Source organism: Streptosporangiales bacterium (genome assembly GCA_009379955.1).
Classification (GTDB): Bacteria; Actinomycetota; Actinomycetes; order Streptosporangiales; family WHST01; genus WHST01.
Genome location: WHST01000021.1, coordinates 1 through 57,671 on the forward strand (window position 1 = coordinate 1; position 57,671 = coordinate 57,671).

The 57,671-nt window shown below is 71.3% G+C and carries 49 protein-coding genes and 2 pseudogenes (1 of these 51 running past the window's edge); 33 read left to right on the forward strand and 18 right to left on the reverse strand.

Going from position 1 to position 57,671, the window contains the following annotated elements:
• Nucleotides 1-206: 206 nt before the first annotated feature.
• Nucleotides 207-1,013, reverse strand: a complete 807-nt coding sequence (locus tag GEV10_08820) for a hypothetical protein (GenBank protein MQA78567.1) — start codon at nt 1,011-1,013, stop codon at nt 207-209.
• Nucleotides 1,014-1,133: 120 nt separating this feature from the next.
• Between GEV10_08820 and GEV10_08825 the strand changes: the two genes are divergently transcribed.
• The 6 genes from GEV10_08825 to GEV10_08850 all read left to right on the forward strand — a co-directional run bounded on the left by GEV10_08825 (nt 1,134) and on the right by GEV10_08850 (nt 7,376).
• Nucleotides 1,134-1,523: a YraN family protein gene (locus GEV10_08825; GenBank protein ID MQA78568.1), complete on the forward strand. Its 390-nt coding sequence runs from the start codon at nt 1,134-1,136 to the stop codon at nt 1,521-1,523.
• The gene (locus GEV10_08830) at nt 1,523-3,079 is read left to right on the forward strand and encodes a YifB family Mg chelatase-like AAA ATPase (GenBank protein MQA78569.1); all 1,557 of its coding nucleotides are present in this window, start codon (nt 1,523-1,525) and stop codon (nt 3,077-3,079) included. Before GEV10_08825 ends, GEV10_08830 begins: the two co-directional genes overlap by 1 nt.
• Nucleotides 3,070-4,233: a DNA-protecting protein DprA gene (gene dprA, locus GEV10_08835; GenBank protein ID MQA78570.1), complete on the forward strand. Its 1,164-nt coding sequence runs from the start codon at nt 3,070-3,072 to the stop codon at nt 4,231-4,233. The genes GEV10_08830 and dprA overlap by 10 nt, the downstream gene beginning before the upstream one ends.
• Nucleotides 4,234-4,280: 47 nt before the next feature.
• Nucleotides 4,281-5,189, forward strand: coding sequence for a tyrosine recombinase (locus GEV10_08840; GenBank protein MQA78571.1), 909 nt, complete (start codon nt 4,281-4,283; stop codon nt 5,187-5,189).
• Entirely contained in the window at nt 5,164-5,958 is a 795-nt protein-coding gene (locus tag GEV10_08845; protein MQA78572.1) for a sigma-70 family RNA polymerase sigma factor, read from the forward strand. Before GEV10_08840 ends, GEV10_08845 begins: the two co-directional genes overlap by 26 nt.
• A 239-nt stretch (nt 5,959-6,197) precedes the next feature.
• Complete coding sequence (locus GEV10_08850; GenBank protein MQA78573.1) at nt 6,198-7,376, forward strand: L,D-transpeptidase family protein; 1,179 nt, start codon at nt 6,198-6,200, stop codon at nt 7,374-7,376.
• 320 nt (nt 7,377-7,696) lie between these two features.
• Here the strand turns inward: GEV10_08850 and GEV10_08855 are convergent, their stop codons facing one another.
• From GEV10_08855 to GEV10_08885, 7 genes are all read right to left on the reverse strand, one after another.
• A complete protein-coding gene (locus tag GEV10_08855) occupies nt 7,697-8,449 on the reverse strand; it encodes a peptidoglycan DD-metalloendopeptidase family protein (GenBank protein MQA78574.1) in 753 nt (250 codons plus the stop codon).
• Nucleotides 8,450-8,529: 80 nt separating this feature from the next.
• Nucleotides 8,530-8,925, reverse strand: coding sequence for an NUDIX domain-containing protein (locus GEV10_08860; GenBank protein ID MQA78575.1), 396 nt, complete (start codon nt 8,923-8,925; stop codon nt 8,530-8,532).
• An 8-nt stretch (nt 8,926-8,933) separates the two neighbouring features.
• Nucleotides 8,934-9,596, reverse strand: coding sequence for a cyclase family protein (locus GEV10_08865; protein MQA78576.1), 663 nt, complete (start codon nt 9,594-9,596; stop codon nt 8,934-8,936).
• Between the two features lie 8 nt (nt 9,597-9,604).
• On the reverse strand, nt 9,605-9,964 hold the full coding sequence (locus tag GEV10_08870) for a glyoxalase (protein ID MQA78577.1): 360 nt from the start codon (nt 9,962-9,964) through the stop codon (nt 9,605-9,607).
• Nucleotides 9,965-9,992: 28 nt separating this feature from the next.
• On the reverse strand, nt 9,993-10,904 hold the full coding sequence (locus GEV10_08875; protein MQA78578.1) for an ROK family protein: 912 nt from the start codon (nt 10,902-10,904) through the stop codon (nt 9,993-9,995).
• Nucleotides 10,892-11,776 carry a hypothetical protein gene (locus tag GEV10_08880; protein ID MQA78579.1) on the reverse strand — a complete coding sequence of 295 codons (885 nt, stop codon included), beginning with the start codon at nt 11,774-11,776 and terminating at the stop codon, nt 10,892-10,894. Before GEV10_08880 ends, GEV10_08875 begins: the two co-directional genes overlap by 13 nt.
• Nucleotides 11,773-12,507, reverse strand: a complete 735-nt coding sequence (locus tag GEV10_08885; GenBank protein MQA78580.1) for a UTRA domain-containing protein — start codon at nt 12,505-12,507, stop codon at nt 11,773-11,775. Before GEV10_08885 ends, GEV10_08880 begins: the two co-directional genes overlap by 4 nt.
• Before the next feature lie 63 nt (nt 12,508-12,570).
• Here GEV10_08885 and GEV10_08890 point away from each other — a divergent pair, with 63 nt between their 5' ends.
• The 11 genes from GEV10_08890 (at nt 12,571) to GEV10_08940 (ending at nt 23,309) form a co-directional block, all read left to right on the forward strand.
• Nucleotides 12,571-13,977, forward strand: a complete 1,407-nt coding sequence (locus GEV10_08890; protein ID MQA78581.1) for an extracellular solute-binding protein — start codon at nt 12,571-12,573, stop codon at nt 13,975-13,977.
• Entirely contained in the window at nt 13,944-14,843 is a 900-nt protein-coding gene (locus GEV10_08895; protein ID MQA78582.1) for an ABC transporter permease subunit, read from the forward strand. Before GEV10_08890 ends, GEV10_08895 begins: the two co-directional genes overlap by 34 nt.
• Nucleotides 14,840-15,670: an ABC transporter permease subunit gene (locus GEV10_08900; GenBank protein ID MQA78583.1), complete on the forward strand. Its 831-nt coding sequence runs from the start codon at nt 14,840-14,842 to the stop codon at nt 15,668-15,670. The genes GEV10_08895 and GEV10_08900 overlap by 4 nt, the downstream gene beginning before the upstream one ends.
• Nucleotides 15,671-15,679: 9 nt before the next feature.
• Nucleotides 15,680-16,498 carry a hypothetical protein gene (locus GEV10_08905; protein MQA78584.1) on the forward strand — a complete coding sequence of 273 codons (819 nt, stop codon included), beginning with the start codon at nt 15,680-15,682 and terminating at the stop codon, nt 16,496-16,498.
• The gene (locus tag GEV10_08910; GenBank protein ID MQA78585.1) at nt 16,491-17,606 is read left to right on the forward strand and encodes a gfo/Idh/MocA family oxidoreductase; all 1,116 of its coding nucleotides are present in this window, start codon (nt 16,491-16,493) and stop codon (nt 17,604-17,606) included. Before GEV10_08905 ends, GEV10_08910 begins: the two co-directional genes overlap by 8 nt.
• Entirely contained in the window at nt 17,603-18,523 is a 921-nt protein-coding gene (locus GEV10_08915) for a TIM barrel protein (GenBank protein ID MQA78586.1), read from the forward strand. Before GEV10_08910 ends, GEV10_08915 begins: the two co-directional genes overlap by 4 nt.
• A gap of 234 nt (nt 18,524-18,757) precedes the next feature.
• The gene (gene rpsB / locus GEV10_08920; GenBank protein MQA78587.1) at nt 18,758-19,951 is read left to right on the forward strand and encodes a 30S ribosomal protein S2; all 1,194 of its coding nucleotides are present in this window, start codon (nt 18,758-18,760) and stop codon (nt 19,949-19,951) included.
• An 85-nt stretch (nt 19,952-20,036) separates the two neighbouring features.
• A complete protein-coding gene (locus GEV10_08925; GenBank protein ID MQA78588.1) occupies nt 20,037-20,900 on the forward strand; it encodes an elongation factor Ts in 864 nt (287 codons plus the stop codon).
• Between the two features lie 152 nt (nt 20,901-21,052).
• Nucleotides 21,053-21,796 carry a UMP kinase gene (locus tag GEV10_08930; protein MQA78589.1) on the forward strand — a complete coding sequence of 248 codons (744 nt, stop codon included), beginning with the start codon at nt 21,053-21,055 and terminating at the stop codon, nt 21,794-21,796.
• A gap of 30 nt (nt 21,797-21,826) precedes the next feature.
• On the forward strand, nt 21,827-22,384 hold the full coding sequence (locus GEV10_08935; GenBank protein MQA78590.1) for a ribosome recycling factor: 558 nt from the start codon (nt 21,827-21,829) through the stop codon (nt 22,382-22,384).
• 49 nt (nt 22,385-22,433) lie between these two features.
• Nucleotides 22,434-23,309 carry a phosphatidate cytidylyltransferase gene (locus GEV10_08940; GenBank protein MQA78591.1) on the forward strand — a complete coding sequence of 292 codons (876 nt, stop codon included), beginning with the start codon at nt 22,434-22,436 and terminating at the stop codon, nt 23,307-23,309.
• 41 nt (nt 23,310-23,350) lie between these two features.
• Here GEV10_08940 and GEV10_08945 read toward each other — a convergent pair whose 3' ends face one another.
• Nucleotides 23,351-24,718 carry a suppressor of fused domain protein gene (locus GEV10_08945; GenBank protein MQA78592.1) on the reverse strand — a complete coding sequence of 456 codons (1,368 nt, stop codon included), beginning with the start codon at nt 24,716-24,718 and terminating at the stop codon, nt 23,351-23,353.
• A gap of 112 nt (nt 24,719-24,830) precedes the next feature.
• Between GEV10_08945 and rlmN the strand changes: the two genes are divergently transcribed.
• Nucleotides 24,831-25,967 (forward strand): 23S rRNA (adenine(2503)-C(2))-methyltransferase RlmN, encoded by a 1,137-nt coding sequence (gene rlmN / locus GEV10_08950; GenBank protein ID MQA78593.1) that lies wholly within the window; start codon nt 24,831-24,833, stop codon nt 25,965-25,967.
• A 48-nt stretch (nt 25,968-26,015) separates the two neighbouring features.
• Here rlmN and GEV10_08955 read toward each other — a convergent pair whose 3' ends face one another.
• The 3 genes from GEV10_08955 to GEV10_08965 are packed head-to-tail and all read right to left on the reverse strand — an operon-like array spanning nt 26,016 to nt 28,908.
• Nucleotides 26,016-27,179, reverse strand: coding sequence for an acyl-CoA dehydrogenase (locus GEV10_08955; GenBank protein MQA78594.1), 1,164 nt, complete (start codon nt 27,177-27,179; stop codon nt 26,016-26,018).
• A 7-nt stretch (nt 27,180-27,186) separates the two neighbouring features.
• The gene (locus GEV10_08960) at nt 27,187-28,395 is read right to left on the reverse strand and encodes a CoA transferase (protein ID MQA78595.1); all 1,209 of its coding nucleotides are present in this window, start codon (nt 28,393-28,395) and stop codon (nt 27,187-27,189) included.
• 3 nt (nt 28,396-28,398) lie between these two features.
• Complete coding sequence (locus GEV10_08965) at nt 28,399-28,908, reverse strand: MaoC family dehydratase (GenBank protein ID MQA78596.1); 510 nt, start codon at nt 28,906-28,908, stop codon at nt 28,399-28,401.
• 157 nt (nt 28,909-29,065) lie between these two features.
• Between GEV10_08965 and GEV10_08970 the strand changes: the two genes are divergently transcribed.
• The 8 genes and pseudogenes from GEV10_08970 (at nt 29,066) to GEV10_09005 (ending at nt 39,774) form a co-directional block, all read left to right on the forward strand.
• A complete protein-coding gene (locus GEV10_08970; protein ID MQA78597.1) occupies nt 29,066-29,881 on the forward strand; it encodes an FCD domain-containing protein in 816 nt (271 codons plus the stop codon).
• A gap of 140 nt (nt 29,882-30,021) precedes the next feature.
• The gene (locus tag GEV10_08975; GenBank protein MQA78598.1) at nt 30,022-31,407 is read left to right on the forward strand and encodes an MmgE/PrpD family protein; all 1,386 of its coding nucleotides are present in this window, start codon (nt 30,022-30,024) and stop codon (nt 31,405-31,407) included.
• A 71-nt stretch (nt 31,408-31,478) separates the two neighbouring features.
• Nucleotides 31,479-32,991 (forward strand): annotated as a pseudogene (locus tag GEV10_08980) (aldehyde dehydrogenase family protein).
• 111 nt (nt 32,992-33,102) lie between these two features.
• A complete protein-coding gene (locus GEV10_08985) occupies nt 33,103-35,172 on the forward strand; it encodes a hydantoinase/oxoprolinase family protein (GenBank protein ID MQA78599.1) in 2,070 nt (689 codons plus the stop codon).
• A gap of 17 nt (nt 35,173-35,189) precedes the next feature.
• Complete coding sequence (locus tag GEV10_08990; GenBank protein ID MQA78600.1) at nt 35,190-37,181, forward strand: hydantoinase B/oxoprolinase family protein; 1,992 nt, start codon at nt 35,190-35,192, stop codon at nt 37,179-37,181.
• Nucleotides 37,182-37,203: 22 nt separating this feature from the next.
• Nucleotides 37,204-37,449, forward strand: a pseudogene (locus tag GEV10_08995) (hypothetical protein).
• An 83-nt stretch (nt 37,450-37,532) separates the two neighbouring features.
• On the forward strand, nt 37,533-38,672 hold the full coding sequence (locus GEV10_09000; GenBank protein MQA78601.1) for a zinc-binding dehydrogenase: 1,140 nt from the start codon (nt 37,533-37,535) through the stop codon (nt 38,670-38,672).
• 19 nt (nt 38,673-38,691) lie between these two features.
• Nucleotides 38,692-39,774, forward strand: coding sequence for a zinc-binding dehydrogenase (locus GEV10_09005; GenBank protein ID MQA78602.1), 1,083 nt, complete (start codon nt 38,692-38,694; stop codon nt 39,772-39,774).
• Between the two features lie 192 nt (nt 39,775-39,966).
• On the opposite strand, the gene GEV10_09010 is transcribed toward GEV10_09005, so the two are convergent.
• Nucleotides 39,967-40,791, reverse strand: coding sequence for an FCD domain-containing protein (locus GEV10_09010; protein MQA78603.1), 825 nt, complete (start codon nt 40,789-40,791; stop codon nt 39,967-39,969).
• An 86-nt stretch (nt 40,792-40,877) separates the two neighbouring features.
• Here GEV10_09010 and GEV10_09015 point away from each other — a divergent pair, with 86 nt between their 5' ends.
• From GEV10_09015 to GEV10_09045, 7 genes are all read left to right on the forward strand, one after another.
• Nucleotides 40,878-41,930, forward strand: a complete 1,053-nt coding sequence (locus GEV10_09015; protein MQA78604.1) for an LLM class flavin-dependent oxidoreductase — start codon at nt 40,878-40,880, stop codon at nt 41,928-41,930.
• Nucleotides 41,927-43,111 carry a peptidase dimerization domain-containing protein gene (locus tag GEV10_09020; GenBank protein MQA78605.1) on the forward strand — a complete coding sequence of 395 codons (1,185 nt, stop codon included), beginning with the start codon at nt 41,927-41,929 and terminating at the stop codon, nt 43,109-43,111. Before GEV10_09015 ends, GEV10_09020 begins: the two co-directional genes overlap by 4 nt.
• A gap of 43 nt (nt 43,112-43,154) precedes the next feature.
• On the forward strand, nt 43,155-44,480 hold the full coding sequence (locus GEV10_09025) for an MFS transporter (protein ID MQA78606.1): 1,326 nt from the start codon (nt 43,155-43,157) through the stop codon (nt 44,478-44,480).
• A gap of 8 nt (nt 44,481-44,488) precedes the next feature.
• Nucleotides 44,489-45,376, forward strand: a complete 888-nt coding sequence (locus tag GEV10_09030; GenBank protein ID MQA78607.1) for a xanthine dehydrogenase family protein subunit M — start codon at nt 44,489-44,491, stop codon at nt 45,374-45,376.
• Nucleotides 45,376-45,831 (forward strand): 2Fe-2S iron-sulfur cluster binding domain-containing protein, encoded by a 456-nt coding sequence (locus GEV10_09035; GenBank protein ID MQA78608.1) that lies wholly within the window; start codon nt 45,376-45,378, stop codon nt 45,829-45,831. The genes GEV10_09030 and GEV10_09035 overlap by 1 nt, the downstream gene beginning before the upstream one ends.
• A complete protein-coding gene (pucD, locus tag GEV10_09040; protein MQA78609.1) occupies nt 45,828-48,131 on the forward strand; it encodes a xanthine dehydrogenase subunit D in 2,304 nt (767 codons plus the stop codon). Before GEV10_09035 ends, pucD begins: the two co-directional genes overlap by 4 nt.
• A 109-nt stretch (nt 48,132-48,240) precedes the next feature.
• The gene (locus GEV10_09045) at nt 48,241-52,284 is read left to right on the forward strand and encodes a glycoside hydrolase family 92 protein (protein ID MQA78610.1); all 4,044 of its coding nucleotides are present in this window, start codon (nt 48,241-48,243) and stop codon (nt 52,282-52,284) included.
• Nucleotides 52,285-52,408: 124 nt separating this feature from the next.
• Here GEV10_09045 and GEV10_09050 read toward each other — a convergent pair whose 3' ends face one another.
• The 5 genes from GEV10_09050 to GEV10_09070 all read right to left on the reverse strand — a co-directional run.
• A complete protein-coding gene (locus GEV10_09050; protein MQA78611.1) occupies nt 52,409-53,494 on the reverse strand; it encodes a Rossmann fold nucleotide-binding protein in 1,086 nt (361 codons plus the stop codon).
• 33 nt (nt 53,495-53,527) lie between these two features.
• Nucleotides 53,528-54,829: a DUF1343 domain-containing protein gene (locus GEV10_09055; protein ID MQA78612.1), complete on the reverse strand. Its 1,302-nt coding sequence runs from the start codon at nt 54,827-54,829 to the stop codon at nt 53,528-53,530.
• A gap of 10 nt (nt 54,830-54,839) precedes the next feature.
• The gene (locus tag GEV10_09060; protein ID MQA78613.1) at nt 54,840-55,706 is read right to left on the reverse strand and encodes a metal-dependent hydrolase; all 867 of its coding nucleotides are present in this window, start codon (nt 55,704-55,706) and stop codon (nt 54,840-54,842) included.
• A gap of 11 nt (nt 55,707-55,717) precedes the next feature.
• Nucleotides 55,718-57,553, reverse strand: a complete 1,836-nt coding sequence (locus GEV10_09065) for a glycoside hydrolase family 3 protein (GenBank protein ID MQA78614.1) — start codon at nt 57,551-57,553, stop codon at nt 55,718-55,720.
• A gap of 110 nt (nt 57,554-57,663) precedes the next feature.
• Nucleotides 57,664-57,671, reverse strand: partial view of an amino acid permease gene (locus GEV10_09070; protein ID MQA78615.1) — the 3' end only. It continues 1,432 nt past the right edge of the window; 8 of the gene's 1,440 nt are visible here — the last part of the coding sequence; its start codon lies off the right edge, out of view; its stop codon occupies nt 57,664-57,666.

Genomic DNA, 57,671 nt, shown 5'->3' on the forward strand with positions numbered 1-57,671 from the left:
GCGTCCACGTCGTTGTTGGGTGCGCCGCGCCTGGCGACAGCGAAGCGTCCACGTCGTTGTTGGGTGCGCCGCGCCTGGCGACAGCGAAGCGTCCACGTCGTTGTTGGGTGCGCCGCGCCTGGCGACAGCGAAGCGTCCACGTCGTTGTTGGGTGCGCCGCGCCTGGCGACAGCGAAGCGTCCACTTCACCGGTGGGGTGCGCCGTCTCAGAGTGCGGTGCCGTCCAGCCGCCAGTCGGCGTCGACCGGGACGCCCAGGTGGGTGAGCACCGTCGGCGCGATGTCGACGACCTCGACGGTGCGGTCGGGGCGCGTGACGCCGCTGCCGCTCGCGAGCAGCCACGAGGTGCGCTCGACCTCGGACTGCCCGCCGTGCCCGCCGGCGTCGACGTGCCCGTGGTCGGTGACGGCGAGCACGAGCCAGTCCTCGTCGGCGTACGTCTCGCGTGACCTGACCGCGCCGACGAGGAGCCCCACCTGCTCGTCGGCCTGCTCCACGGCACTGGTGTAGGCAGGCCCCGTGCCGTTCTCGTGCCCGCACTCGTCGACGGCGCCGATGTAGACGAAGGCGGCGTCGAGGTCACGGCGTCCGAGCTGGTCGACGGCGTCGGCGAGCACCCACAGGTCGGCCTCGGCGAAACCCTCGTTCACGGCGTCGCGGACGATCCGCCCGTCGATCTCCTTGCCGAAGATCTGCCCGAGCGGCGCCCAGCCGAGCCCGGCGAAGGTGTGGCGTCCCGACCGGGTGAGGCGGGTCAGGAAGTCCGGGTGCGACGCAAGGTCGTTGCCGGCGAGGGTGTTGTCGCGGACCAGGTGCCGGTCCGGCCACACTCCGGTGGCCACGGACGACCATCCGGGCCCGCTGACCGTCGGCTCCGGCTGCCGTGGGTACAGCGGCGATTGGACGAGGAAGCCGTCGGCCGCCAGCGCGTCGAGGCGCGGGGTGCGCGCCTCGAGCAGCGTGTCATACCTGACTCCGTCGATGCCGATGACGAGTGCCTTGGGCGTGGACATGTGGACAGTCTCCCCGCACGAGGCTCGCGGGTCCCGCTACGGCACGCGGATGTCCACAGTTCCGTCCCGCACCCTCGGGTTCGACCTCGCCGCGGCCGATGCTTCGGACGGAGGTGCGAGATGGCGCGGACAGGACGGCGACACGACGAGGCGGCCGCGAGACGCGAGGCGCTCGGCGCGCGCGGCGAGCAGGTGGCGGTGGAGTACCTCGTCCGGCACGGCGGCGTGGTGCTCGCCCGCAACTGGCGGTGCCGGTTCGGCGAGATCGACGTCGTGGTGCGCGAGGGAGGAGCGATCGTGGTGTGCGAGGTCAAGACCAGGTCGGGCGAGGGATACGGCACGCCGCTCGACGCGGTGACCCCCGCAAAGGCGGCCCGGCTGCGCCGGCTCGCGCGGGAGTGGCTGCGCTGCTGGGACCGGCCGTGCGCGCAGTTGCGCATCGACGTGCTCGGCGTGCGCAGCCTGCCCGCCGGCGGATTCCTGGTCGAGCGCGTCCGCGGGGTGGCCTGATGACCGTCGCGCGGGCGTGGTCGGTCGCGGTGGTCGGCGTCGACGGCTACGTGGTCGAGGTCGAGGCCGACATCGCGCAGGGCCTGCCCGGCCTGCACTTCGTCGGCCTCCCCGACACCGCCGTCAACGAGGCGAGGCACCGGGCGCGGTCGGCGGTGGTCAACAGCGGCGAGGTCTGGCCGAACCGCCGGGTGACGGTCAACCTTTCGCCCGCGGGGCTGCGCAAGCAGGGCACGGCGTACGACATGGCCCTCGCGGCGAGCGTGCTCGCCGGCGCGGACGCGGTGCCACGCGATGCGCTGGCGAAGGTCGTGCTGCTCGGCGAGCTCGGCCTCGACGGCGCGGTGCGTGCCGTCGACGGCGTGCTCCCTGCGGTGCTCGCGGGCATGGCGGCGGGCTTCACGGCGTTCGTCGTGCCGCGGGACAACGAGGCCGAGGCCGGGTTGGTCCCCGACATCGACGTCCTCGGCGTGCGCACCCTGCGCGACCTGCTGTGCCACCTCCGCGGGGAACCGTGCCCTGATCCGCCCGACGACGACGGCGCCCGCGGTGTCACCCGCACGGCGTACGGCGGCGGGCGGCTCGCCGTGGCGTCCGACAAGGACCTCTCCGACGTCGCCGGGCAGGCCGAGGGCCGGCTGGCGCTGGAGGTGAGCGCCACGGGCGGGCACCACCTGTTCCTGCACGGGTCACCGGGCGCGGGCAAGACCATGCTGGCGGAGCGGTTGCCCGGCATCATGCCGCCGCTCGACCGTGAGGCGGCGCTGGAGGTGACCGCGATCCACTCGGTGGCGGGCACGCTGCCCACCGAGCACGGGCTCGTCGAGACCGCGCCGTTCTGCGCCCCGCACCACACGGCGACCATGCCCGCCGTCGTCGGCGGCGGCAGCCGGCGCATCCGGCCGGGAGCGGTGTCGCTGGCACACCGCGGCGTGCTGTTCGCCGACGAGGCGCCGGAGTTCGCCGGCGGGGTGCTCGACGCGCTGCGCCAGCCGCTGGAGTCGGGGGAGGTGGTGATCGGCCGGCAACGGGAGACGGTCAGGTTCCCCGCCCGCTTCACGCTCGTGCTCGCCGCCAACCCGTGCCCGTGCGCACTGGCGGAGGAGGACGGCAGCAGGTGCACGTGCACCTCCGTCGCCCGCCGCCGCTACCTCGGCAGGCTGTCGGGCCCGCTGCTCGACCGGGTCGACCTGAGCGTGTCCGTGCGCCCGCTCGCCCGTCTCGACCTGCTCCACGCGGTGACCGGCGCGGAGTCGACGGCGGCGGTGGCGGCCCGGGTGGCGGCGGCGCGCGACCGGATGGCCCGCCGGTTCGCCGGTGAGGGGTGGCGCACCAACGTCGAGCTGCCCGGGCGTGAGCTGCGGTCCAGGTTCACGCCGGTCGCCGACGGTCTCGCCCTGGTCGAGCGGCAGCTGGGCAAGGGGCGCCTCACGGCGCGCGGCGTCGTCCGGGTCCTGCGGGTCGCGTGGTCGCTCGCCGACCTCGCCGGTCACGACCGTCCAGGCACCGACGACGTCGCGACCGCGCTGACCCTGCGGCTCGGGGTGTGGTCGTGAGCGGGGCGGCGGGCACCGACGACGAACGGCTCGCCCGGGTGGGGCTCAGCCGGGTCATCGAGCCGGGCGACGCGAGGGTCGGGCGGCTCGTCGCGGAGACCTCCGCCTGCGAGGTGTGGCAGGCGCTGTGCTCGAACGACCTGCGGGTCAGGGGCGTCGACGGCTATCGGCTGCGCCTCGCCGACGCCGACCCGGTCGCCGACCTCGACCGTGCGGCGACGGCCGGCATCCGGGTGGTGATCCCGGGCGACGCCGAGTGGCCGGTCGAGTTGGAGGCGTTCGAGGCCAAACGCCCACTCCTGCTGTGGGTCAGGGGCGAGACCTCGCTCGCCGCGCTCACCCGGCGCGCGGTCGCGGTCGTGGGTGCCAGGGCGTCGACGGACTACGGCGAGTACGTCGCGGCCGAGCTCGGTGCGTCGCTGGCCGACCGTGGGTGGACGGTGGTGAGCGGCGGCGCCTATGGCATCGACGCCCGCGCGCACCGCGGGGCGCTGGCGGCGGGTGGCGCGACGGTCGCGGTGCTCGCGTGCGGGCTCGACGTGCCGTACCCGCGTGGCCACGAGCGGCTCTTCGACGAGGTCGCCGAGCGCGGGGTGCTGGTCGGCGAGCTGCCGCCCGGCTGCGCGCCGACGCGCTACCGCTTCCTCGAGCGCAACCGGGTGATCGCCGGCCTCGCCGACGGGGTCGTGGTCGTCGAGGCGGCCCTGCGCTCGGGTGCGACCAACACCGCGCGCTGGGCCGAGCGGCTCGGCCGCCATGTGATGGCGGTGCCGGGCCCGGTGACGTCGCAGATGTCCGCCGGCTGCCACAACCTGCTGCGTGCGCACACCGCGGAGTGCGTCACCGGCGCTGCCGAGGTGGTCGAGATCGTCGGGCGGATCGGCGCCGACGCCGCACCCGTGGTCCGCGGTGCCGACCGCCCGCGCGACGCGCTGCCCGCCGACGCGACTCGCGTGCTCGAGGCCCTCCCGGCGCGGGGCACGTGCACGACCGACACCCTCGTGCGGCAGGTGGGACTCGAGGCCCGGCGCGTACTCGGGCTCCTCGGTGGGCTCGAGGCGACGGGATGGGTCGACCGGGCCGGCGACGGCTGGTGCCTCGGTGACGCCGCGCTGTCCGCGTCGTCCCGCGACACCCCGGGCGGAGGTGCTTGACGTGGGCGGCAAGCGTACGCAGCGTGTCCGGTGTGACCTCCGCGCAGATGCCCGAACCGTTCGAGCGGTCGCTGCGCGAGTTCCGCCGGCATCTGTCGGCCGAACGGGGCCTCTCGCCGCACACGGTCCGGGCCTACCAGCGCGACATCGCGGATCTGCTGGCGTTCGCGGTCGAGCGTGGACGCACCGACCTCGCGGAGATCGACCTGCGCACCCTGCGAGGGTGGCTGGCCGGCATGGCCGCGTCCGGCCGGGCGCGCACCACGCTCGCCAGGCGCGCGGCCGCGGCCCGGGCCTTCACTGCGTACGCGGCCCGCCGGTCGTGGATCCCGACCGATCCCGGGGCGGGCCTCGCGTCACCCAAGCCGCACCGGGTGCTGCCCGGAGTGCTCGGCAAGGACGACGTGACCGCCGTGCTCGAGGCGATCGCGAGCGCGGACGACGGCACGCCTCTCGGCCTGCGTGACAGGGCGGTGCTCGAGCTGCTCTACGCCACCGCCGTGCGAGTGAGCGAGCTGTGCGGCCTCGACGTCGACGACCTCGACCGCGAGCGTCGGGTGGTCCGGGTGATCGGCAAGGGCGACAAGGAGCGCAGCGTCCCGGTCGGCGTTCCGGCGGTGCGCGCCGTCGAGGAGTGGTGCCGTGCCGGCCGGCCGGAGGTGGCGTCCGCGCGCAGCGGCCATGCGCTCTTCCTCGGAGCGCGGGGCGGTCGCATCGACCCGCGCGCAGTCCGGCGCGTCGTCCACGAGCGGCTCGGCGTTGTCGAGGGTGTGCCCGACCTCGGCCCGCATGGTCTCAGGCACACGGCGGCGACCCACCTGCTCGAGGGCGGGGCCGACCTGCGAAGCGTCCAGGAGCTGCTGGGTCACGCGACGATCGCGACCACCCAGATCTACACGCACGTGACGGTGGAACGGCTGAGAAAGGCGTATGACCAAGCGCATCCCCGAGCCTGACCGCCCGCCCCCCACCGAGCCGGGGGCACCGGGCGGCACGGGTGATGCCGACCTCGACGCGTACGTGCGTGACCGTGACGTCCTCGCGCGCAACCGCCTGCTCCTCCGTTACGGGCGCCTCGTCGCGCGGATCGCGGCGCGGCTCGGCCCGCGGGTGCCGGCCCACCTCGACCGCGCCGACCTGATCTCGTCGGGCACGCTCGGCCTGCTCGACGCCCTGACCCGGTTCGACCCCGCCGCGGGCACGTCGTTCGAGAGGTTCGCGGCCGTACGCATCCGCGGGGCGATGCTCGACGAGGTGCGCGCCACCGGTGCCGCCGCCCCTCGCTCGTTCTGGGCCAAGCGCCGCGAGGTCGACCGCGTCGCGACCGCACTGGCCAACTCGCTCGGCAGGTCCCCGCTGGTCGCCGAGCTCTCGACGGCGACCGGGCTGACCCGGCGCGACGTCGTGCGCGCTCGGTCGGGCGACGAGCCCGAGCGGCGGCCGGACGACGAGTTGCTCGACCGGGCCGACCTCGCCCATGCGGCCGGGCTCGACCCGGAGGAGTCGGCGGTCGAGTCCGACGCTCGCGCGAGGCTGCGGTCGGCCGTCGACCGGCTGCCGGAGCGCGCGTACCGGATCGTCACCTGGTACTACCGCGACGGGTTGACCCTGGCCGGCATCGGCCTGCGGCTGGGCATCACCGAGAGTCGCGTCGCGCAACTGCACACGGACGCGCTGGACGTGCTGCGGGCACGACTTCAGCGTCCGACCCGCCCTCCGGCGTGAGCGGGTGCGTTGTGGGTCGTGGGCGCCGCGGGCGTCCGCCGCCGGGTATCCTGACCGATGGTGGTGAGGCTCGGCCGATCCAGGCGCCGGCCGCCGTCAACCGGTGAGGCCACACGCGCGTCGACCAGACTGTCGCGAGACCGCCGGAGGCGGCCAGCACTGTCGGAAGACCGCCGGAGGCACCAGCACCGCGGCGGGTGAGGATCATCGCGCCGGAGGACCACGATGGGGGAGCACAGATGAGAGCGACTCGCGCAGTCGCCGTCGTGTCGTGTCTCGTTCTCGCCGCCGGATGCACCAGCGCATCCGGCGGTTCGGGCGACGGGTCGGGTCGCGGTTCCGCGTCCCCCTCGGCGACCGAGTCCGAGAAGCAGACCGGTCCGATCTCGGTGAAGATCACACCGGCCGACGGAGCGAAGAAGATCGCGCCGAACAAGCCGATCAAGGTCAGTGTCTCCGGTGGCAAGCTCGAGTCCGTGTCGGTGAAGGGCAAGGGGAAGGTCGCCGGCACGACCGCGGCCGACGGCCTCTCCTGGCAGAGCTCGGGCACCCTGCACCCGTCGGAGTCGTACACCGTCAGGGTGAAGGCCCACAACGACGGCGGCGACAAGTCCGCGACCGCGTCGTTCCGCACGCTCTCGGTGAGCAACTCGGTCAAGGCCTCGATCGCACCTCTCGACGGCTCGACCGTCGGCGTCGGCCAGCCGATCGCGGTGTACCTGACCGACCCGGTCAAGGACCGCGCGGCCGTCGAGCGTGCGATGAAGGTCGTGGCGGACAACGACGTCGAGGGCTCCTGGCGCTGGTTCTCGTCGACCGAGCTGCACTACCGGCCGAAGGAGTACTGGCCGGCGCACACGAAAGTGAGGCTGAAGGCCCAGCTCGCCGGGGTCAGGGCCGCACCCGGTCTGTGGGGCGTGGAGGACCGCACGATCGACTTCGAGATCGGCGAGAAGCACCACAGCGTCGTCAACGCCAAGAAGCACACCATGGTGGTCAAGTCCGGCGACAAGGTGGTCAAGAGGATGCCGGTGTCGACCGGGAGCAACAAGTACCCGTCGAAGACCGGCATCCACGTCGTCTCCGGCAAGGCCGACCCGTACAAGATGGACTCGACCACCGCCGGCATCACCGGCAGCGACGCCTACGTCACCACGGTCCGCTACGCCGTCCGCATCTCGAACTCGGGCGAGTTCGTGCACGCCGCGCCGTGGTCGGCCAGCAGCCAGGGCCGCCGCAACGTGTCGCACGGGTGCGTCAACGTGACCACCGAGCGGGCGCTGTGGTTCTACAACTTCTCCCAGCCGGGCGACATCGTCGACATCACCGGCACGCCGGAGAAGCTCACCTCCACCAACGGCTTCGGCGACTGGAACATCTCCTGGACCGCGTGGCAGAAGGGCTCGGCCCTCGACTGACGCCGCTCAGCGACCCGTGAGGGTGCCCCTCACCGTGTCCTGACGCGGTCGGGGTGCCCCTCACAGGTGCGGGCAGCGTGACACGGCCTGGTCGCACCGCGCATGGTCGTGCTCGGCGAGATCCTCGATCTCGGCGATCGCCGCGGCGAGCGTGAGACGGCCCCGCTCGTAGCGGTCGAGCACGGCGCGGATGCCCGCGACCGTGGCCCCCGACAGTGCTGACCGCCTCCGGTGGTCTTGTGACAGTGCTGGCTGCCTCCGGCGGTCTTCGGACAGTGCTGGCTGCCTCCGGCGGTCTTGCGACAGAGGACCGTCGGCGCTCATCGTCGACCGCCGGACCTGCGCACCTCCGCCGATCGATGCCGGTGCCGCCGCCGGTGCCACACCGCCAGAGCAGCACCCGTGGCCGCCACCGCGGCGGCTCCGCCGACGGCGGCGGTGCGGGACCCGTCGCCGCCCTTGGCGGCCGCACGTACCGGAGCGTCAGAGGTCGACCGTGCCCGTGGCGTCCCTTGCGTGCGCACGGCGCGACGCTCGGCAGGCGGAGTGGTGACCGCGGCGCCGGGGGAGACGCCCCAGACCGGGACGAGCCTGGAGCGTCCCGGCCGCAGCACGCTCATCGGGTCGAGGTAGTCCTCGCCGCGCAGCAGCCCCCAGTGCAGGCAGCCGCGGCTCCCGCAGTGTGAGCCGCGACCGAGGACGCCGATCGGGTCGCCGGCCGCCACCGATGCGCCGGCGCGCACGGTCGCCCGCACCGGTTGGTAGGTGGTGCGCAGGTCGCCGTGGGCAACGGTGACGACCCCGACGCCCGCCACCCGCCCGGCGAACGTGACCACGCCGGGCCCCGCGGCGAGGACGTCGGTGCCAGGCGTGGCGGCGAGGTCGACGCCGCGGTGACCCGCCGACCACTGCTCAGCCGGCGGGTCGAACGGCCGGAGCAGCCGCGGGGATCCCGGTAGCGGCAGCTGCCAGCCGGACGACGAGGGAGCGGCGTGGACGGACGACGCCAGGCCGACGCACAGGGCGGCTGCGAGGACGAGGACGGCGGCGAGGACAGACAGATGGCGGCTCATGCTGTAGACGTCGGCACGACACGTGCGGGAGACGAGGGCAGCGGCGCGATCTGTGGAGAACCGGTGGAGTGGGGAGGCGCCTACCCGCCGGGCATGGCGAAGTAGGCGGCTATGGAGCGCTTGTAGCCGTCGGGCATGGGGAGGGACGACACGTCGGCCTCGGAGAACAGGGCCAGCTCCTCGTGCTCCTCGGACACGACGAGGGTGCCGTCGTCGACGACCCGGCAGGCGTACGTCACCACGAACACGGTGCGGTCGGGACGCACCGGGTGGACCCACGCGTCGAGGATCGCGCCGGTCTCGACGCGCCAACCGGTCTCCTCGGCGACCTCGCGGACGACGCACTGCTCCGGCGTCTCACCGGGGTCGAGCTTGCCGCCGGGCAGCTCCCACTCGTCGCGCTCGTTGCGGCAGAGCAGGACGAGGCCGTCGCGGACGACGACGCCCTTGACCGAGACCGGGAACCGCCGCGCCATCGTGCCGGTCAGCCGAGCCGGGCGAAGGCGCGGACAGGAAAGGACGCCATCCCGCGCACCCGGGGCGGCACCGCGTAGAGGGTGAACTCCTCGTCGCCGAGTGCCGCGAGGTCGCACAGGTGCTCCAGGATCAGCACGTCGCCCGCCAGCAACGTCGCGTGCGTCGGGCGGGCGCCGCCGGTGGCGGGTGCGGTGTCGTCGACGTTGAGCGAGTCGATGCCGACGAGCCGCGCCCCCGCCTCGACGAGACGGGCGGCGGCCTCGGCGGTGACGAACGGATGCTCGCTCGACCCGTACCGCTCGGTGCCCCAGTGCCGGTCCCAGCCGGTGCGCACTAGCACGGCCCTGCCGGCCACGTCGACCCCGGCGAACGCCTCAGGACCGACGCCCTGGTCGGTGGCGTCGACGACCACACCCGGCAGGCCGGCGACGGCGTCGAGCGGCAGGTCGGCGATGTCGGCGCCGCCGCGCCGCGTGTGGGCCGGGGCGTCGAGGTAGGTGCCGGTGTTGCCCACCATGTCGACCCGCGCGATGGCGAACTCGTAGCCGGGCGCGTACACCTCGTGGGACGCGTCGTACGTCAGGTGCGGGGCGACGACGGCGGCCGGCAGGCCGGGGTAGGTGGTCATGCCGTCGGTGATCTCGTGGCTCAGGTCGACGAAGCGCGGCATCGGGTCTCTCACGACGGTTGGAGGAACTCGAGACGGTTGCCGAACGGGTCGTGCGCGTAGATCCGCCGGAAGCCGGGGAAGTCGGCGTCCCACCGCGCCGGCTGCCCCGCCCGAGCGAGGCGCTCCGCGAGACCGTCGAGGTCGGTGACGAGGATGCCGGGATGCGCCTTGCGCGCGGGCTGGAACCCGTCCTCGACGCCGAGGTGCAGCTCGACCCCGCCGGCGCGGAACCACGCGCCGCCGCGGGCGGCGAGCACGGGCGGCTTGTCGACCTCGGCCATTCCCAGCACGCCCGCGTAGAACGCCCTGGCCGCCGCCTCCTCACCGCGGGGCATCACCAGCTGCGCATGGTGCAGCGCGTCGAACATCGGCCTTCCTCCACCCGGTCCGGTCACCTCAGCCCCGAGTCTGCACCACCGCGGCCAGCGCCGCGCCGATCAGACCTGCACGGGAGCCGAGTCGGGCGGGAATCAGCGACGGCGGATGCGGTCGGCGGGCAACGGTGTCGTCGTACGCCTGCCGCGCCGCGTCGGCGGCGGGTGTCGTCGCGGTGCCCAGGCCGCCGCCGAGGACGACCGCCGCGGGGTCGAGCACGGCGACGAGCCAGCCGAGCGCCGTGCCGACCGCGCGACCCGCGGACTCCAGCACGGCCGCCGCGCACGCGTCGCCCCCCGCGGCGCGCCGGGCGACGTCGACCGCGCCCCGGACGGCGTCGCCCGTCAGTGCCGAGTAGCGCTCGGCGACGCCCTGCCCGGACGCGTAGCGCTCCAGGTTGCCCTCCCAGCCGGCGTCGACCACCGACGAGACGCCGAGCTCGCCCAGGGCGATGGCCTCACCGCGTTCGCCGGTGAGGGGCCGGCCGTCGAGCACGACGGTGGACGACAGGCCGGTGCCCCAGGCGGCGTACAGCACCGAGCGGAGTCCCGCCCCCGCGCCGAGGACGGCCTCGCCGATCGCGCCGCAGCGCACATCGGACTCGACCACGCACGGCACGCCTGGCACCACGGCCGCCAGCAGCCCGGCGGGCTGCCCGGTCCACGCGAGCACCTCGTGGCTGCGCAGCTCGCCCGCGCGGACGTACTCGGGGAACCCCGCGCCGACCGCGACGACCTCCCCGACTCCCGACGCGTCGCCGGCGAGCCGCCGCGCCACGTCGCGTGTCGTGCGCAGGCCAGGATCGGCACCGCCCGGCGCGGCGGTCGACGCCTCCCTCGTGCGCAGCACCTCGCCGGCCGGCGTCACCAGGCCGCCGAGGACCTTGGTGCCGCCGACGTCGAGCGCGAGGACGACGGGCGTCACGGCCGCCAGCCGTCGGGCACCCTGCCCGACCCGGCGAGGTAGGTGGCCGGGTCGCCGTCGCGGACGAGCACCCGCGCGAGGCAGCCCACCGGCAGGTACGCGGCGTCGCCCGGCGCGAGGCAGTGCACCGTGTAGTCGCCGGCGTCGGGACGGTGGACGTCGACCCAGAGTCGCCCGCTCGTGACGACGAGCACGGTCTCGTCGTCGACCGGCCGGAAGTCCTCGACGTGCCCGGCCTCGACCCGTCCGCTGCGCACGGTCAGGTACTCGGTGTCGACGAGCGTGCCGAGCAGGTGGCTCGCGCGGTCCCCGGCGAACGAGAGCAGGGCGGTGGTGTCGTCGACGAGCCACAGCCGTCGCTCGGCCTCGCGCTCCGCCCGGGCGAACGGCCAGCGGCCGTCGTACCTGCCATCGCGATAGTGCACCGTCTCGGGTGGGTGCTGCAGCTTCGCATAGTCCGACGCCGTGCCCCGGCTCGGCGGCGGGGAGAAGAACTCGAGCACGCGCACCGTGCCCAGGCCGGGGTTGAACGCGTGGTGCCAGGTGTCCCTGCGGAACAGCACCGCGGAACCTGCCGGGACGCGCTCCACCTCGCCGTGCCGCGGGTCGGCGATCACGAGCGTGCCCTCGAGCACGGCGTAGACGACGTCGCCGGCGAACACCGTTTGGTTGGTCGGGCTGTGCCGGAACCCGCCGCCGGTCGCGAGCTGGAACTCGAGCACGTGCAGCTGGTCGGACGAGACGTAGACGCGGTCGGTGACGAAGCCCGCGTCGCCGTCGCCCCAGACGTGGTGCGCCGTCTCGACGTGGCGGACGATCGCGGGTCCGTCGAACGTCGGGCGCGGCGTCGACCGGCGACCGGTGGCGGGAGCGCCCGTCACGGCAGCTGCCGGAAGAGGTCGGCCTGGAACCGGTACGCGTCGCCGCGGTACTGCGTGACGCTGGTGAGCACGGGGACCCCCTCGGTGTCGTACGTGACCTCGGACCCCACGAGCACGGGATCGCCGGCGTCGAGCTCGAGCAGGGCGGCCGTCTCGGCGTCGGCGGCCGTGGCCTGGACGGCGAACGCGCTCCTCGCGATCGCCACACCGCACTCCTCCAGGGCGGCGTACAGCGAACGGTCGGTGAGGTCGGCGGTGTGCAGCGCCTCGACCCGCGACGCGACGACCACGGTGGAGTCGACGCAGACCGGTACGGCGTCCATCGACCTCACCCGGTCGATCCGCAGGACCGCGGCGGCCGGCGCGATGCGCAGCCGGTCGGCCTCCTCCAGCGACGCCTTGCCGAGCGTGAGGCGCAGGATCCGCGACCGCGGACGCAGGCCGCGCGCGGACGCCATCTCGGTGAAGCTCTGCAGTACGCTCGGCGGCTCGCCGAGGACCTCGGCGGCGACGTACCAGCCGCGCTTGGCCGACCGGCGCAGCATGCCCTCGTCGGCGAGGCGGATCAGCGCCTGGCGCAGGGTCATGCGGCTGACGCCGAGCTGCGCGGCGAGGTCGCGCTCGCTCGGCAGCTTGCTGTGGTGGACGCCGCGCCGGATGTCGTCCGCGAGTCGCTCGTACGCCCGCGCCGCGACGCCGGACGCGGCGGAGGAGGACGGAGGTGACGACACACGGGGAAGCTACCAGATGGCCCTAGGTATAGACCAGAGAACGTTTCGAGGTAGGACTGGACTATCTGGTCTGCTCTGGGTCAGGATGACCCCTCGGACCAAGTTCCAGGAGGACACGTGCAGACGACCCGCCTCGGCCTCGGGATTCTCGCCGCGACAGCGCTGCTGGTCACGGCCTGTGGCGCGCCCGGCACCCCCGCGACGGAGCGCTCGGCCGACGCGACGACGATCGACGCGCCCCTCACCAAGGAGGACGTCGCGAAGCTCGGCGACGTCACGCTGCGGGTCTGGGCGGACTCCGGTGACAAGGCCACCCTCGACCACTACGTGCCGCGGTTCGAGAAGGACTTCCCCAACGTCGACGTGCAGGTGACCATCAAGAGCTTCGACGACCTCACCAAGACCGTCGTCAACGCCATGAACGGAGACAACCCGCCGGACGTCGCCCAGGGCAACCAGGGCTACCAGGTCGACGGCGCGCTCGTGCAGGCCGGGCTCGTCCGCCCACTCGACGACGTGGCGGAGGCGTACGGCTGGGCCGACGACTTCGAGGGCTACCCGCTCGACCAGTTCCGGTGGAACGACAAGGGCACCCAGTGGGGCTCGGGCAAGCTGTACGGCATTTCGCCGGTCACCCAGTACATCGGTGTGTTCCACAACGAGCGGCTGCTCGACAAGGCAGGGGTGCGGCCGCCGAAGACGTACGAGGAGCTCGAGGCGTCGCTGCCGAAGATCGCCGCGTCGGGCACGACGCCGATCGAGTTCGGCAACTCCGACAAGCAGGCGAGCATGCACCTGTTCGGCGCGCTCGCCGGTCGATGCCAGGCGGCGGACGACGTCAACGACTGGGTCGCCGGGGTCAAGGGCACGTCGTTCGTCGACGACTGCAACAGGAGCGCGGCCGGCACCCTGCGCGACTGGGTGAAGAAGGGCTACGTCTCGTCCGGCTACGACGGCGTGACGATGGACGACGCGGCCGTCCGGTTCGCCAAGGGCTCCGCCGCGTACTACATCGGCGGTGACTGGCTCGCCCAGCAGATCTCGCCGCACGGCAAGCAGTTCGGGTTCACCGTGCCCACGGGTGCGAACGACAAGCGCGTCATCACCGGTGGGTCCGGCATGGGCTGGCACATCAGCGCGAAGTCGAAGAGCACCGAGGCCGCCGCCGCGTTCATCGCCGGACTCCACGAGGCCGACTACGCGCAGGCGCTCGTCGACCAGGTGCGGGTGCCGATCGTGGAGGCCGACGTGAAGGCCGAGGACCCGTTGCTGGACGACGACCTCGTCGCGGCTCGGGCACTGCTCGACGACAACGGCCAGACCGCGTACCTGGACTGGTCGACCGACACGATGTACGACGAGTTCGGGTCGAGGCTGCAGGAGCTGCTCGCCGGTCGCATCGGCCCCGACGAGTTCCTGCGGGCGGTGCAGGAGAACTGGTCCGCGTTCCAGGAGACGAAGACGTCGTGAGGCGCGGTCGTCTCTGGAGACCTCTCTTCATCGTCCCGGCGCTCGCGGTGTACGCGCTGTTCGTGCTGTGGCCGCTGACCCAGACCGTGCGGTACTCGCTGTACGACTGGGACGGCATCACCGTCGCCACCCCCGTCGGAGCGCGCAACTACGTCGAGGCCCTGTCCGACCCGGCGATCCGCGACGCGCTGGTGCACTCGCTCGTCTTCGTCGTGTTCTACGCGATGCTGCCCGCCGCGGTCGGACTGGTGATCGCCGGCGTCTTCGCCAGGATCCGCGTGCGCGGCATGACGTTCTTCCGCGCCGTGCTCTTCGTCCCGCAGGTGCTCGCCACGGTCGTCGTCGCGGTGTCGTGGCGCTGGATCTACGCCGAGGACGGGCCGCTCAACCAGGTGCTCGGGCTCGTCGGGCTCGACCGACTCGCCCGGGCCTGGCTCGGCGGCTTCACGACCGCGCTGCCCGCCGTCGGGCTCATCGGCACGTGGATCATGTCCGGCCTCTGCATGGTGCTGTTCGTCGCCGGCGTGCAGAAGATCCCGCGCGAGCTGTTCGAGTCCGCACGCATCGACGGGGCAGGACCGCTGCGCGAGTTCGCGACCGTCACGCTGCCGCACCTGCGCGGCGAGCTGATGGTCGCGCTCGTCTTCACCACGACGTTCGCGCTGCGCAACTTCGACATCGTGTGGAACACGACGTCCGGCGGACCCGGAGACTCCACCAAGGTGGCGAGCATCTTCATCTACCAGGACGCCTTCGTGTCGCGGTCGGTCGGCTCCGCGTCGGCGACCGGGGTGCTGCTGACGGCGGTCATCCTCGTGGTGACAGGCGCGATCATGCTGGCGTTCCGCGACAGGAGTGCGGCGTGAGGACGAGCCGCACCGAGCGCCTGCTCGGCTACGCCATCCTGGTCCTGGGTGCCGTGGCCGCGGTGTACCCGTTCGTGTCGATCCTGGCGCTGGCGACGAGCCGGCCGGGGGAGCGGGTCAGCGGATTCGCCGTACCGACGAGCCTCTACCTCGGCAACTTCACCCGGGCGTGGACCGAGGGCGCCTTCAGCTGGGCACTGACGTCGAGCCTGGTCGTCGCGGTGTGCGTCGTGGTGGGCACGATCGTGCTCGCCGTGCCCGCGGCGTACGCCTTCGCGCACGCCAGGGGAGTGGCACTCGCCGCCGTCTTCACGCTCATGACGGTCGGGTTGGTGATGCCGTACGAGGCGCTGATCATCCCGCTGTACGAGATGTTCCGCGGCTGGGGCCTGCTGAACACCTGGTGGGCGCTGATCCTGCCGCAGATCGGCCTGTCGCTGTCGTTCGCGATCCTGTGGCTGCGCACGGCGTTCCGGCAGGTGCCGCCGAGCCTGGAGGAGGCGGCGTCGATCGACGGCGCGTCGCGGCTGCGCACGCTCGTGTCCGTGCTCGTGCCCGTCGTCCGGCCGGCGGTGCTCACGCTCGCGACGCTGCTGTTCCTCTTCGCCTGGAACGAGTTCCTGCTCGCGCTGGTGCTCGTGCCCGACGAGCGGCACGTGCAGACCGCGCCGCTCGCGCTGTCGTTCTTCGCGGGCAACCGCAGGAACAACGACCCCGCCGTGACCGCCGCCGCGGCCGTCCTCGTGGCGCTGCCGGTGCTGATCGCGTACGTCTTCCTCCAGCGCCGCTTCATCAGCGGCATGCTGGCCGGTGCCGTCAAGGAGTAGAGGAGCCAGATGTCCGTCCCTGTCACCGTCTTCGCCTCCCCGGAGGAGCTCGGTCGCGCGGCAGCACGCGAGGTCGCCGACGGCATCGCGGCCGCGTACGACGCCGGATCCTGGTACGTGCTCGGCTGTCCGGGCGGTCGCACGCCGCGCACGACGTACCAGGCGCTGGCGGACGAGGTCGCGCGGCGCGGGCTCGCGCTCGACCACGTGGTGATCGCGATGGTCGACGACTACGTGTCCGTCGGACCCGGGGGCGAACGGCGGCGGGTGCCGATCGAGGCGAGCTACAGCTGTCACCGCTTCGCGCGCGACGAGATCCAGGCGCCGCTCAACGCGGCGAGCCGCGGGTCGCGCATCCCGGACGACCACGTCTGGCTGCCCGACCCGGCCGCGCCCGAGGAGTACGACATCAGACTGAGCGAACGCGGCGGGGTCGCGCTGTTCCTGCTGGCGAGCGGCGCGGGTGACGGCCACGTGGCGTTCAACCCACCGGGTGCCGGGCGCGACACCCGCACGCGCGTGGTGACGATCCCGGCGAGCACCAAGCGCGACAACCTCGGGACGTTCCCCGAGTTCGGGTCTCCCGGAGAGGTCCCCGACCACGGCGTCACCGTCGGTGTCGAGACCATCGTCGGCTCCGCCCGGCGGCTGCTCATGCTCGTCCACGGCACGCACAAGCGCACGGCGCTGGCCCGGCTGGCGGCGGCGGACGCGTACGACCCGTCGTGGCCCGCGACGGTCGTCGCCGAGGGCGCCGACGCGGACATCTACGCCGACGCGGCCGCGGCGGCCGGCCTCGAGCGGATGGACGCCGTGAGCCATGGCTGACGGCAGGCCGGTCAGGATCGGCGTCGTCGGGCTCGGGCTGATCGCCCAGGCGGTGCACCTGCAGAACCTGCACACCCTGCGGGAGCAGCTGCCCGTCACGTACGTCTGCGACCTCTCGGCCACCCTCGCTGCGCAGGTCGCGGCGGAGTGGGGCGTGCCGTGCCACACCGCCGACATCGACGACGTCCTGGCGTCGCCGGACGTCGACGCCGTCCTCCTCCTCACGCCCGGCACGCACGCGGAGCTCGCGTACCGCGCCCTGCGCGCCGGCAAGCACGTGCTCGCCGAGAAACCCCTCGCGCACACGGTGCGAGAGTGCCGCGAGCTCGCGGCGCTGGCGGGCGAGGCGGGTCTGGTGCTGCAGGTCGGCTACATGAAGATGTACGACCCCGCGGTTACACGCGCACGCGCCGAGCTGCCCGGCGTCGGCGTGCCGCGGTTGGTCCGGGTGACCGTGCTCCACCCGGCCGACGAGCCGCAGGCCGCGCACCAGCGGCAGGTGCGCCACCGCGACGGCGACCCCGGCGCTGCCGCCGCGGCTGTCGCGTACGAGAGGGCGCGTCTCGACGAGGCGCTCGGCGCGATCGGCGACCCGTATCGCGCGCTCTACGACGAGGTGCTGAACGGGTCGGTGTGCCACCAGCTGTCGCTGCTGCGCTCCGTCTTCGGTGAGGCGCCGCTGCGCTGGTCGTACGCGCAGCTCGGCACGTCCACCGCGGGCGCCCGGCTGGAGGAGCCGCCGCAGCTGCAGGCGGTGGGCACGCTCGGCGAGTCCCAGCTCGTGCTGTCGTGGAACTGGCTGCCCGACTATCCCGAGTACGAGGAGGAGCTCGCGGTGTTCGGCTCCGCGGGCCGGCTGCGACTCGCGCTGCCCGGGCCTTACCTGCGCGACCACCGGGCCGAGCTCGTGGTCGAACGGCTGGACGGCGACGACCGTGCTGCGACGAGGTTCCGCGCCGACCACGGCACCGGGTTCACCAGGGAGCTGCAGGCGTTCCACCTGGCCGTGGCGTCGGGTGGGCCGGTGCTGTCGACCGCGGCCGGTGCGGCGTACGACACCGACGCGCTGCAGCGCCTCGTCCACGTCCTCGCCGGCGACGGCTCATGAGCGTGCGCCCCTCGATCGGCACCGCGCCCGTCAGCTTCGGGATCTTCGGCGCGCTCACACCGGACGACCTCGGCCGCGCGCCGGCGCGGGTGCTCGAGGCGATGGCCGAGGCCGGGTACACCGGCAGCGAGCTCGGGCCACCAGGCTTCTTCGGCACGCCGGAGCGGACGAGGCGCGCGTACGCGGCCGCGGGCCTGCAGGTGCTCGCCGCCTACGTGCCGCTGCACCTCGCCGCGTCCGACGAGGTCGTGCGGCACGATCTCGACGCGATGCGCCGCACGCTGGAGGAGCTGGCGACCGCGGGCGGCCCGGGCGCGCTGGCGGTGCTCGCCGACGAGGGCGACGCGGGGCTGGTCCGCGACCCGTTCCGCGCCGGCGACCGGTCGCGGGGGCTGGGCACCGGCGCCTGGCGGCGCGCGGTGGACCGCCTGGAGGCGGCCCGGGGGCTCGCGCACGCGCACGGCGTCGAGGTGTCGTTCCACCCGCACTACGCGACCTACGTGCAGGAGAGCTGGGAGATCGACCGCCTGCTGGCGACCACCGACCTCCCGCTGTGTCTCGACAGCGGTCACTTCCACGCCGGCGGCGCCGATCCCGCGGCGTACGCGGCACGGCACGCCGGCCGGATCAACCACGTGCACGTCAAGGATGTCCACGACGCGGTGCTGCGCAGGGCCGAGGCCGACCGTGACCCGGACCTCGAGGGCTGGTGGGCCGGTCTCGCCTGCCCGCTCGGCACCGGCGACGTCGGCCTCGGCTCGTTCCTCTCCGCGCTGTGGGACGCCGGGTACGCCGGCTGGCTGGTCGTGGAGCAGGACCGGGCCCCCGTCACGCCGGACACCTGGGACTCCGTCAACCGCGACCAGCGGCACAACCGCGCCTGGCTGGAGGGTGCCTGGCCGCCTCCCCGCACCTGACACCGCCCGCGCGCAGGTGATGGTGCCGGTCGCGTAGACTTGCCGCAGCGACCTCTCTGGAGGTCGACTTCGCACGCCCGGTGACCGCCGCACATCTCGGCGGGCTCGCCTCTCGGTCCTGTGACAGCCGTCCAGGTCTTGGCGGGTCCGGGCGTCAGGCGCGGCACGCCACCTTGGCGGGTCGCGGACGAACCGAGGCGGCGCCTTCGGGCGCGGAAGGAGAGGTGCGCGGCTATGGCCGTGGTCACCATGCGGAACCTGCTCGAGTCGGGCGTGCACTTCGGGCACCAGACTCGGCGCTGGGACCCGAAGATGAAGCGCTACATCTTCACCGAGCGCAATGGCATCTACATCATCGACCTGCAGAAGACGCTCACGTACATCGACTCGGCGTACGCGTTCGTCAAGAACACGGTCGCCCGCGGCGGCTCGGTGCTGTTCATCGGCACCAAGAAGCAGGCGCAGGAGGCGATCGAGGAGCAGGCCAAGCGGGTCGGCATGCCCTACGTCACCCACCGCTGGCTCGGCGGCATGCTCACCAACTTCCAGACCGTGCACAAGCGCCTGCAGCGGCTGAAGGAGCTCGAGGAGATCGGCTCCGCCGGCGCCGAGGGCTCGGTGCGCACCAAGAAGGAGCGCCTGATCCTCGACCGCGAGCGCAGCAAGCTCGACCGCACGCTCGGCGGCATCAGGGACATGGCGCGGCTCCCCGACGCCGTGTGGGTCGTCGACACCAAGAAGGAGCACATCGCCGTCGACGAGGCCAAGAAGCTCGGCATCCCCGTCGTCGCGATCCTCGACACCAACTGCGACCCCGACCTCGTCGACTTCCCGATCCCGGGCAACGACGACGCGATCCGCGCGGTCGGTCTGCTGACTCGCGTCGTGGCCGACGCCGTCGCCGACGGTCTCATCGCCCGCTCTGCCGCGAGCGAGGGCGAGGAGCCGCGTGGCACCGCCGCCGCCGACGAGCCGCTCGCCGAGTGGGAGCGCGAGCTCCTACAGAGCAGCCAGGCCGAGGCCGGACAGAACGGCAACGGCTCGGGCCGGACGGTCGCCGCCGCCACCGAGGCTCCTGTCACCGAGGTCCCTGCCGCGGAGGCATCTGCCGCGGAGGCATCTGCGACGGAGGCACCTGCGACGGACGCCCCCGTGGCCGAGGCACCTGTGGCCGAGACCCCCGTGGCCGAGGCGCCGGCTGTCGAGACTCCCGTGGCCGAGACCCCTGCGGCTGAGGCGCCGGTGGCCGAGACCCCCGCGGCCGAGGCACCGGCTGCCGAGACCCCTGCGGCCGAGGAACTGGCTGCCGAGACCCCTGCGGCCGAGGCACCGGCTGCCGAGACCGCGCCGACCGAGGAGTCCGCCGCGACGGACGCCCCGGCCCCCGACGCTGCGCCTGCGGCCGATCCCGGCACCGAGCAGAGCTGAACCCGCGCACGTCACCACCAGCCAAGCCCACCCAGACCGCCGTGCGCGGACCGGGCAGATCACCGTGTAAGGACGAGAACCCGAGATGGCGAACTTCACCGCGGCCGACATCCGGCGGCTCCGTGAGCTGACGGCGGTCGGCATGCTCGACACCAAGAACGCGTTGGTGGAGGCCGACGGCGACTTCGACAAGGCCGTGGAGATCCTCCGCCTCAGGACCGCCAAGGAAGTCAACAAGCGGCAGAGCCGTACCGCCACCAACGGCCTGGTGGCCGCGCGGCTCGACGGCCCGGCGTCCGGCGTCCTGGTCGAGGTCAACTGCGAGACCGACTTCGTCGCCAAGAACGAGCGGTTCCAGGACCTCGGCACCGCGCTCGCCCGCCAGGTCGCCGAGTCCGATCCCGCCGACGTCGACGCCCTCCTGGCGTCGACGCTCGACGGCAGGACCGTGCAGGAGCAGGTCGACGAGGTCAGCGCCGCGATCGGCGAGAAGCTCCAGGTGCGCCGCATCGCCGCGCTCGGCGGGAACGGCCGCCACGTCTTCCTCTACTTGCACCGCACCGACCCCGACCTGCCGCCGCAGATCGGCGTGCTCGTGGAGCTCGACGCCGACGAGGCGGAGCTGGGCAAGGAGATCGCCCAGAACGTCGCTGCCATGTCGCCGCGGTTCCTGTCGCGCGACGACGTGCCGGCCGAGAGCGTCGAGACCACGCGCCGCGAGGCCGAGCAGATGGCCAGGGACGAGGGCAAGCCCGAGCAGGTCGTGCCGAAGATCGTCGAGGGCCGGATCAACTCGTTCTTCAAGGACGTCGTGCTCGTCGAGCAGATCTTCGCCAAGGACGGCAAGAAGACCGTCAAGGCGCTGCTGGGGGAGAAGGGCGTCAACGTCACCGGCTTCGCCCGCTTCCGCGTGGGGGAGAGCCAGGAGGCGGCCGACTCCGCCTCCTAGTGCCCTGCCACGTCCGAGGGTCGGCGCCCCGGGACGGTTCGCCATGAGGCACACTGCCGTGAGACCGCCTGACGAGCTGGAGGGACGCTCCCGTGGAGAACCCGGCCGACCGAGAGGCACCCGCGGACACGTCCGCGAGTGACGACCAGGCGATCCCCGTCGAGCGCGAGAAGTACCACACCGCATGGCGGCGGGTCCTGCTCAAGGTTTCCGGCGAGGCGTTCGCGGGTCCGGAGCCCCTGGGCATCCACCCGCCGACCGTCGAGACCATCGCCGACGCGGTGGCCGAGGTGGTCCGCGAGGGCGTCGAGACCGCGATCGTCGTCGGCGGCGGCAACATGTTCCGCGGCTCGATGCTCGCGGCCAGGGGCATGGACCGTGGCCGGGGCGACTACATGGGCATGCTCGGCACGGTGATCAACTGCCTCGCCCTGCAGGACCGGTTGGAGAAGCTCGGGATCGACACCCGGGTGCAGACCGCCATCACCATGGGCCAGGTCGCGGAGCCGTACATCCCGAGGCGGGCGACGCGGCACCTCGAGAAGGGCCGGGTCGTCATCTTCGGCGCCGGCCTTGGTGCGCCGTACTTCTCGACCGACACGTGTGCGGCGCAGCGCGCGCTCGAGGTCGGTGCCCAGGCCGTCCTCAAGGGCACGCAGGTCGACGGCGTCTACGACGCCGACCCGCGCACGCACCCCGACGCGGTGCGGTTCGACCGCCTCGACTACTCCGAGGTGCTGAGTCGCAGCCTGAAGGTCATGGACGCGACGGCCATCAGCCTCTGCATGGACAACGACCTACCGATCGTCGTCTTCGACCTGATGGGCCCGGGCAACATCGTGCGAGCCGTTCGTGGTGAGAAGATCGGGACGCTCGTCGCACCGGTGGCCAGGTGAGGCGAGAGACGAGCTAGGAGCTGAGCAGCCGTGATCGACGAGACACTCTTCGAGGCCGAGGAGAAGATGGAGAAGGCCGTCGAGGTCGCCAAGGACGACTTCGCCGCGATTCGCACCGGGCGTGCGCACCCGGCGATGTTCAGCAAGATCTACGTCGACTACTACGGTGCGCCGACGCCGCTGAACCAGCTCGCGTCCTTCCACATCCCGGAGGCGCGCATGGTCATCATCACGCCCTACGACAAGTCGTCGCTCGACGCCGTCGAGCGGGCGATCAGGAACAGCGACCTCGGCGTCAACCCCACGAACGACGGCACGATCGTCCGCATCGTGTTGCCCGACCTCACCAAGGAGCGGCGCAAGGAGTACATCAAAGTCGCCCGCACCAAGGCCGAGGACGCCAAGGTGGCGATCAGGAACGTCAGGCGCCATGCCAAGGACGCCCTCGACAAGCTGGTGAAGGACGGCGAGACGGGCGAGGACGACGTCCATCGGGCAGAGAAGGAGCTCGAGGACGTCACCCACAAGCACGTCGCGCAGATCGACGAGGTGCTCAAGCACAAGGAAGACGAGCTCTCCGAGGTATGAGGGGCGCGGAGAGTACTCGGCGTTGAGTCGCGATCACCGGGACACCGAGCTGGACGGCTCGTCGCGGGCCGCCGAAGGCCCTGACGGGGTCTCCGCCGACCAGCCATCGAAGACGAAGAGGTCGGGGCGCAATCTCGCCGCCGCGTCCGTCGTGGGCGTGCTCTTCGGCGCCGTGGTCCTGGTCCTGCTCTACTTCCTCAAGCCGGTCTTCCTGGTCGTGATCCTCGGGTTCGGCTGCGTCGGAGTCTGGGAGTTCGCCGGCGTCCTGCGCAACCGGGGCATCGCCGTCCCGTTGCCGCCGCTGATCGCGGTGGTCCTCGCCGACGTCCTCGCGGCGTACTTCTTCGGGCTCGCGGGTCTCGCCGTTGCCGTCGCCGTCGGCGTGCTCGCCCTGCTGACCTGGCGCATGGCGGCCGGTGTCGAGGGATACGTGCGCGACGCCACCGCGTCGGTGACCGTCGCCGCGTACGTGCCCGTCCTCATCGCCTTCGCGTCCCTGCTCCTGGCGCCCGACGACGGCGCGCACCGGATCGTCATCTTCATCGCCGTGGTGTTCGCGAGCGATATTGGCGGCCTGACGTTCGGCGTCCTGCTGGGCCGCCACCAGCTCGCCCCCGTCATCAGCCCGAAGAAGTCGTGGGAGGGCCTGATCGGCTCGGTCCTCTTCGCCGCCGGCATCGGCTCCTGGCTGGTCTGGTGGCTGCTCGACGGGGCGTGGTGGATCGGCATCGTGGTCGGCGTCCTGGCCGCTCTGGTCGGCACCTGCGGTGACCTGGTCGAGTCGGTGATCAAGCGCGACCTCGGCGTCAAGGACATGTCGTCGCTGCTCCCTGGCCACGGCGGCGTGATGGACCGCCTCGACTCCCTCACCGCCGCCGCCCCCGCGGTCTGGGCCACCCTGGCCCTCCTCGCCCCACCGGGCTGACCGCGCACGCCAGGACCCGCCCAGTGACGATGGACGAGGTGTCAGTCGTCGGCGCGGTTGGAGTCCTGGGCCTCCATGGGGGCGTCGGCGTCGGGGGCGGGCTCGTCGTCGGCGGCCTTCGGGGTCGCCTGCTTGGCGGTGTCCTCGACCTCGTCGTCGTTGCCTGCAACCGCGTCGACAATCGCGTCTGCGTCTGCGTCGGTGTCGTCGTCCGCGTCGGGGCCCGACGCAGCGTCTTCGTCGTCCGCGTCGGGGCCCGCCGCCGCTTCCTCGTCGTCCGCCAGGTCGTCGTCCGCCTCGCCGAGCGCGGGGTCGGCCGGCGGGGTCGCCGGCTTGCCTGCGTCGCCCGCCACCCAGGTGCGGCCGGCCGCGCGGAGCTGGGCGAGGAGCGCGTCGACGCCCTCCGCCCTGGCGGTGGTGATCTCCTCCTCCGTCACCGGCACCAGCCACAGGAACCTGACGGGGTCGCCGAAGATGTTGTGCCCGCCGAGGTCGGGCGCCGCGGGTCCCGGCAGGAGCGTCGGCTCGTCGAGGAGCAGGACGCCCGCGAACGGCTCACCGACGGGGAAGCCGGTGCCCGGCCACCGGACGGTGTGGCGCGAGCCGATCCAGGTGGCAGCGCGCCAGGGGTGGCGGGCGAGCCAGCGGAGCAGGACGAGGTCGACGTCGCCGCGGCCGAGGCCGGCGACGGCGAGCTCGATGCGCGAGTAGGGTCCCGGCTCGTCGACGTACTGCTCGACGGCGGGCATCCGCTGGGCGCTCATGCCGACGGTGACGGCGACGTGCTCGTTCTCGGTGCCGTGGCGACCGGCGACGACGGGTGGGTTGCCCTGGCCGAGCGGCCACACCTGCTGCGCCTGGCCGAGCCTCGTCGCGACGTGCTGCGCGACGTCCTGCTGGTACTCCTGCCACGCCTCCTGCCGTGCGCGCCAGGCCCAGTAGCCGCGGGCGCGCTCGGCGCGGGGACCGAATTGCTCGATCGCGCTCTGCAGCGGCGCCGCCGAGGGGCTCGGCGCGACGGCCTCCCTGGCGTAGCCGGGCAGCGTCTCCGGCCCGGCCCACCCGGGAAGCACGGCGAGCATGCCGTCGGCGTCGAAGAGTGCGACGCCGTCACCCTCCTCGAACCACACGGCCTCGACCCTGTCGAAGTGCGGACGTCCGCTCGGGTTGCGGGTGGTCTCGGGCGGGACCGAGAGCTGGACGTCGGGCGTGGGGCCGCGGTGCGCGGCCAGCCACAGCGCGGTCACCTGCCCGCCCGAGCCGTCGAACAGCTGGGCCCAGGTCTCCGTGCCGTTGGTGGCGACGAGGACGCGGCGGCTGCCGTACGGGCTCGTCTCGTCGAGCAGCGTGCGCGGCGCACCGTCGGCCGGGGCGTCGTCGCGTGCTCGTCGCTTTCCGAAGATCGCCATAGGACGAAGGGTAGTGTCCCGTGTGGTGAAAGACCCGGACGGACCGGCCGTCGGGGGGCGTTTTCCGACCGCGTTGGCGCCGGACGAGACGCATCGGAGAGAATTGGCCGTGATGTCCGTTCCCGCAGAGCCGGCTGCCTCCGGCGGCTTCGCAGAGATCACGTTCCGTCCGCCCGGGCGCCCCAAGCCCCCGCGGCACCTCGCCGACCTCGACGTCGCCGGCCGCCGCGCGGCCGTCGCCGAGATGGGGGAGCCGGCGTACCGCGCAGACCAGCTCTCGCGTCACTACTTCTCCCGCCTCACCGAGGAGAGGGACGCGATGCCCGACCTGCCGGCGGCGTCGCGCGACCGGCTCGTCGACGGCCTGTTGCCACCCCTGCTCACCGAGACACGCACCGTCGACTGTGACAACGGCACGACCCAGAAATCGGTGTGGCGGGCCTTCGACGGCACGATGATCGAGTCGGTGCTCATGGTCTACCCCGACCGGGCGACCGTCTGCGTGTCGTCGCAGGCCGGGTGTGGGATGAAGTGCCCGTTCTGCGCGACCGGCCAGATGGGCCTGACCCGTAACCTGTCGACCGCCGAGATCGTGGAGCAGGTGGTCGGGGCGGAGCGGCGGATGCGCCGAGGTGACGTGCCCGGTGCCCTCGGCAGGGTCAGCAACATCGTGTTCATGGGCATGGGCGAGCCGCTCGCGAACTACCGGCGCGTGGTGGCGGCGGTTCGCCGGATCACCGATCCGGCGCCGGACGGCCTGGGCATCTCCCAGCGTTCGGTGACGGTGTCGACGGTCGGCCTCGCCCCGGCGATCAGGCAGCTCGCCGACGAGAGGATGCAGGTGCGTCTCGCGGTGTCGCTGCACACTCCGGACGACGAGCTGCGTGACACGTTGGTGCCGGTCAACGAGCGGTGGTCGGTCGCCGAGGTTCTCGAGGCGGCCCGCTACTACGCGGACACCAGCGGTCGGCGGGTATCCATCGAGTACGCCATGATCCGGGATGTCAACGACCAGCCGTGGCGGGCCGAGCTCCTGGCGAGGCTGCTGCGTGAGCATCTCGGCCACCTGGTGCACGTGAACGTGATTCCGTTGAATCCGACGCCGGGCAGCAGATGGGACGCGAGCCCGAAGCCGGTCGAGCGCGAGTTCGTGCGCCTCGTCAACGCCGGGGGAGTGACCTGCACCGTGCGCGAGACCCGTGGCCAGGAGGTCGCCGCGGCCTGTGGTCAGCTGGCGGCCGAGAGCTGACGGAGGCGTCGCACCGGCTGCCGAGGCCCGCCCCGTCTCCGACGGGCGTCATCCCACGGTGGCCTTGCCGGTGAGCAGGGACTTGGCGATGACCGTGCGCAGCACGTCGTTGGTGCCTTCGCCGATGGCCATCAGCGGTGCGTCACGGTACAGCCGCTCGACCTCGAACTCCTGGGAGTACCCGTACCCTCCGTGGACACGCATCGAGTCGAGGGCGCAGTCGAGGGCCGTCTCCGAGGCGAAGACCTTGGCCATGCCGGTCTCGGTGTCCATGCGGTTGCCGGCATCCATCTGCGACGCCGCCCAGTAGGTCAGCAGGCGAGCGGCCTGCAGCCGGGTGGCCATCTCGGCGATACGCAGTTGCACGGCCTGGAAGTCTCCGATCGGGTGACCGAACGCCATCCGGCTGCGTGCGTACTGGAGCGCTTCGTCGTAGGCACGTTGGGACACCCCGATGGCGCGGGAGGCGACGTTGATCCGTCCGGTCTCCAGTGACGACAACGCCTGTTGCATGCCCTTGCCCTCGACACCACCGAGCAGCTGATCGGCGTGGACACGGACGTCGGTGAGCACGACCTCGCAGGACTCCGGGCCCTTGTAGCCGATCTTGGGGATGTCCCTGGTGACCTCGTAGCCGGGTGTGTCCGCGTCGACGAGCAGGATGCTCATGCCCCGATGTGCCGGTTCCGCCGCGGGATCGGTCTTCACGAGCACCGGTAGCGGATCGGCGTAGCGGGCGTTGGTGATCCACGTCTTGGTGCCGTTGACGACGTAGTGGTCGCCGTCGCGGCGTGCCGTCGTCGCGATGCCCTGCAGGTCGGTGCCCGCGCCAGGCTCGGTGAGCGCGATGCCGGTACGGCGCGCGCCGGTGGCCAACTCGGGAAGGTACGTCCGCTGCTGCTCCTCCGTGCCGTGCCTGGCGATCATCCAGCACGACACCGAGTGGCTGCCGAGTATCCCGGCGATCCCCATCCAACCTCGGGAGATCTCCTCGAACGTCAGCGCGAAGGACACGCTGTCGGCGCCCATCCCGCCGTAGGACTCGGGGACGAGCAGGCCGAACAGCCCGAGCTCGCGCATCTTGTCGACGATCTCCGACGGATAGCGGCCCGCACGCTCCCAGTCCCTGGCGACCGGGATGATCTCCTTGTCGACGAAGGAACGCAGCGAGTCGCGGTAGAGGCGTTGCTCCGTACTGAGCTCGAAGTCCATGGGTCTCCTAGTCGGACGGTGGGGTGCCGAACGCGCCGTCGGCGGAGAGGGTGGCGACGGTGTCGTCGTCGTAGCCGAGGATCGCGCGCAAGATGTCGCTGGTGTCCTCACCGAGTTGAGGCGCACGGCGATGGTGCCGCGGCGGGCTGCCCACCCGTGCGGGCGAGCTGACCTGTCTGACCTCGCCGAAGCGCGGGTGATCGGTCGAGACGACGAGCTCTCGCGCGAGCGTGTGCTCCTCCCGCAACGCGTGGGCGACGTCGTTGACCGGCGCGCACGGCACCGAAGCAGTGCGCAGCAGGGAGAGCCACTCGGTGACGGTGCGCTGGATCAGGACGGCGTCGAGGATGTCCTCGAGCTCAGCGCGGTGAGCGGCCCGGTCGGGGAACGTGGCGAAACGTGGATCCGTCGCGAGCTCGGGCCGGCAGACGACGTCGAGAAGCCGTCGCCAGAACTTCTCCTTCGGGCAGGCGATGATGAGCCAACCGTCCTTGGCCGGGAACGCCTGGAACGGGACGAGGGACGGGTGCGCCGAGCGGCGTGTGCGCACGGGCGTGTAGCCGTCGGTGAGATGCCATGTCGCGGGGTACGTGAGCAGGCTTATCGCCGTGTCGTACAGGCTGATGTCGCAGTCCATCCCGACGCCGTCACGGCGAGCGGCGTGGACACCGGCGAGCAGTGACAGCGCGGCGACGAACCCGCCGCTGTAGTCGACGAGCGAAGGCCCGGTCTTCTCCGGTGGGCCGTCCGGGTCGCCGGTGAGCGACATCCAGCCCGCATATCCCTGCAGCACGTAGTCGTAGCCCGGTTCGGCCGCCCGCGGACCGGTCATGCCGAACCCGGAGAGCGAACAGCACACGATCCGCGGGTTGAGGTGCCTGAGGTCGTCGTAGCGGATGCCGAGCTTGGCCGGCACGTCCCCCCGCAGGTTGGAGTACACGACATCGGAGTGCCGGACCAGATCCTCGAACACCGCGCGGCCTGCCGCGTTGCGGACGTCGAGGGAGATGCTGCGCTTGTCGCGGTTGAACGATTCGAAGAACAGTGAGTCCTGGCCCTCGGCGTACGGCGGCACGTACCTGCCGACGTCGCCACCGACGGAGGGGTCCTCGACCTTGATCACCTCGGCACCGAGATGCGCGAGGTGCAGCGAGCCGAACGGACCGGCGCCGTACTGCTCGAGCGAGAGGATCCTGATGTCCTCCAACGGCTTCATGGGTCACGGCTCCAGTGGCTTCTTGGCCTGCGGGAACGTCGTGCGGGCGAGGTCGGCCCCCCGCTTGTGCACGTAGAACGTCCGCACGAACGACAGTGTCTCGTCACCATGCTGGTTCAGCGTGCGCGTCTTGACGGTGACGATCCCCGCCTGCGGCCTGCTGGCGGACTCCCGCTTCGCCAGCACCAGCGACTCCGACCACAAGGTGTCTCCCGCGAAGACGGGATGCGTGAGCGCCAGCTTGTCCAGCCCGAGATTGGCGAACGCGTTCTGGGTGGTGTCGGTGACGCTCTGTCCGATCGCGATCGCGATGGTCAGCGTCGACACCACCAGCGGCCTGCCGAACTCGGACGCCCGTCCGGCCTCCGCGTTGAAGTGCACCTCGTTGGTGTTCATCGTGAGCAGGGTGAACCACGTGTTGTCGGTCTCGGTCACCGTGCGGCCGAGCGGATGCCGGTAGACGTCCCCGATCTCGAAGTCCTCGTAGAACCGCCCCCGCCAGCCAGGCGAGATCGTCGAGGGCGCGTCGCGGTGCTGGGTCACGACCGAAGTCTAAAAGTCGGACGTTTGATGGTCAATGCCTGTTGCGGTAGCGTGAGATCATTCGGGCTTCAAGGCCGGTACGCTGCGACGCCGGTGTGAACGACCTGACGGAAGTGTGGCACCGACCATGACCTCGAACGGACCGCCGCGGACCGCCGGCGAACCGGTGGAGACCGCAACGCTGCGCGGAAAGCAGGCGGCGGCGACGCGCCTGCGGGTGCAGCGCGTGCGTCCCGCCTACCGGCAGGTCGCCGACGAGCTGCGTTCGCAGATCGTGGTCGGCGTGCTGGCCGCGGGAGAGCGGCTGCCGACCGAGCCCGAGCTCGGGGGGATGTTCGGTGTCAGCAGGGGAACCGTTCGCGAAGCCCTTCGGGTGCTCGCCAGTCAGCATCTGATCGAGACGACTCGCGGTGTGCACGGTGGATCTTTCGTCGCGGCGCCCGACCCCGCAAGGCTGATCGAGGACGTCGGTGGGGCGCTCGGCGTGCTGGTCATGACCCCGCAGCTGTCGGTCGCCGACATGCTGGAAGCACGACTGCTGCTGGAACCGGCCGCGGCCAGGCTGGCGGCCGAGCGAGCGGACGAGGACACCGTCGAGGCTGTCAGGGTCGCCGCTCGTGCTCCGCGGGACGCGAGGGATCCGAGCGGGTTCGCACCGCACATCGACTTCCACACCACGGTGCTGATGGCCACCGGCAACCTCATGCTCGCCATGATGCTGCAGCCGGTCAGCGATGTGCTGCGCGTCCGGCTCGAGCGGGCGAAGGCCGATGATCGTTCGCTGTGGGACGGGATCGACGCGTGCCACGTGACGATCGCGGACGCCATCGCTGCCGGCGACGCCACACGGGCGCAGGACCTGATGCGCGAGCACCTGGTCGAGTTGCGGCCGCTGTACGAGCAGATCGACAACCTGCATGCGACGTCCGAGCCCGGCGCCTGAGTCGACCAAAAAAACTCGGACGTTTACTTGCCAAGCCTCAGGGCGTATGCGAATGTACTGGGGCATGGGGCAGGTCGTCACGGTTCCCCGCCACGACCCGTGACCTCTCCCCTCGTGTCAACGTGAGGTGGTGTCGATCGATGTCCGGAGCGGCGACGACTGCTGCCGAGGTGGGCGCCTTCGCGGCGGAGTTGCGGTACGAGGACCTGCCGCACGACGTCGCCGAGCGGGCACGCCATCTGGTGCTGGACTCCGTCGGCATCGCATTCGCCTCGACCGCGTTCGACTTCTCGAAGCGAGCGGCGGACGCGCTGAACGGCTTCGGTGCCGGCGACTGCCCGGTGATCGGGATGAGGCACCGGCTGCCCGTTCGCGACGCGGCGACTCTCAACGGCGTGCTGATCCACGGCCTGGACTTCGACGACACGCACACCGCCGGCATCGTGCACGTCACCGCCGGCGCGTTCCCCGCCGCCCTCGGCGCGGGATGGCATCACGAGAGGTCGTGCCGCGACGTGCTGGTCGCGTACGTGCTGGCGGTCGAGATCGCGGCACGGATCGGAATCGGTGCGAGAGGCGGGTTCCACGACGCCGGCTTCCATCCGACCGGCGTTGCAGGCGCCTTCGGTGCCGCCGTCGCGGCCGGCAAGCTGGCCGGCCTCGACGCGCCGGGGATCGCCTCCGCGCAGGGAGTCGTCGGCTCCATGGCGGCCGGCCTGATGGAGTTCCTCGAGGACGGCTCCTGGACCAAGCGGCAGCACCCGGGCTGGGCCGCGGCATGTGGACTCAACGCCGCCGCGCTCGCCGGCGCCGGCTGGGTCGGCCCGCCGGCCGTCTACGAGGGCAGGTTCGGGCTCTACGCGACTCACCTCCCCGGCGTCGTGACCGACGCACAGGCCGTCTCGCGCGATCTCGGCTCGGTCTGGGAGCTGACGGCCACGGCCGTGAAGCCCTATCCGGCCTGCCACTTCACGCACGCGTTCATCGACCTGACCCTTGCCCTGCTCGGCGAGTCCGGCGCGAGCGCGTCCGACATCGAGAGCATCCGGTGCCTCATCCACCCAATCCCCGGCAAGGTCGTGTGCGAGCCGGCCGAGAACAAGCGCCGGCCGACGAGCGACTACGACGCGAAGTTCAGCCTCGCCTACCTCGTCGCGGCCGCCGCGACCCGCGGCCGGCTCACGCTGACCGAGCTCGAGGACGACGCACTCGCCGATCCCGCCATTCTCGCCCTGTGCGACCGGGTGGAGGTCGCCGATGATCCGGACAGCGCCTTTCCCGATGCCTATTCGGGATTCGTCGAGATCACGCTGACGGACGGGCGCCGGCTGGCCCGCCGCGAGCAGATCAATCGTGGCCACGCGGACCGGCCGCTGACCAACGAGGAGATAGTGGAGAAGTTCCGGGGAACGATCGGAACGGTGACCGACAAGAGGACCGCGGACCGGGTGTACGAAGCGGTGATGACACTCGGCGCGGACGTTCCGGCACGACAGCTCGCCGAGCGGTGCCGGCTCGAAGAGTGAGCGGCCGCGGCCTGTCTCCGGACAGGTGACGAGCCGGTTGCCATCTCCGTCAACGACGAGGAGACGCGTTCATGGCCAAGACGGGCAAGGCCGTCCGGGGCGCAGCAGAGCAGCGATCGTTCGACCTGCTCATCGGCGGGACATGGGTCGAGTCCCGGTCCGGTGCGCGGTTCGAGACGATCAATCCGTACGTCGGGGCGGCCTGGGCGACCGTGCCGTACGCGGACGAACTGGATGTCGACGATGCGGTGCGTGCGGCGAACGCCGCGCTGTCCGGGCCCTGGGGCACGATGACGGCCTCGGCACGGGGAAGGCTCGTTCGCCGGCTCGGGGAGCTGATCGGCGAGCACGCGGACGAACTCGCCGTCATCGAGACGACCGACAACGGGAAACTGCTGCGGGAGATGACCGGTCAGCTGCAGTCGCTGCCTGACTGGTACGACTACTTCGGCGGAATGGCCGACAAGCTCGAGGGCAGCACGCCTCCCGCGGTGAAACCGTCGATGTTCGCCTACACCCGGTACGAGCCGGTCGGCGTCGTCGGCGCGATCCTGCCCTGGAACAGCCCGCTGCTGTTACTGACCTTCAAGCTCGCGCCCGCGCTGGCCGCCGGATGCACGTTCGTCGTCAAGCCAGCCGAGCAGACTCCTGCGTCCGCGCTGGCGTTCGGTCGGCTCGTCGAGGAAGCGGGCATCCCGCCGGGTGTGTTCAACGTGGTGACCGGCGATGGTGAGACCGGACGTCTCCTGGCCAGTCATCCCGGCGTCGACAAGGTCGCGTTCACCGGCTCGACGGCGAGCGGGATCAGCGTCATGAAGTCGGCGGCCGACCACCTGGCGAAGGTCACGCTGGAGCTCGGTGGGAAGTCGCCGAACATCGTGTTCGCCGACGCCGACCTCGAGGCCGCGGCGAACGGCGTGATCGCCGGTATCTTCGCCGCGACAGGGCAGACCTGCATCGCGGGAAGCAGGCTGGTGGTCGAGGACTCCGTGCACGACGAGCTCGTCGACCGGATAGCCGAGCGGGCGCGCACCGATCAAGCTGGGAGACCCGCTCGAGCAGGACACCGAGATGGGACCGGTCGCGTTCAAGGAGCAACTCGACAAGATCCTGTCCTATGTCGACATCGGCTCGTCCGAGGGTGCGACCGTCCGGTGTGGCGGCAAGCGAGCCGGCAGCGAGAACCTGAGAGACGGCTACTTCTTCGAGCCGACGATCCTCACGGACGTCCGTAACGACATGCGGGTGGCACAGGAGGAGATCTTCGGCCCGGTCCTGTCGGTCGTCCGCTTCTCCGACGAGGACGACGCGGTCCGGATCGCCAACGACACCCGGTACGGACTCGGTGCCGGCGTGTGGACGACCAATGTCGCGCGGGCACACCGGATGGCCCATCAGGTCAGAGCCGGGACCGTGTGGGTCAACTGCTATCGGGTTCTCACCTTCAACGTGCCGTTCGGTGGCTATAAGCAGAGCGGTATCGGGCGCGAGAACGGTATCGACGCCATACGCGAGTACACCGAGACCAAAGCGGTGTGGATAAACCTGACCGACGAGACAAGGGATCCCTTCGTCCTCGGCTGAATATCGAATAAGAACGATCACCACGAGACGAGTTGCGTCGCACACTCGTCTACTCCGTGCGGCCAATTGTTCCACCGGTCATGCCCGGTTCGCTATCAGGTAGGAGAAGTGATGCCGAAATATCATCTCGGTATCGACGTCGGTGGGACGTTCACCGATGCGGTGCTGGTGTCGTTGGACGACGGTTCTGTCAGCAGGTGCAAGGTGCGCACCACACCCGAGGATCAGTCGGTGGGGGTGCTCGACGCGATCAGCGAGTTCGACATCTCGCCGAGCGACATCTCGATGTTCAGTCACGGCAATACCGTGGCGATCAACGCGCTGCTGGAGCGCAAGGGCCCGAAGACGGGACTGATCTGCACCGAGGGCACCCGCGACATGCTCGACATGGGCGGCCTGGTGCGTCCACCCGGGGACGAGCTCTACGACGCGACCTGGACCAGACCGCACCTGGAGCGCCCGCTCGTGCACCGCCGCTACATCCGCGACATCAGGGAGAGGCTGATCTCCGACGGCTCGGTGCACGTCGGGCTGGACGAGGACTCGGTGCGCAAGGAGGTGCAGTTCCTGAAGGACGAGGGTGTGGAGTCGGTCGCGATCTGCCTCCTGCACGCGTACGTCAACCCCGCACACGAGAACAGGGTCGAGGACATCGTTCGAGAGGTGATGCCGGACGCCTACGTGCAGGCCTCGTCGATCCGACCGGTCATCGGTGAGCTGGATCGGACGTTCACCGTCGTCCTGAACGCCTACACGGGCCCGGTGATCGGCAGGTATCTCAACCGGCTCCGCGATCGGTTGAAGGAGATCGGTTACGACGGCGACGTCCTGGTGACCCAGATGAACGGCGGTGTGCGCACGCTCGAGCGCACCATCGAGGAGCTGCCCGGCTACACGATCCAGTCCGGCCCGACAGCGGGGTTGCTCGGGGCCGAGGCATACGCCCGCGAGATCCTCGACGAGAAGAACTTCCTCTGCGTCGACATCGGCGGGACCAGCACCGACATCGGCCTGGTCGACGACGGCCAGGCGCTCAAGACCGACGACTGGGAGCTGGAGTTCGGTATCCGGCTCGGGTTCCCGGCTCTCGACGTGCGCAGCATCGGCGCCGGCGGTGGCAGCATCATCCAGCTGGACGAGCTGGGCACGCTACGCATCGGCCCGGAGAGCGCCGGCGCGGTACCCGGCCCCGCGTCGTACGGCCGCGGCGGCATCGAGCCGGCGATCACCGACGCGCTCGTCGCGATGGGCATCGTCCAGCCCGAGCTCTTCCTCGACGGCAGGATGGAGTTGTCCCGCGATGCCGCGGTGGCCGCGCTCGAGACCGTCGCCGAGCCGCTGAGCATGACCGCGCTCGAGCTTGCGTGTGGTGTCTTCGATCTGATGAACGCACAGATCGAGCAGGAGACCAGCAAGATCATCTTCGAGCGGGCGGTCGATCCGAAGGACTTCGTCCTGCTCGCGTACGGCGGTGCCGGCCCGGTACATGCGGCCAGCATCGCCCGCATCGCGGGCATCAGCAGGGTCGTCATCCCGTACTTCCCTGGCGGGTTCAGTGCGCTGGGCATGGTCGTCGCACCGCTGCGGGCCGAGCACGCGGTCTCGGTCGTCGGCCAGATCGACGTCATCGGGCCGGAGCGGCTCCAGGAGATCTTCGAGAAGCTCGGCGCGCAGGTGACCGGCGACCTGACGAGCCAAGGGGTCGACGTCGAGGACGTGACGATCGAGCGGTCGCTGCACGGACACTACGTCGGGCAGGGCTTCGCGAACAGGATTCCGTTCACCGGCTGGCCGGTGACGACCGAGGCGATCGAGGAGTGGAAGCAGGGCTTCCACGCGTTCTACGACAAGTCCTACGGCTATTCGGCACCGGAGTCGCCGATCGAGGTGACGACCATGACCGTCTCCGGCAGCGGGCGACCTGGCCGGATGCCGGTGACGAGGATTCCTTCCGGCGGAGCGCAACCGGACGAGGACGCCCTGGTCATGGTCAGGGACGTGTGCCTCGACGGCAGGACGTGGCAGCAGATGCCCTTCTACCACCGCACGGCACTGCGGGCCGGCAACCGCATCGAAGGACCGGCTGTCGTGGACGACGGATTGTCCACGATCCTGGTCACCCCCGAGTCGACGGCCTCGGTCGATGACTACGGCGACGTCATCATCGACATCCGGGCTTGAAGGGAATCGACGACACCATGGACTCCGGTGCACAGGCAGTGATGACTGCCAAGACGATCAAGAGCGACTACGACCTCGACCTGGTGACCGCCGAGACCATCAGAGCGGGTCTGATCGAGACGACTCGGCACATGCGCAACAACCTGGTGCGCAGCGCCTTCTCCAACGTGGTCCGCGACATCCTCGACTTCGGTGTCGCCGTGCACAGCGTGAGCGACGAGGGCAGCGAGATGGCGGCGATCACCGAAGGGTGCTGCCACTTCGCGTTCACTCACCAGCACATGACGAACATGGTCCTGGACGAATGGGGCTACCAGAACCTCGGTCCGGGCGACACGCTGTTCTGCAACGACCCGTGGCGCGGCTCGATCCACTTCCTCGACGTCAACCTGTTCCGTCCGGTCTTCTGGAAGGACGAGATCGCGTTCGTCCTGACCGATGCCACGCACATCACCGACATCGGTGGCCCCGTCGCAGGGGGGTTCAACGCCGGCGCGACGACGCACTTCGAGGAGGGCCTGCGGGTTCCTCCCACGCTGATCACCTCGGCCGGCAAGCCGGTCAGGTCGACGATCAACCTCCTGCTGGAGAACACCCGCACCCCGTTCGAGAACCTCGGTGACCTGCGTGCGCTGTTCGGCACGCTCCGGGTCGGCGAGGCCAGGCTGTCCGCGCTCCTGGAGCGGTACGGCATCGATGCGGTGAAGGCCGGCGCGCGGTACTCGCTCGATCTCGCCGAGAAGCGCATGCGTCGTGCGATCGAGGCGATTCCCGACGGGGTGTGGGAGGGCGAGGAGTTCATCGACGACGACGCGATCGGTGACGACCCGATCCGGTTGCATGCCTCGGTCCGCAAGGTCGGTGACTCGGTCGAGGTCGACTACTCGGGCAGCGACCGGCAGCCGCTCGGGGCACTGATGACGTGCTGGGAGGAGACGAACCGGTCCCTGATCGGCTCGAAGATGATCCTCGATCCGCGGCACCCGATGAACGCCGGCGCGATGCGGCCGTTCCACGTCCTCGCACCTGCCGGTTCCGTCGTGATGGGCCTGCCGCCCGCCAGCCAGAGCATGCACACCGAGGTCGCCGCGCACGCGTGCAACCTGATGCTCTCGATCTTCGGGCGCATGGGCGGCGAGCAGGCGATCGCGGTGGAGAGTGCCAACACCCACGTGCACGTGTTCGGCGGGATCGACTCCCGGCCCGGCCGCGAAGGCACGCCGTGGGGCCAGATCCTCGCCGCCGGGGCGTCGTGGGGCGGCACGAACACCAACGACGGGATCAGCTTCAACATCACCGCGATCTTCAACATCGCCGACAACACGATCGAGCTGCTCGAGCGCGACAATCCGGTGGTCGTCAGGGGCCGCAACCTGCTGATGGATGCCGCGGCAGCCGGCAAGTTCCGCTCCGGGTTCGCCAACGCACTCATGGTCGAGTGTCTCGGTGACGCGGCCTCCTCGTCGCATCTGCTCGACTCGGGCCGGTTCGTCAGGGACGGCCTCGACGGTGGGGGCGCGGGCATGACGGCCTACCTGTACATGATCAACCGGCAGGACGACGGCTCGGTACGCCAACGCCACGGGCTCGTGCCGATGGAGGACCTGGAGCCGCTCGCCGGCAAGGTCGACGAGACCGGTGCGCCCGACCCGGAGTTCGGCGAGTGGTGCCGTGACACGAAGTTCAAGACGCTCAAGCTCACCGGGAACCCGATCAAGAAGGGCGATGTGGTCTTCATCATCTGCTCGACCGGCGGCGGGTACGGCAGTCCGCTCGAGCGTGACCCGGAGGCGGTGCGGCTCGACGTGTGGAACGAGAAGGTGTCCATCGACTTCGCGAAGCGGGCGTACGGCGTCGACATCGACGCGGAGACGCTGACCGTCGACGAGGTCGGGACCAAGATGCTGCGCGAGGATCTGCGCGGCCGCGAGTCCGCCGGCGACTGGAAGCCACCGGTAGCCGGATTCCGGCCCTGGCCGCAGACCTGGTCCGAACTCGAACGACTCTGATCGACTGGAAGGCGAATCCACCATGGGCTGGCAGCATCGATACACCCAGCAACCTCCCGCCGAGGCGCAGATCCACGTCGAGCGCGTTCCCGTCGACGGGCAGACCTGCCCGCGCTGCGGCGGCGTCGACATCCGGCGCTACCCGATCGCGAACCATCTCGGGCCGCGTATCGCCACGAAGTGCCAGACGTGCTTGTACGCGCTGGCGATCGAGCGGCCGAAGGAGGAGGACAACTGGCCGCCGTTCCGCTCGGTGACCTATGACTGGGAGGCGTCTCCTGCCGAGCGCGCGTCGCGAGAGCTCTCGTTGCGTGACGCCGGCTTCGCGAAGAAGGCGTCGGGATGACGGCGATGCCAACGTCCGTCGGCATCCCCAAGACCAGCAAGGCCGCAGTCATCACGGCGTTCAACGAACCGCTGGAGATCCGGGAGATCCCGATCCCCGACATCGAGCCGGGTGCACTGCTCGTCAGGATCGAGGCCGCGTCCATCTGCGGCACCGACGTGCACCTGTGGGACGGCTCGCTCGGCGCCAGTCAGCCGATCGACCTTCCCGTCATTCCCGGGCACGAGATGGTGGGCAACATCGTCGCCTTCGGCGACGGCGCGCACACCGACTCGGCCGGTGCCGGACTCGAGCTCGGCGACCGGATCGTGTTCACCCACGCCGGCTGCGGGAAGTGCCACCACTGCGTCATCACGGGACAGCCGAGCCTGTGCAGGCAGCGGAGGTACTACATCTTCAGCAACTGCGAGCAGCCTCCGTACCTGGTGGGTGGTTTCGCCGAGTACTGCTATGTCTTCCCGACCTCGGGCCGGATCAAGGTGCCCGACGACGTCAAGACCGAGTGGGCATCGGCCGCGAGCTGCGCGCTGCGTTCGGTCGTCAACTCCTTCCAGCGCCTCGGCACGATCGAGCCGTGGGAGACCGTCGTGATCCAGGGCGCGGGTCCCCTGGGACTGTTCGCCACCGCCGTTGCCAGTCACTCCGGTGCCGGGCGCATCGTCGTGATCGGGGACCCGGAGAGCAGGCTCGCTCTCGCTCGGAGCTGGGGAGCGACCGACACCATCTCGGTCGCCGACCATCCCGAACCCGAGAGCAGGGTCCAGGCCGTCCGGGAGCTGACCGGAGGTGCCGGTTCGGAGATCGTCATGGAGTTCTCCGGCGCCCGTACCGTCTTCGGTGAGGGTCTCGACATGGTCCGCGACGGGGGCCGCTTCGTGATCATCGGTCAGGTCGGCCCGCAGGAGTGCCTCATCCGCCCCACGACCGTCACCCGGCGTCAGCTGACCATCCTCGGCTCCTGGTCGGGGGAGGCGGCCCAGTACTGGCGTGCCCTACAGTTCCTGAGCCGCACCAAGCACAAGTTCGACTTCGACCAACTGCTGTCGAACCGGTACCACCTCGACGAGATCAACGTCGCGATGGCGAAGATGCAGTCGTACGAGGAGATCAAACCGATCGTCCTGCCCAGCCTCGCGGCCGGGTAGGCGGAAGGACGACGAGGACATGGCCAGAGGACGGCTCGCCTACCAGACCCAGCCCGGCACGGTCGAGATCCGCGAGTACGAGCTACCGACGCCGAGGGCGGGAGGGCTGCTCCTGGAGACCGTCGCCGCCGGCATCTGCGGGTCGGACGTGCACATCTTCGCGGGCAAGCATCCGCTCAAGAAAATGGCGCTCGGACACGAGATCATCGCCAGGGTGACCGATCCCTCGACGCGGCCGCTGGACAGCGCCGGGGTCACCCTGTCCGAGGGTGACCGGGTCTCGGTGGTGTACTTCCAGGGCTGCCGGCACTGCCCGGCGTGCGCTCGTGGCGACTACGAGCTGTGCACCACGGGGTACGCCAAGTGGATGCAGTCGCCTGACGAGTTCCCGCATTTCGTCGCCACCTGCGGCACGCATTACTACCTCGATCCGACGCAGGCGTTCTTCAAGGTGCCGGACGACGTGTCCTCACGAGCGGCGACGAGTGCGAACTGCGCGCTGTCCCAGGTGTTCTGCGGTGTCGACCGCGCTCAGGTGCGGGCCGGCAACCACGTCGTCATCCAGGGAGCCGGTGGGCTCGGCCTCTACGCCACGGCGGTGGCCAAGGAACGTGGCGCCACGGTCACCGTGCTGGACGGGGCCGACAACCGGTTGGAGACCGCGAAGCAGTTCGGGGCCGACCACGTCGTGTCGCTGAACGAGCATCCGACCGTCGAGGAGCGACGTGACCTCGTCTTCGACCTCACCGAAGGGGAGGGTGCGGACATCGCGTTCGACCTCACCGGCGTGCCGGAGGCGATCGTCGAGGGCGTGCGGCTCCTGCGGACCGGTGGGTGCTACATCGAGATCGGCAACGTGCTTCCAGGGACGAGCATCGAGTTCGACTTCGCTGATGCCGCGAGGCGCGCGATCACCATCGTTCCCGTCATCCGCTACGCCCCTCGCTACCTGAGGGAGTCGTTGCGGTTCCTCTCCAGGAACGCGCACACGTTGCCGCTCGAGCAGATGATCGACAGGACGTTCTCGCTCGACGAGGTGACGACGGCGATGGAGGAGTCCCGGCTGCGCAGGCTCAACAGGGCGGCGATCAGTTTCGAGTAGGTGCTCGGCGAAGGCGTCGTCCGGAAAAGGGGCGTTCGGCCGCCCCCGAGCTGCGGCCGAACGCCCCTGGAACGCACGCGAACACGCTGTGCGCGGGGACGAACGATACGCGACGGGACGATTCACCCGTCAGTGACCCCCCGGTCACGGTCGATGACGAGCAGGCGGCCCGGCGACGGCCGGTGAGGGCCGTCAGCGGAAGGTGCCGAAGATGGCCGCGAAGTCGTTGGCGCCAGGGGTCGGGATGTCGCCGGTCTTGGCGGCCGCGCGCACCTCGCCGAAGAGCGCGCCGATGTGCCGGATCACGGCCTCCCGCGCCGCGGCCGCGTCGCGGTGGACGATGGCGGCCAGCACGGCGCGGTGGTGCGGGTCGAAGCGCTCCTCGGCGCGGGCGAGTGCCAGGGTGTGCACGCGGAACCCGACCAGGCGGGGGACGAGCGGCAGGTAGGCCTGCAGCAGCAGGTCGTTGTGCGCGGCGCGGACGATCGCCTCGTGGACGAGCTCGTCGGTGTGGATCAGCTCGTCGCGGTCGCCCTTCCCGCGTGCCGCCTCGTGCTCGCGGCAGCGCGCGGCGAGGGTGTCGATGTCGGCCTGGGTGGCGCGGACGCACGCCAGCCCGGCGGCCGCGAGCTCGAGCGCGAGGCGTACCTCGAGGACCTCGGCGGTGGCGGGTCCCTCGGTCACGCTCCAGTGCGTGAACTGCGGCGTGCGGTCGGCGCCGGCGGGCTGCCGGACGAACGTGCCACGCCCCCTGACCACCTCGACCACGCCGAGCGTGTGCAGCTTGCGGATCGCCTCGCGCAGCGAGCTCCGGCCGACCTGGAACTGACGGGCGAGCTCGGGCTCGGACGGGAGCCGGTCGCCGGGGCGCAGTGTGCCGGACTCGATCTCCGCCGTGAGCCGGTCGGCCACGGTGTCGGGGACCGATCGGCGCTCGAGCGGCTGGTACCGGACCGGCCCGTTCGCGGCGTCGCCCCCGTCGTCGAGCTCCGGTGCTCTCGTCGTCACGGAGACCATCCTGCCATCCCATGGAGCTTGACTGATGTCAGACAACAGATTAATTTTCGGCAATCGGGGTCGTGAGACGAGAAGGGCGGGCGCGGATGGGCGCTGCGCGGGTCAGGATCGGCGTACGCATCCCGCCGTGCCGCCGTGCCGACGAGGTGGCGGCCGAGGTCGCGCGGGCCGAGCGGCACGGGTTCGACGTCGCGTGGGTCGCCGACTCCCAGCTGCTCCGGCGCGACGTCTACGCGGTCATGGCGGTCAGCGCGCTGGCGACCGAGCGCATCACCCTCGCCACCGCCGTCACCAACGTCGCGACCCGCGACCCGAGCGTCGTCGCGAGCGCGATCAACACCGTCGCGGAGCTGGCGCCCGGCCGCGTGCTCCTCGGGCTCGGCACCGGCGACAGCGCGGTCAAGCCGATCGACAGGCGGCCGACGACGCGCGCGGAGCTGCGCTCGGGGATCGAGGCGGTGCGCACCCTGCTGCGCGGCGACGAGCAGCCGTACGGCGACCGCCGGGTGCGCCTGCGCGACGCGGCGGGCGACGTCCCCGTCCACATCGCGGCGAGCGGACCCCGCACGCTCCGGCTCGCCGGTGAGATCGCCGACGGCGTCGTCACGCTGGCGGGCATCTCCCCGGAGACGCTGTCCCGTACGCACGCGGCGGTCCGCGAGGGCTGCGACGACGCCGGGCGCGAGATCGGCTCCGACGTCGAGCTCACGGTCGGTGCATTCTGCAAGGTGACCGACGACATCGAGCGTGACGCCGCGGTCCTGAAGCCGATCTGCCTGCACATGGCGACGATCGGCGGCCAGGAGTTCCTGCGCATCGCGGGGATCGAGCTCGACGCGCCGCCGCACGTGCCCGAGGTGTACCCCGACATGGTCCACGCCGAGGACTGGGACGCCGCAGTCGCGCACGCGTCGGCGTGGGTCACCGACGAGATGGCGGTGCGGTTCGCGGAGACGTTCTGCCTGTTCGGGTCGGTCGACGAGATCCTCGCCAGGGCGAGGCGCGCGATCGGGCTCGGGGCGACCGGCCTGTACCTCAGGCACGTCGGCAACTACACGCTGCCGACCGAGCTGATCGAGACGTTCGGCGCGGACGTGTTGCCCGCGCTTCGGGACGAGACCGCGGAGGTCATGCGATGAACGACGGCGACTTCCTCGTTGACACGCTCGTCCGGCTCGCCCGGGTCCCCTCGGCCGTGCCGCTCGGCCCCGACACGCTGATCGAGCCGGACCACCCGACGCTGGTCACGTACGTGCAGGAGCACCTGCGCCCGGCGTTCCTCGGCGTCGGAGCGCGCGACGTGATCGACCTGCCGCGCAACCAGCTCGCCGTGCGGTTCGGCGACGGTGACGGGCCGTGCCTGGCGCTGATGGCGTACACACCGACCCAGCACCACAACCTGATGCACGACCCGTGGTCCGGACGTGTCCGCACGCCCGTCGAGCTCGGCGTCGACGAGCCCTGCGTCTTCGGTCAGGGCGTCACCCAGAACAAGGCGCACCAGGCATGCCTGCTCGACCTCGCCAGGCGACTCGTCGCCGACGGCACCGATCTCGAGGGCACGCTGTACCTCTGCGTCAACAACGAGGGCCGCAGCAGCCACGACTGCTCGTGGGCGATCCTCGACTCCCTGCCGCGCCGGCCCGACCTCGTGGTCCAGCTGTTCTGCACCGGTTTCAACGTGAACGTCGGCAACCGCGGGCGTGCCGACGTCGTCGTCGACGTGCGCGGGGTGGCGACCCACTCGTCGTCGCCGCCGAAGGACGGCCGCGTCATCGATGCGGTCGCCGACGTCGTCGCCCTGCTGCGCGAGCACGACGCCGTCGTGGGCACCAGGTCGCATCCCGAGCTCGGCCGCGAGCAGGTGGTGCCGTACCAGGTCACGTACGACCCGATCGCGCCGCACACCCTGCCGGCGTCCGCGAGGATCACCGTCGACCGCCGGCTGGTGCCGGGCACCGACCCCGACGAGGCGGTCGACGAGCTGCGTGCCCTGTTCGACGGCGTGCGCCCACACGGCTGCGACGTCGACGTGCACAGGGGAGTCACGATGCTCCCCGCCTTCCTGCCGCCCGACAGGCGGGACGTGCTCGCGCCGCTCGACTCCGCGCTCCGCAAGCACAGGGGCACGGTCGAGCACACGATCCACGGGGGCAGTTTCGACGCGGGCGGCCCGTCCTCCCGCGGCATTCCCACCGTCATGTTCGGCGTCCCCGAGGAGGCCGACATGCTCGCGGACGACTTCGTCCGGCTCTCCGCCGTGCACACCGAGGCGGCGGTACTCCACGACACCGTGACGAACTTCTTCCGGCAACCGTGACGATCTTCTCCCGCAGTACTGACCCCTGGAAGGTGTCAGCGCCATGGCAGTGACACAGCCCGTCCCCACCCGCAACAGTTCGGTCCGCGTGGTCGCGGCGAGCTTGGCGGGTACCACCATCGAGTGGTACGAGTTCTTCATCTACGGCACCGCCGCCGCGCTCGTCTTCGGCAAGCTCTTCTTCCCGACGAGCGACCCGCTCGTGAGCACCCTGCTCTCACTGTCGACGTTCGCGCTCGCGTTCGTGGCGCGACCGATCGGCGGGATCATCTTCGGTCACTTCGGTGACCGGCTCGGCCGCAAGTCGATGCTCGTCGTGACGCTGTCACTGATGGGCGGAGCGACGTTCTGCATCGGGCTGCTGCCGACGTACGAGACGATCGGCGTGGCCGCGCCGATCCTGCTCGTCGTGCTCAGGGTCGTCCAGGGGATCTCGCTCGGCGGTGAGTACGGCGGCGCCGTACTCATGAGCGTCGAGCACGCCGCCCACGGGCGAAGGGGCTTCTTCGGCGCGCTGGTCCAGACGGGCGCGGCGTGGGGCCTGCTCCTCGCGAACATCGTGTTCCTCGTGATCTCGCGGCTGTCCGACGCGGCGTTCGAGTCGTGGGGCTGGCGGGTGCCGTTCCTCCTCAGCGTCGTGCTCGTCGTGCTCGGCCTGCTCATCCGGCTGAAGCTCGCCGAGAGCCCGGACTTCCAGAAGGTCAAGCAGAGTGGCGAGGTGCGGCGCACGCCGATCAAGGAGGTGCTCGCCAAGCACCCGGTGCGCGTGGCCCTGCTCTGCCTCGCCTACGTGTCGTCCGGCGTGACGTTCTACATCGGCACGGTGTACTCGCTGAGCTACGGCGAGGTCCATCTCGAGGTCAGCAGGGACACCCTGCTCGAGCTCGTGCTCGCGGTCAACATCCTCACGATCATCGGGATCCCGTTCTTCGGCTGGCTCTCCGACCGGGTGAGCAGGAAGGCGATCTTCATCTGCGGGGCCGTGGGCATGGCGGTCTTCCCTTACCTGTGGTTCATGACGCTCGACACGAAGTCGTTCGGCTGGATGCTGCTCGGCTTCCTGCTCCTCTTCCTCCCCTACACCGCGAACTACGGCACGATGCCGGTGTTCTTCGCGCACGCGTTCCCTCCGGCCGTGCGCTACACGGGCCTGTCGCTGGGCTACACGCTCGGCACCGTCGTCGGCAGCGCGATGGCGCCGATCGTCGCCACGGCGATCCTCAACGCCACGGGCGACTGGCCGCTGATCGCCGTCTACATGAGCGGCGCGGGCATCGTGTCGGTGGTGGCGGCGATCTTCCTCACCGAGCGGTACGCCGCGCCGGAGCCGGTAGTGGCGGCGACCTCTCCGGCGGGTGAGTCGGCGTAGTGACGGGATTGACGGACACGGCGGCTTTCCTGCGGCCGGCGACCCTCGACGAGGCGTGCGAGCTCAAGGCGGCACACCCCGACGCGACGCCGATCGCCGGTGGGACGGACCTGATGGTCGGGCTCAACTTCGGCCACACCAGGCCGGCGGCGCTGCTCGACCTGACGGCCGTGCCCGAGTTGCGCGCCTGGCGGCGCACGGACGACGCGGTCGAGCTCGGTGCGGGCGTGCCGTACGCACGCGTCGTCGCGGAGCTCGGCGACGACCTGCCGGGGCTCGCGCGTGCGTCCCGTACGGTCGGCTCCCCGCAGATCCGCCGCCGGGGGACCGTCGGGGGCAACATCGGCACGTCCTCGCCCGCGGGCGACGCGTTGCCGTCCCTGCTGGCCGATCGCGCGGTGATCGAGGTGCGGTCGGTGCGCGGGGTGAGGCAGGTGCCCGCGGGGGAGTTCTTCCTCGGACCGGGACGCAACGTGCTGGCCGACGACGAGATCGTCGTGTCGGTGCGCCTGCCGCGGGCGCGCGGACCTCAGCAGTTCGCGAAGGTCGGCACACGCAACGCGATGGTGATCGCCGTCGCGTCGGTCGCCGTCTCTCTCGACCTCACGGCGAACGCCGTCGCGTGCGCTGTCGGGTCGGCCGCGCCGACGGTGGTGGTGCCCGAGCCTGCCGAGACGTACGCCGCGGACCACCTCGACTGGAGCGGGCGTACGCCACTCCACCCCGAGGTGGCGGCGCGGTTCGGTGAGCTGGTGGCAGAGGGGACGTCGCCGATCGACGACGTCAGGGCGAGCGCGGACTACCGCAGGCACGCGGTGAGCGTGGTCGCCCGCCGCCTGCTCGGGTGGGCGTGGGCGGAAGCGGTGCGGCCGCGTGGAACGGAGGGGACGCGCTGATGCGGGTCGGTCTGGAGGTCGACGGCAAGGCGAGAACCGCCGACGACGTCGAGGTGGGGGAGAGCCTGCTCTTCCTGCTGCGTGAGCGGCTCGGCCTGCCGGGGTCGAAGAACGCCTGCGAGCAGGGTGAGTGCGGGTCGTGCACGGTCTACCTCGACGACGAGGCGGTGTGCGCGTGTCTCGTCGCCGCGGGTCAGGCGGACGGACGTCGCGTCGTGACGGTCGCGGGCCTGTCCGGCGATGACGGGCTGCATCCCGTGCAGCAGGCGTTCCTCGACGCGGGAGCGGTGCAGTGCGGGTTCTGCACGCCCGGCCTCGTCGTGGCGGTCCACGACCTGCTGCGCCGTACGCCCGATCCCGGCGACGCCGAGATCCGTGAGGCGCTGGCCGGCAACCTGTGCCGGTGCACGGGCTACGAGAAGATCTTCGACGCCGTCCGGGCGGCGGCCCGATGACGACAGTCGCGCCACCGGCGGCACCGGCCGTCACCCGCACCCCGGACGGTGTCGGTGAGGCCGCACGCCGTCCCGACGGGATCGCCAAGGTACGCGGCGACTTCGCGTTCTCCTCCGACCTGCGGCACGACCGCATGGTGTGGGGCGCGACGGTGCGCAGCCCGCACGTGCACGCTCGGATCGTCACCGTCGAGGTCGACGAGGCGCTCGCGATGCCGGGGGTGCGCGCCGTGCTCACGGCGGTGGACGTCCCGGGCGTCAACAGGTTCGGCCTCGAGCAGCGCGACCAGCCCGTCCTCGCCGACGACGTGGTGCGGTACGCCGGTGAGCCGGTCGCGGTGGTCGCGGCCGACGACCCCGAGACCGCGCGCCGGGCCGTCGAGCGCGTGCGCGTGACATACGAGCCGTTGCCGGCGCTGACCGATCCCGAGATCGCGCTGTCCGGCGACGGCCCGCCGCTGCACGAGGGCGGCAACCTGGTGCGACACCTGCGGATCCGGCGCGGCGCCCCTCGCGCCGGAGCCGCGGTGGTCGTCACGGGCGAGTACGAGGTCGGCATGCAGGACCAGGCGTTCCTCGGTCCCGAGTCGTGCCTCGCGCTGCCCGCGGCCGACGGTGGCGTCGAGCTGCACTGCTCGACACAGTGGCTGCACGTCGACCAGGAGCAGCTCGCGGCGTGCCTCGCCCTCCCGCCGGACCGGGTGCGGCTCACCCTCGCCGGCGTCGGCGGGGCGTTCGGCGGTCGCGAGGACCTCAGCGTGCAGGCGCACGCGTGCCTGCTCGCGCTACGAACGGGCCGGCCGGCGCGCATGGTGTACGGACGTGAGGAGTCGTTCGTCGGCCACGTGCACCGCCACCCCGCGCGCATGCGCTACGAGCACGGCGCCGACGCCGACGGGCGCCTGCTGTACGTGAAGGCCGACATCCTGCTCGACGGCGGCGCGTACGCCTCCACGTCCCACGCGGTGGCCGGCAACGCCGGCTGCTTCGCGGTCGGGCCTTACGAGGTGCCGAGCGTGGAGATCGACTGCCGTGCGGTCTACACGAACAACCCGCCGTGCGGCGCGATGCGCGGCTTCGGTGCGGTGCAGGTGTGCTTCGGCTACGAGTCGCAGATGGACAAGCTCGCCGCCGCCGTCGGCATCGACCCCGTCGAGGTACGCCTGCGCAACGCCGTCGCGACCGGCTCGATGATGGCCACGGGGCAGCGCATCGAGGGACCCGCGCCGGTCGCCGAGCTGCTGCGCCGTGTCGAGGAGATGCCGCTGCCGCCGTCACTGCCCGCGTCCGGTGGGGCCGACGTGCGGCTGCTGCCCGGTGGCGTGGCGAACACCACGCACGGCGAGGGCGTACGCCGCGGCGTCGGCTACGGCGTCTCGGTGAAGAACATCTGCAAGTCGGGAGGCTACGACGACTTCGGCACCGCACGGGTGCGGGTCGGCGTCGCCGGCGACGAGATCGTCGCGTCGGTCCACACGGCCGCTGCCGAGGTCGGGCAGGGGCTCGTCACCGTGCAGGCGCAGATCGTCAGGACCGAGCTGGAGATCCCGAGCGTCGTGGTGCTGCCCGCCGACACCGCGGTGGGTGACGCGGGCACGTCGTCGGCGTCGCGGCAGACCTGGATGTCCGGCGGCGCCGTCCGGCAGGCCTGCGTGGCCGTCCGCGGCCGCCTGCTCGACCGCGCGGCCACGGCACTCGCCGAGCCCGTGACCGGGCTGCGTCTCGCCGGCGGCCGGATCGTCTCTGACCGGTCGGGCCAGAGCGTCGACCTGCGCGACCTGCTCGCGGTCGAGGACGTCGACGAGACCGCCGTCTTCCGGCACCGCACGACCGAACCGCTCGACCCGGAGACGGGCCAGGGCGACGCGCACGTCGCGTACGCGTTCGCCGCCCACCGCGCGGTGGTCGACGTCGACGTCGAGCTCGGTCTCGTCCGGGTGGTGGAGGTCGCCTGCGCCCAGGACGTCGGCAAGGCGATCAACCCGCCGGCCGTCGAGGGCCAGATGCACGGCGGCATCGCGCAGGGCGTCGGCCTCGCGGTGATGGAGGAGATCAAGGTCAGGGACGGCCGGATCCTCAACCCGTCGTTCACCGACTACCTGATCCCCACGACGATGGACATGCCGAGTACCCGCCTCGACATCCTCGAGCTGCCCCGCGCCGACTCCCCGTACGGCCTGACCGGTGTCGGCGAACCCCCGCTGCTCTCCGCGCCCGCCGCGATCGCGGCCGCGATCCGCGCCGCCACCGGCCGCGAGGTGCCCCGCATCCCGGTGACCCCCGACGCGCTGACGTCGTAGCCCGCTGCCGGGTCACCGGTCGTCGTGGTGTCTTGACCGGAGCCGTCGAACACGAGAGCCTGCGCGGATACTGACAACGTTGTCACGCCGTCGGCGCGAAGGGGCCCCGATGAGACGTCTCCGGTTGCCCGTCCTGGGACTCCTCACCGTGGGCGCCGTGCTCGCGGCGACGTTCGGCGCCGCGCCCGTGGCGCTGGCCGAGGAGCCGAGCCCGTCGCCCGGCGGAGCCACCTCGCCGCCGAGCGGCAGGCGGACGAGCACCGCGACCCCGGGGCCGGACGAGCAGGTGCCGGCGGAGACCCCCGCCGTGCGCGGGTTCAGCACCTCGTTCGAGGAGGGTCAGCCGCAGCCGAGCTGGACCGACACGGTCGACGGCGCGAAGTCGTCGGGTGTCCGCGGTCCTGACCCGACGGGGATCGGTGGCAGCGTGATGGACTCCGTCACCGCCGTCGAGGCGAGCGACGAGAACGCGGAGGGCGGCGAGGTCGCGGCGAACGTCACCGACGGCGACAGGTACACGAAATGGCTCACCTTCGAGTCCACCGGCTGGCTGAGCTTCACGCTCGACGCCCCGGAGCGCGTGGTGAAGTACGCGCTCACCTCCGCCAACGACGCGCCCGAGCGCGACCCCCGCGACTGGCGCCTGCAGGGTTCGACCGACGGCGAGTCGTGGGCGACGCTCGACGAGCGCAGCGGTGAGGACTTCGCGGAACGCTTCGAGACCAAGGTCTACGAGTTCGACACCTCGACCGACTACCGCTGGTTCCGGCTCGATGTCACCGCCAACCACGGCGCCGACATCGTCCAGCTCGCGGAGGTCGTGCTCTCCGACGGCTCGCCGCTGCCGCCGGCGGGACCGACCATGGAGTCGCGCGCCGACTCCGGGCCTACCAGCGCGTACAACGCGCGGTCGAAGACCGGCTTCACCGGTGTGCGGTCCCTGCGCTACGCCGGCCGGCACACCGCCGCCGGCCGCGCCTGGTCGTACAACAAGATCCTCGACGTCGACGTCCGGGTCACCGAGAGCACGTCGCTCTCGTACCGGATCTTCCCCGAGTTCGTCGAGGGCGACCTGCGCTACCCGAGCACGTACGCCGCACTCGACCTGGCGTTCACCGACGGCACCTACCTGAGCGACTTGCGTGCGCGTGACCAGCACGGCAACCGGGCGAGCCCGGCGGGGCAGGGGCGGTCGAAGTATCTGTCGACCAACCAGTGGAACGACGTCCGCGTCGACGTCGGCGCCGTCGCGAAGGGTCGGAAGGTCGACCGCATCCTGGTGGCGTACGACGCGCCCGACGGGCCCGCCGACTTTCGCGGCTGGATCGACGACGTCGGCCTGGGCACGCCCAAGCGGGCCGCGACGCCCTCGCGCGACCATCCGTCCGACTGGGTGACCACGTTGCGAGGCACCAACTCCAGCGGGAGCTTCTCGCGCGGCAACAACCTCCCGGCGACGGCCGTGCCGAACGGCTTCAACTTCTGGACCCCCGTCACCGACGCGGGGTCGACGTCGTGGCTGTACGACTACGCCAAGGGCAACGACGCGAGCAACAGGCCACGGCTGCAGGCGTTCGGCGTGAGCCACGAGCCGAGCCCGTGGATGGGTGACCGGCAGACGTTCCAGGTCATGCCGTCGAGCGCGACCGGGGTTCCGACCGCCGACCGCGACGCCCGCGCGCTGCCGTTCAGCCACGCCCGCGAGATCGCGAAGCCGCACTACTACGGCGTCACGTTCGACGACGGCACCAGGGTCGAGATGGCGCCCACCGACCACGCGGCGATGATGCGGTTCACGTTCGCCTCCGACACCGGCACGCTCGTCTTCGACAACGTGAACGACGAGGGCGGTCTCACGCTCGACGAGGACAACGGCGTGGTGACCGGCTACAGCGACGTGAAGAGCGACCTGTCCGCGGGTGCGGGACGGATGTTCGTCTACGGCGTCGTCGACGAGGCCGCGTCGGCGAGCGGGCGGCTCGACGACGGCGGCGGGGCGAACGTCGGCGGATACCTGCGCTTCGCGAAGTCGCGGCAGGTGACGCTACGCATCGCGACCTCGCTCATCGGCGTCGACCAGGCGAAGCGCAACCTCGAGCAGGAGATCGTGGCGGACGACTCGTTCGCGCAGGTGCGTTCGCGGGCCCAGCGGCTGTGGGACGACAAGCTCGACGTCATCGAGGTCGAGGGTGCGACGCCGGAGCAGCAGACGACGCTGTACTCCAACCTGTACCGACTCTTCCTGTACCCGAACTCCACGTTCGAGAACACCGGCACGAAGAGCCGACCCGTCTACGAGTACGCGTCGCCGGTGTCGCCGAAGACCGGCGAGGACACTCCGACGAAGACGGGCTCGAAGATCGTCCGCGGCAAGATGTATGTCAACAACGGCTTCTGGGACACCTATCGCACGGCGTGGCCGGCGTACTCGCTGTTCGCGCCGAAGCTCACCGGCGAGCTGGTCAACGGGTTCGTCCAGCAATACACGGACGGCGGCTGGGTGTCGCGGTGGTCGTCGCCGGGCTACGCCAACCTGATGGTCGGCACGAGCTCCGACGTCGCATTCGCCGACGCGTACCTCAAGGGCGTGCCGGGCATCGACGTGCAGGAGGCGTACGACGCGGCGCTGAAGAACGCCGCGGTGCGCCCGCCCGAGGCGAGCGTGGGACGCAAGGGCCTCGACCAGGGGGCGTTCCTCGGGTACACGCCGCTGTCGACCGCCGAGGGCTACTCATGGTCGATGGACGGGTACGTCAACGACTTCGGCATCGCCAACATGTCGAAGGCGCTGTACGACAAGGCGAAGCGGAGCGATCCGCGCCGGCAGGAGTATCTCGACAACCACCGCTACTTCCTCAACCGGGCGCGTGGCTACGTCAACCTGTACGACCCGACGCTCGGCTTCTTCCAGGGCAAGGACGACGCCGGCGTCTGGCACCGGTCGGCGGACGCGTACGACCCGCGCGACTGGGGCGGCGACTACACCGAGACCAACGGCTGGAACATGGCGTTCTCCGCACCGCAGGACGGCGCCGGTCTGATCGGCCTGTACGGCGGCAGGGCGGGTCTGGAGCGCAAGCTCGACAGGTTCTTCGCGACGCCGGAGACGGCCGAGCATCCCGGTGAGTACGGCGGCACGATCCACGAGATGCTCGAGGCGCGCGACGTGCGGCTCGGCCAGTACGGGCACAGCAACCAGCCGTCCCACCACATCCCCTACATGTACGACTACGTCAGGCCGGCGAAGACGCAGGCGCTGGTGCGCGAGGCGATGTCGCGGCTCTACGCGGGCAGCGAGATCGGGCAGGGTTATCCCGGCGACGAGGACAACGGCGAGATGTCGGCGTGGTGGCTGTTCAGCATGCTGGGGTTCTACCCGCTGCAGGTCGGCAGCCCGACGTACGCGGTCGGCTCGCCGCTGTTCACCAAGGCGACGGTGAACCTCGACAACGGCCGCAAGCTGGTGGTCAACGCGCCAGGCAACCGCGCCGGCACGCCGTACGTCGCGGGGCTGCGGGTGAACGGCAAGCGCTGGAACAAGACCTGGCTGCCCCACGACGCCCTCGCGAACGGCGGCCGGCTCGACTTCACCATGTCCCCGCGGCCGACGTCGTGGGGTACCGGCAGGAACGCGGCCCCGCCCTCGATCACCGACCCAGGTGACCGTCCGATGACCTCGCACGACTCGATCGACGACGAGGGCGCGGCGTTCACCGGTCCCGGCGAGCAGGCGGGCGCGCTGCACGACGACGACTCGACGACGGTCGCGACGCTGCCCGGTGACCGACCCACCGTCGCCCTCGGCCTGACCAAGGCGCGCAAGGTCGGCAGCTACACGCTGACGTCCGGTGCGTCGCCGGACGCGGCGCCGTCGGGCTGGGCGCTGCAGGGCTCCGACGACGGCGAACGCTGGACGACCCTCGACCGGCGGTCGGGCGAGACGTTCGCCTGGGGTGCGTACACGCGGTCGTTCACGGTGGCGAGACCGGGCTCGTACACCCACTACCGGCTGGCGTTCACCGGCGGCGGTGACGGCGTGACGCTCGCGGAGGTCGAGCTCACCGGCACCCCGCGCTACGCCTCGCCCGGCGAGCACCCGAGCGAGAACACCATGCGCACGCGTAAGAAGCCGACCGAGCGCAACTACGGCTGATGAGCGCCGCCTCGATTGATCACGTTCAGTTGGTGAGTACGCACCGAACACGGTCCATGCGCCATGTTCGGTGCAGCTTCACCAACTGAACGTGATCAATCGACAAGGGAGCAGGGGGTGCGGGTCAGAGGAGGGCGGGGACCTCGTCGATCGAGTCGACGAGGTGGATGCGGTCGGCCATGCCGCGGCCGGCGGCGAGTGACCGCAGCAGCGGCCAGGCGGGGAGGCGGTGCGTCCAGTGCTCGCGGTCGACGAGCACGAGGGGAGGGGCGTCGCCGGGGGCGTAGTAGTTCGGGGTGGCGGCCTGGAAGATCTCCTGGACGGTGCCTGCGGCGCCCGGCAGCACCACGACGCCCGCGGTGCACCTGGCGAGCAGGCCGTCCTCGCGCACCGCGTTGGCGAAGTACTTCGCGATGTGCGTGGCGAACACGTTCGGCGGCTCGTGGCCGTAGAACCAGGTGGGGATGCCGACGGTCAGGCCGGGCGGCTCGGGCCACAGGGCGCGCCGCACGGTGAAGCCCGCGAGCGCCCACGCGCCGATGTCGTCGGCGAAGCTCGGTGCGCTGGCGAGCTCGGTCAGCGCGTGCTCGAGCGCGTCGTCGCGGCAGTCGGCGAGGTGCGCGCCGAGGTTGGCGGCCTCCATCGCGCCGGGACCGCCGCCGGTCGCGACGACGAGGCCCTGACGGGCGAGCGTGCGCCCCAGGTGGGCGGCCTGCGCGTACGCCTCGCGCCCGCGGATAAGCGCGTGCCCGCCCATCACGCCGACGACCGGTCGACCGTCGAGCAGCTCGGTGAGGGCGTCGGACATCGCGTCGTCGTGGATCGACCGCAGCAGGGTGTGGAAGACGTCCTGCTGCGAGTCGGGGTCGCGGTACCAGTCGTACATCACGGCGTCCGGCGTGTCCGGGTAGCCCTTCTCCGCGAGCCCCTCGTAGAGCTCGTCCGCGCTGTAGAGCGTGGCGCGGTACGGGTCGAACGGCACACCGGGCACCTGCGGGAACACCAGGGCGCCGGTCGCCTGCAGGTGCAGCGCCGCTTCGGGCGCCATCGCGCAGCCGAGGAACACCGCGCCGTCGGTGTCGAGCGCGAGCAGCGTCGAGGTGTACGCGCGCAGGTCGAGGCCCTGCATCCGGGCGCCGTGCAGGTCGACGCCGCCGGTCGCGACGAGAGCCTCGAACTGCTCCGTCGTCTCGATCTCGATGCTGGCCATCGGCACACGATAGGCCGACCGGCCGGGCGTGACTCAGCGCGGGTAGAGCAGGTACCGCCTGCGCAGGCGCTCGAAGTCCTGCCGCTCCCCGCGCCACGCCTTCGTCACGGCGTCGAGGTCGGCGCCGTCGTCGATCATCGTGCGCAGTCGCGGCGAGCCGGAGAGCTTGTCGATCCAGTACGGACGCACGGGATCGTAGTCGTCGTACCGCCACTCGAAGTCGGCGTACCTCTTCGCCTCGATCAGCATGGCGGCGGCGGTCGCGACACCGTCGAATCGCCGCGGGTCGGTGAGGTGCACCTGGACGCCTGCGCAGACCTCGCCCTCGTACTTGTTGAACGTCGGGTTGAAGTACGCCTCGCGGAACTGCACGCCGCGCAGGCCGTACGCGTTGAGCCGGTCGCCCCAGTGGTAGTCGAGCCAGGGTGCGCCGATCCACTCGAACGGTCGCGTGGTGCCGCGTCCCTCCGACAGGTTGGTGCCCTCGAAGTAGCACGTGCCGATGTAGACGGCGGCGCTGTCGACGGTGGGGATGTTGGGCGACGGCGCGACCCAGGGCAGGGAGAAGTCCTGCGCGACCATGGAACCGCGCCAGCCCCGGCACTCGACGACCGACAGGCGGTCTCCGAGCACCGTGTCGACCTCGTCGCGGAGGAAGACCCCGTCGTAGAACCTCGCGAGCTCGCCGACCGTCATGCCGTGGCGCTGCACGATCTCCTTCAGCCCGACGCCGGAGGTGAAGCCGGGCGTCATCAACGGTCCGTCGGCCTCGCCGCCGATCGGGTTCGGCCGGTCGAGCACGACGAACGCCCGGTCCGACTTCGCCGCGGCGCACATCGCGTTGTAGAGCGTCCAGATGTACGTGTAGAAGCGCGCGCCGATGTCCTGGATGTCGAACACGACGGTCTCGACGCCGGCCTTGTCGTACATCTCGACGTACTTGTCGATGTTCGCGCCGTACGCGTCGTACACCGTGAGGCCGGTGCGCGGGTCCTCGCTCGTGCCCTCGGACCCGCCGGCCTGCGCGCTGCCGCGGAAGCCGTGCTCCGGCCCGAACACGCCGCCGATGTCGAGCCCGTCGTCCGCGTGCATCGCGTCGACGACGTGGCCGTGGTCGCGCAGTACGCCCGTCGGGTTGCTGACCACCCCGAGCCGCGTCCCGCGCAGCATCTGCCAGCCCGCGGCCTCGGCCACCTCGGCTCCGGTACGGACCCGGCCGCCGCCGTGTCCGCCCTCCGCTCGCGCCGTGCCCGCCGTGGCGAAGACGGCCGATGCCGAGGCGACGGCGCCGGTCAGGACGGTGCGTCGGCCGAGACGGCCTCGCCGGTCGGACATGGCGTGCTCCTCAGTGTCGTTTCCGCGGCACGGTGATGTCCGCGTACACGGGGCGGTGGTCGGATGCCTGTGTGGCGAGGGTGGAATCCGGCACGACCGCCCGGTGGACGCCGACGTTCGCGCCGCACACGAAGTCGATCCGCTTGACCGGCTCCGCGGCCGGGTAGGTCAGCCCTGGTGGCGTGCCGACGCTGCCGTAGCCGTCGACGAGATGCGTCCAGAGCGACGCCAGCTCGGGCGCGCCGGCCTCGGCGTTGAGGTCGCCGAGCAACAGTTGCGGCGCGCGGCGCCCGTCCTCGCCCATGATCTGCACCGTCTCGTGCGCCTGGGTGGCCCGCACGGACGGGTCGGGCCGGTAGTCGAGGTGCGTGACGTACACGTGCAGCAGCGCGCCGCGCGCCCGCACGATCGCCTCGCCGAAGCCGGGCGCCGGCTCCGGCACCGGGTCGGGGTCTTGCGTCGAGAGCCTGGTGATGTCGTGGTTCTCGAACGAGACGATGGGGAAGTGCGAGAGGACGGCGACGCCGTACTCCCGCCTCGGCTCGCCCGGTGTGAGCGGGTCGAGCGAGTAGATCGGCGCGAAGCGCACCCGCATGTGCAGGCGCCTGGCCAGCTCCGTGGCCGTGTCGCGCCACTCGCTGCGCGCGCTCCAGTGCACGTCGACCTCCTGCAGGCCGACGACGTCGGCGTGCGTCTCGCGGATCGCGGCGGCCGTCCGGTCGAGGTCGAAGCCACCAACCCCCGCGCCCGCGGCGATGTTGTACGTCGCCACGCGCATCTTCACCGGTGGGGGACCGGCGGATGCGTGCGCCGCGGGGCCGGTGACGGTGAGCGCGGCGACGAGCAGTGCCGCACCGAGCATCCGGCCGACGCGCATCGAGGCCGCCCTCACCAGGTCAGGCCGTGGCCGAACGGATAGAGCGTGCTGCCGGGTTCGTTCGCCCTGGGGACGTCGACGGGCAGCTTGCCGTGTGGCGTGATCTCGCCGTAGAGGGTCTTGGCGAGCGACTCCATGGCGACGCCGTTGTACGCGTAGGTGGCGACGTGCGTCTGTGCCTCGTCGTAGTACGCGATGTCGTACGGGTCGCGTACGGCGACCGTGACCACCGGTTTGCCGGTCGCGAGCAGCGCCTTCACCAGCTGTTGCTGCTTGCCGTCGGGGTCGGTCGGGCTGCCTTCTGGGTTGGTCACCTTCGTGTCCCACGCCTTCATCGTGAGGACGACGGTGACGTCGTTGTCGGCGGCTCGCTCGACGGCCTGGGTGATCGACTCGTCCGTCGGCTGCGCGGTGGTCGCGACCACCTCCGTCTTCGCGTCACGGCGTTCCAGCGACGACGCGAGTGCGGCGGTGGTCGTCGCGTCCCAGCCGGTCACCAGCATCTTGCGCGGCTCGTCGGCCAGCGGGAGCAGGTCGGCGTCGTTGCGCACCACGGTGGTGGTGCGGTCGGCGATCCCCTGGGCGCGTGCGAGGTTCTTCGGCGTACCGACGACGTCCATCACGCGCGACTCGTTCACGAACGGCCGCAGGATCTGGCCGTTCTTCCACTTCAACCGGAGTACGCGGTACACCGACTCGTCGATGCGGCGCTCGGTCAGCTCGCCGTTCTTCACGGCCTCGATGACCGCGTTGTACGCGATGTCGAACTCGGGCGGGTTGAGCAGCACGTCGACGCCGGCCTTGAGCGCGAGCACCGGCACGCGGTCGTCGCCGTACTTCTCGCGCACGCCGGTCATGCCGAGCGAGTCGGTGTAGACCACGCCGTCGTAGCCGAGCTCGCCGCGGAGCATGCCGGTCATGATCGGCTTCGACAGCGTCGCCGGGTCGCCCGACGGGTCGAGGGCGGGCACCTGGATGTGCGCGGTCATGATCGCGTCGATACCGGCGTCGATGGCGGCACGGAACGGCGGGGCGTCGAGACGGTCCCACTCCTCCCTGGTGTGCTCGATGATCGGGAACCCGTAGTGGCTGTCGGTGGCGGTGTCGCCGTGACCGGGGAAGTGCTTGGCCGACGACGAGATGCCGGCGTCGTCCTGGTAGCCCGCGACCTGCGCCGCGGTGAGCTGCGCGGCGAGCTGGGGGTCGGAGGCGTACGAGCGCACGCCGATCACCGGGTTGAACGGGTTGACGTTCACGTCGGCGACGGGCGCGAAGTCCTGCCTGATGCCCATCGCGGCGAGCTCGCGTCCCGTGATGGCGGCGGCGTTCCGCGCGTCCTTGACGCTGCGGCCGGCGCCGAGCGCCATGTTGCCGGGGAACTGGGTCGCGGGCGGGCCGACGCGGACGATCGCGCCGCCCTCCTGGTCGATCGACATGAGCAGCGGGACGTGCGAGCCGGACGAGATCGCGGCGCGCTGCAGGCCGTTCGAGAGCTCGGCGGCGTTCGTGGGGTGGCCGACGTTGTCGGCCCAGGCGAAGTACAGGACCCCGCCGAGGTGGTACTTCTGCACCACCTCGCGCGGGGTGGCGACCCCGTACGCCTTGACGTTCTCCGGGTGCGCGGTGTCGGCGGTGGAGCCGTACACGCGCGTGGAGAACAGCTGACCGACCTTCTCCGGCAGGGTCATGCGCGCGATGTGCGACTTGATCCAGCCGTGCATGCGCGCGTCGCCGGTGGGTGCGGCCAGGGCGGGCGCGCAGACCGTGACGGCGGTGGCGACGGCGAGGGCGGCGGCGCCGAGGCGGCCGGTGGCGCGGAGGCGGCGGATGGGACGGCGACTGGCCATGCGGGCTCCCGACGGCGAGGGCGGAGATCGGGGGAAACTTGCCCGGCCCGGCCGTTGACCTGGAACTTACCTACGGCTCGGCGTCGCGGTCAACGGCCCGCGGTGAGGTGTCACGTTC

Bases quoted from the DNA above. Each gene is read 5' to 3' on its own strand.
- GEV10_08990 (MQA78600.1), top strand. From the start codon at position 35,190: ATGGACTCCGGTGCACAGGCAGTGATGACTGCCAAGACGATCAAGAGC.
- GEV10_08870 (MQA78577.1), bottom strand. From the start codon at position 9,964: ATGTTCGACGCGCTGCACCATGCGCAGCTGGTGATGCCCCGCGGTGAG.
- pucD (MQA78609.1), top strand. From the start codon at position 45,828: ATGACGACAGTCGCGCCACCGGCGGCACCGGCCGTCACCCGCACCCCG.
- GEV10_08865 (MQA78576.1), bottom strand. From the start codon at position 9,596: ATGCCGCGCTTCGTCGACCTGAGCCACGAGATCACCGACGGCATGACC.
- GEV10_08830 (MQA78569.1), top strand. From the start codon at position 1,523: ATGACCGTCGCGCGGGCGTGGTCGGTCGCGGTGGTCGGCGTCGACGGC.
- GEV10_08825 (MQA78568.1), top strand. From the start codon at position 1,134: ATGGCGCGGACAGGACGGCGACACGACGAGGCGGCCGCGAGACGCGAG.
- GEV10_09020 (MQA78605.1), top strand. From the start codon at position 41,927: ATGAACGACGGCGACTTCCTCGTTGACACGCTCGTCCGGCTCGCCCGG.
- GEV10_08945 (MQA78592.1), bottom strand. From the start codon at position 24,718: ATGGCGATCTTCGGAAAGCGACGAGCACGCGACGACGCCCCGGCCGAC.
- GEV10_08970 (MQA78597.1), top strand. From the start codon at position 29,066: ATGACCTCGAACGGACCGCCGCGGACCGCCGGCGAACCGGTGGAGACC.
- GEV10_08955 (MQA78594.1), bottom strand. From the start codon at position 27,179: ATGGACTTCGAGCTCAGTACGGAGCAACGCCTCTACCGCGACTCGCTG.
- GEV10_09000 (MQA78601.1), top strand. From the start codon at position 37,533: ATGCCAACGTCCGTCGGCATCCCCAAGACCAGCAAGGCCGCAGTCATC.
- GEV10_09005 (MQA78602.1), top strand. From the start codon at position 38,692: ATGGCCAGAGGACGGCTCGCCTACCAGACCCAGCCCGGCACGGTCGAG.
- GEV10_08905 (MQA78584.1), top strand. From the start codon at position 15,680: ATGTCCGTCCCTGTCACCGTCTTCGCCTCCCCGGAGGAGCTCGGTCGC.
- GEV10_08925 (MQA78588.1), top strand. From the start codon at position 20,037: ATGGCGAACTTCACCGCGGCCGACATCCGGCGGCTCCGTGAGCTGACG.
- GEV10_08915 (MQA78586.1), top strand. From the start codon at position 17,603: ATGAGCGTGCGCCCCTCGATCGGCACCGCGCCCGTCAGCTTCGGGATC.
- GEV10_08985 (MQA78599.1), top strand. From the start codon at position 33,103: ATGCCGAAATATCATCTCGGTATCGACGTCGGTGGGACGTTCACCGAT.
- GEV10_08840 (MQA78571.1), top strand. From the start codon at position 4,281: ATGCCCGAACCGTTCGAGCGGTCGCTGCGCGAGTTCCGCCGGCATCTG.
- GEV10_09055 (MQA78612.1), bottom strand. From the start codon at position 54,829: ATGTCCGACCGGCGAGGCCGTCTCGGCCGACGCACCGTCCTGACCGGC.
- GEV10_08850 (MQA78573.1), top strand. From the start codon at position 6,198: ATGAGAGCGACTCGCGCAGTCGCCGTCGTGTCGTGTCTCGTTCTCGCC.
- GEV10_09015 (MQA78604.1), top strand. From the start codon at position 40,878: ATGGGCGCTGCGCGGGTCAGGATCGGCGTACGCATCCCGCCGTGCCGC.
- GEV10_09010 (MQA78603.1), bottom strand. From the start codon at position 40,791: ATGGTCTCCGTGACGACGAGAGCACCGGAGCTCGACGACGGGGGCGAC.
- GEV10_09045 (MQA78610.1), top strand. From the start codon at position 48,241: ATGAGACGTCTCCGGTTGCCCGTCCTGGGACTCCTCACCGTGGGCGCC.
- rlmN (MQA78593.1), top strand. From the start codon at position 24,831: ATGTCCGTTCCCGCAGAGCCGGCTGCCTCCGGCGGCTTCGCAGAGATC.
- GEV10_08845 (MQA78572.1), top strand. From the start codon at position 5,164: ATGACCAAGCGCATCCCCGAGCCTGACCGCCCGCCCCCCACCGAGCCG.
- GEV10_08855 (MQA78574.1), bottom strand. From the start codon at position 8,449: ATGAGCCGCCATCTGTCTGTCCTCGCCGCCGTCCTCGTCCTCGCAGCC.
- GEV10_08820 (MQA78567.1), bottom strand. From the start codon at position 1,013: ATGTCCACGCCCAAGGCACTCGTCATCGGCATCGACGGAGTCAGGTAT.
- GEV10_09025 (MQA78606.1), top strand. From the start codon at position 43,155: ATGGCAGTGACACAGCCCGTCCCCACCCGCAACAGTTCGGTCCGCGTG.
- GEV10_08860 (MQA78575.1), bottom strand. From the start codon at position 8,925: ATGGCGCGGCGGTTCCCGGTCTCGGTCAAGGGCGTCGTCGTCCGCGAC.
- GEV10_08960 (MQA78595.1), bottom strand. From the start codon at position 28,395: ATGAAGCCGTTGGAGGACATCAGGATCCTCTCGCTCGAGCAGTACGGC.
- GEV10_09065 (MQA78614.1), bottom strand. From the start codon at position 57,553: ATGGCCAGTCGCCGTCCCATCCGCCGCCTCCGCGCCACCGGCCGCCTC.
- GEV10_08975 (MQA78598.1), top strand. From the start codon at position 30,022: ATGTCCGGAGCGGCGACGACTGCTGCCGAGGTGGGCGCCTTCGCGGCG.
- rpsB (MQA78587.1), top strand. From the start codon at position 18,758: ATGGCCGTGGTCACCATGCGGAACCTGCTCGAGTCGGGCGTGCACTTC.
- GEV10_08910 (MQA78585.1), top strand. From the start codon at position 16,491: ATGGCTGACGGCAGGCCGGTCAGGATCGGCGTCGTCGGGCTCGGGCTG.
- GEV10_09060 (MQA78613.1), bottom strand. From the start codon at position 55,706: ATGCGCGTCGGCCGGATGCTCGGTGCGGCACTGCTCGTCGCCGCGCTC.
- GEV10_09050 (MQA78611.1), bottom strand. From the start codon at position 53,494: ATGGCCAGCATCGAGATCGAGACGACGGAGCAGTTCGAGGCTCTCGTC.
- GEV10_09035 (MQA78608.1), top strand. From the start codon at position 45,376: ATGCGGGTCGGTCTGGAGGTCGACGGCAAGGCGAGAACCGCCGACGAC.